At 71.3% G+C, this 56,184-nt stretch carries 55 protein-coding genes and 3 tRNA genes (1 of these 58 only partly in view); 30 read left to right on the forward strand and 28 right to left on the reverse strand.

Annotated elements, in window-relative coordinates; translation table 11 throughout:
• The 3 genes from VHW64_RS03555 to VHW64_RS03565 all read left to right on the forward strand — a co-directional run.
• A partial coding sequence (locus tag VHW64_RS03555) for a glycerophosphodiester phosphodiesterase family protein (RefSeq protein WP_329649130.1) occupies nt 1-738 on the forward strand: 738 nt, incomplete at its 5' end.
• Between the two features lie 31 nt (nt 739-769).
• Nucleotides 770-877 (forward strand): hypothetical protein, encoded by a 108-nt coding sequence (locus VHW64_RS03560; protein WP_329649131.1) that lies wholly within the window; start codon nt 770-772, stop codon nt 875-877.
• A 27-nt stretch (nt 878-904) separates the two neighbouring features.
• Complete coding sequence (locus VHW64_RS03565; RefSeq protein WP_329649132.1) at nt 905-1,054, forward strand: DUF5926 family protein; 150 nt, start codon at nt 905-907, stop codon at nt 1,052-1,054.
• Between the two features lie 162 nt (nt 1,055-1,216).
• On the opposite strand, the gene VHW64_RS03570 is transcribed toward VHW64_RS03565, so the two are convergent.
• Both VHW64_RS03570 and VHW64_RS03575 read right to left on the reverse strand, forming a co-directional pair.
• Nucleotides 1,217-2,455 (reverse strand): arginine deiminase, encoded by a 1,239-nt coding sequence (locus VHW64_RS03570; protein ID WP_329649133.1) that lies wholly within the window; start codon nt 2,453-2,455, stop codon nt 1,217-1,219.
• A gap of 35 nt (nt 2,456-2,490) precedes the next feature.
• Nucleotides 2,491-3,096: a TMEM165/GDT1 family protein gene (locus VHW64_RS03575; protein ID WP_329649134.1), complete on the reverse strand. Its 606-nt coding sequence runs from the start codon at nt 3,094-3,096 to the stop codon at nt 2,491-2,493.
• A 108-nt stretch (nt 3,097-3,204) separates the two neighbouring features.
• On the opposite strand from VHW64_RS03575, the gene VHW64_RS03580 reads away from it, so the two are divergent.
• The gene (locus tag VHW64_RS03580; RefSeq protein WP_329649135.1) at nt 3,205-3,993 is read left to right on the forward strand and encodes a VOC family protein; all 789 of its coding nucleotides are present in this window, start codon (nt 3,205-3,207) and stop codon (nt 3,991-3,993) included.
• On the opposite strand, the gene VHW64_RS03585 is transcribed toward VHW64_RS03580, so the two are convergent.
• Nucleotides 3,968-4,819 (reverse strand): prephenate dehydratase, encoded by an 852-nt coding sequence (locus VHW64_RS03585; RefSeq protein ID WP_329649202.1) that lies wholly within the window; start codon nt 4,817-4,819, stop codon nt 3,968-3,970. The genes VHW64_RS03580 and VHW64_RS03585 overlap by 26 nt on opposite strands.
• 40 nt (nt 4,820-4,859) lie before the next feature.
• On the opposite strand from VHW64_RS03585, the gene VHW64_RS03590 reads away from it, so the two are divergent.
• The 3 genes from VHW64_RS03590 to VHW64_RS03600 all read left to right on the forward strand — a co-directional run bounded on the left by VHW64_RS03590 (nt 4,860) and on the right by VHW64_RS03600 (nt 6,710).
• Nucleotides 4,860-5,267 carry a DUF4446 family protein gene (locus VHW64_RS03590; protein WP_329649136.1) on the forward strand — a complete coding sequence of 136 codons (408 nt, stop codon included), beginning with the start codon at nt 4,860-4,862 and terminating at the stop codon, nt 5,265-5,267.
• Between the two features lie 158 nt (nt 5,268-5,425).
• Nucleotides 5,426-6,034, forward strand: coding sequence for a hypothetical protein (locus VHW64_RS03595; protein WP_329649137.1), 609 nt, complete (start codon nt 5,426-5,428; stop codon nt 6,032-6,034).
• Nucleotides 6,035-6,044: 10 nt separating this feature from the next.
• Nucleotides 6,045-6,710, forward strand: coding sequence for a hypothetical protein (locus tag VHW64_RS03600; RefSeq protein ID WP_329649138.1), 666 nt, complete (start codon nt 6,045-6,047; stop codon nt 6,708-6,710).
• On the opposite strand, the gene VHW64_RS03605 is transcribed toward VHW64_RS03600, so the two are convergent.
• Nucleotides 6,609-8,183, reverse strand: a complete 1,575-nt coding sequence (locus VHW64_RS03605; protein WP_329649139.1) for a diacylglycerol kinase family protein — start codon at nt 8,181-8,183, stop codon at nt 6,609-6,611. The genes VHW64_RS03600 and VHW64_RS03605 overlap by 102 nt on opposite strands.
• 75 nt (nt 8,184-8,258) lie before the next feature.
• On the opposite strand from VHW64_RS03605, the gene serS reads away from it, so the two are divergent.
• From serS to VHW64_RS03630, 5 genes are all read left to right on the forward strand, one after another.
• A complete protein-coding gene (serS, locus tag VHW64_RS03610) occupies nt 8,259-9,542 on the forward strand; it encodes a serine--tRNA ligase (RefSeq protein WP_329649140.1) in 1,284 nt (427 codons plus the stop codon).
• Nucleotides 9,539-10,378 (forward strand): HAD-IIB family hydrolase, encoded by an 840-nt coding sequence (locus VHW64_RS03615; protein WP_329649141.1) that lies wholly within the window; start codon nt 9,539-9,541, stop codon nt 10,376-10,378. The genes serS and VHW64_RS03615 overlap by 4 nt, the downstream gene beginning before the upstream one ends.
• Nucleotides 10,375-11,136: an HAD family hydrolase gene (locus VHW64_RS20380; RefSeq protein WP_329649142.1), complete on the forward strand. Its 762-nt coding sequence runs from the start codon at nt 10,375-10,377 to the stop codon at nt 11,134-11,136. Before VHW64_RS03615 ends, VHW64_RS20380 begins: the two co-directional genes overlap by 4 nt.
• Entirely contained in the window at nt 11,133-11,744 is a 612-nt protein-coding gene (locus VHW64_RS03625) for a hypothetical protein (protein WP_329649143.1), read from the forward strand. Before VHW64_RS20380 ends, VHW64_RS03625 begins: the two co-directional genes overlap by 4 nt.
• Nucleotides 11,745-11,897: 153 nt before the next feature.
• The gene (locus VHW64_RS03630; protein WP_329649144.1) at nt 11,898-12,830 is read left to right on the forward strand and encodes a hypothetical protein; all 933 of its coding nucleotides are present in this window, start codon (nt 11,898-11,900) and stop codon (nt 12,828-12,830) included.
• 91 nt (nt 12,831-12,921) lie between these two features.
• Here VHW64_RS03630 and VHW64_RS03635 read toward each other — a convergent pair whose 3' ends face one another.
• From VHW64_RS03635 to VHW64_RS03645, 3 genes are read right to left on the reverse strand one after another with little or no spacing between them, the layout of a single operon-like run.
• Nucleotides 12,922-13,515 (reverse strand): bacterial proteasome activator family protein, encoded by a 594-nt coding sequence (locus tag VHW64_RS03635; protein WP_329649145.1) that lies wholly within the window; start codon nt 13,513-13,515, stop codon nt 12,922-12,924.
• 41 nt (nt 13,516-13,556) lie between these two features.
• Nucleotides 13,557-14,534, reverse strand: coding sequence for an NAD(P)H-quinone oxidoreductase (locus VHW64_RS03640; RefSeq protein WP_329649146.1), 978 nt, complete (start codon nt 14,532-14,534; stop codon nt 13,557-13,559).
• Complete coding sequence (locus tag VHW64_RS03645) at nt 14,531-15,370, reverse strand: NTP transferase domain-containing protein (protein WP_329649147.1); 840 nt, start codon at nt 15,368-15,370, stop codon at nt 14,531-14,533. The genes VHW64_RS03640 and VHW64_RS03645 overlap by 4 nt, the downstream gene beginning before the upstream one ends.
• Nucleotides 15,371-15,395: 25 nt before the next feature.
• Here VHW64_RS03645 and VHW64_RS03650 point away from each other — a divergent pair, with 25 nt between their 5' ends.
• From VHW64_RS03650 to VHW64_RS03660, 3 genes are read left to right on the forward strand one after another with little or no spacing between them, the layout of a single operon-like run.
• Nucleotides 15,396-16,145, forward strand: a complete 750-nt coding sequence (locus tag VHW64_RS03650; RefSeq protein WP_329649148.1) for a carbon-nitrogen hydrolase family protein — start codon at nt 15,396-15,398, stop codon at nt 16,143-16,145.
• 11 nt (nt 16,146-16,156) lie between these two features.
• Nucleotides 16,157-17,149: a hypothetical protein gene (locus VHW64_RS03655; protein ID WP_329649149.1), complete on the forward strand. Its 993-nt coding sequence runs from the start codon at nt 16,157-16,159 to the stop codon at nt 17,147-17,149.
• Nucleotides 17,150-17,177: 28 nt separating this feature from the next.
• Nucleotides 17,178-17,414, forward strand: a complete 237-nt coding sequence (locus tag VHW64_RS03660) for a biotin/lipoyl-binding carrier protein (RefSeq protein WP_329649150.1) — start codon at nt 17,178-17,180, stop codon at nt 17,412-17,414.
• 53 nt (nt 17,415-17,467) lie between these two features.
• Here VHW64_RS03660 and VHW64_RS03665 read toward each other — a convergent pair.
• A tRNA-Ser gene (locus VHW64_RS03665) sits at nt 17,468-17,556 on the reverse strand.
• A 12-nt stretch (nt 17,557-17,568) separates the two neighbouring features.
• Nucleotides 17,569-17,928: a hypothetical protein gene (locus tag VHW64_RS03670; protein WP_329649151.1), complete on the reverse strand. Its 360-nt coding sequence runs from the start codon at nt 17,926-17,928 to the stop codon at nt 17,569-17,571.
• A 111-nt stretch (nt 17,929-18,039) separates the two neighbouring features.
• Between VHW64_RS03670 and VHW64_RS03675 the strand changes: the two genes are divergently transcribed.
• From VHW64_RS03675 to VHW64_RS03685, 3 genes are all read left to right on the forward strand, one after another.
• The gene (locus VHW64_RS03675) at nt 18,040-18,513 is read left to right on the forward strand and encodes a hypothetical protein (protein WP_329649152.1); all 474 of its coding nucleotides are present in this window, start codon (nt 18,040-18,042) and stop codon (nt 18,511-18,513) included.
• Nucleotides 18,514-18,558: 45 nt separating this feature from the next.
• A tRNA-Ser gene (locus VHW64_RS03680) sits at nt 18,559-18,650 on the forward strand.
• Nucleotides 18,651-18,856: 206 nt separating this feature from the next.
• A complete protein-coding gene (locus tag VHW64_RS03685) occupies nt 18,857-19,015 on the forward strand; it encodes a hypothetical protein (RefSeq protein WP_329649153.1) in 159 nt (52 codons plus the stop codon).
• Nucleotides 19,016-19,042: 27 nt separating this feature from the next.
• Here VHW64_RS03685 and VHW64_RS03690 read toward each other — a convergent pair whose 3' ends face one another.
• The 3 genes from VHW64_RS03690 to VHW64_RS03700 form a co-directional block, all read right to left on the reverse strand.
• Nucleotides 19,043-20,035: a LuxR family transcriptional regulator gene (locus VHW64_RS03690; RefSeq protein ID WP_329649154.1), complete on the reverse strand. Its 993-nt coding sequence runs from the start codon at nt 20,033-20,035 to the stop codon at nt 19,043-19,045.
• Nucleotides 20,036-20,131: 96 nt separating this feature from the next.
• The gene (locus tag VHW64_RS03695) at nt 20,132-21,994 is read right to left on the reverse strand and encodes a phosphoenolpyruvate carboxykinase (GTP) (RefSeq protein ID WP_329649155.1); all 1,863 of its coding nucleotides are present in this window, start codon (nt 21,992-21,994) and stop codon (nt 20,132-20,134) included.
• 215 nt (nt 21,995-22,209) lie between these two features.
• Complete coding sequence (locus tag VHW64_RS03700; RefSeq protein WP_329649156.1) at nt 22,210-23,355, reverse strand: glycoside hydrolase family 6 protein; 1,146 nt, start codon at nt 23,353-23,355, stop codon at nt 22,210-22,212.
• Between the two features lie 163 nt (nt 23,356-23,518).
• Between VHW64_RS03700 and VHW64_RS03705 the strand changes: the two genes are divergently transcribed.
• Nucleotides 23,519-23,594 (forward strand) — tRNA-Arg (locus VHW64_RS03705).
• A gap of 29 nt (nt 23,595-23,623) precedes the next feature.
• Here VHW64_RS03705 and VHW64_RS03710 read toward each other — a convergent pair.
• Nucleotides 23,624-23,773 carry a hypothetical protein gene (locus tag VHW64_RS03710; RefSeq protein WP_329649157.1) on the reverse strand — a complete coding sequence of 50 codons (150 nt, stop codon included), beginning with the start codon at nt 23,771-23,773 and terminating at the stop codon, nt 23,624-23,626.
• Nucleotides 23,774-23,802: 29 nt separating this feature from the next.
• Nucleotides 23,803-24,765, reverse strand: coding sequence for a hypothetical protein (locus VHW64_RS03715; protein ID WP_329649158.1), 963 nt, complete (start codon nt 24,763-24,765; stop codon nt 23,803-23,805).
• A gap of 160 nt (nt 24,766-24,925) precedes the next feature.
• On the opposite strand from VHW64_RS03715, the gene VHW64_RS03720 reads away from it, so the two are divergent.
• From VHW64_RS03720 to VHW64_RS03745, 6 genes are all read left to right on the forward strand, one after another.
• A complete protein-coding gene (locus tag VHW64_RS03720) occupies nt 24,926-27,430 on the forward strand; it encodes an FAD-dependent oxidoreductase (RefSeq protein WP_329649159.1) in 2,505 nt (834 codons plus the stop codon).
• A complete protein-coding gene (locus tag VHW64_RS03725; RefSeq protein ID WP_329649160.1) occupies nt 27,430-28,239 on the forward strand; it encodes an electron transfer flavoprotein subunit beta/FixA family protein in 810 nt (269 codons plus the stop codon). The genes VHW64_RS03720 and VHW64_RS03725 overlap by 1 nt, the downstream gene beginning before the upstream one ends.
• Complete coding sequence (locus VHW64_RS03730) at nt 28,236-29,225, forward strand: electron transfer flavoprotein subunit alpha/FixB family protein (RefSeq protein ID WP_329649161.1); 990 nt, start codon at nt 28,236-28,238, stop codon at nt 29,223-29,225. The genes VHW64_RS03725 and VHW64_RS03730 overlap by 4 nt, the downstream gene beginning before the upstream one ends.
• 24 nt (nt 29,226-29,249) lie before the next feature.
• Nucleotides 29,250-30,374, forward strand: coding sequence for an alpha/beta hydrolase (locus VHW64_RS03735; RefSeq protein WP_329649162.1), 1,125 nt, complete (start codon nt 29,250-29,252; stop codon nt 30,372-30,374).
• 130 nt (nt 30,375-30,504) lie between these two features.
• Nucleotides 30,505-32,166 carry an Ig-like domain-containing protein gene (locus VHW64_RS03740; RefSeq protein ID WP_329649163.1) on the forward strand — a complete coding sequence of 554 codons (1,662 nt, stop codon included), beginning with the start codon at nt 30,505-30,507 and terminating at the stop codon, nt 32,164-32,166.
• 28 nt (nt 32,167-32,194) lie between these two features.
• Entirely contained in the window at nt 32,195-33,928 is a 1,734-nt protein-coding gene (locus VHW64_RS03745) for a VCBS repeat-containing protein (protein WP_329649164.1), read from the forward strand.
• Between the two features lie 22 nt (nt 33,929-33,950).
• On the opposite strand, the gene VHW64_RS03750 is transcribed toward VHW64_RS03745, so the two are convergent.
• From VHW64_RS03750 to VHW64_RS03810, 13 genes are all read right to left on the reverse strand, one after another.
• On the reverse strand, nt 33,951-37,271 hold the full coding sequence (locus VHW64_RS03750) for an MBG domain-containing protein (RefSeq protein ID WP_329649165.1): 3,321 nt from the start codon (nt 37,269-37,271) through the stop codon (nt 33,951-33,953).
• A gap of 115 nt (nt 37,272-37,386) precedes the next feature.
• Nucleotides 37,387-37,653, reverse strand: a complete 267-nt coding sequence (locus VHW64_RS03755; RefSeq protein ID WP_329649166.1) for a DUF6295 family protein — start codon at nt 37,651-37,653, stop codon at nt 37,387-37,389.
• A gap of 31 nt (nt 37,654-37,684) precedes the next feature.
• Nucleotides 37,685-38,428, reverse strand: a complete 744-nt coding sequence (locus VHW64_RS03760) for a dienelactone hydrolase family protein (RefSeq protein WP_329649167.1) — start codon at nt 38,426-38,428, stop codon at nt 37,685-37,687.
• Between the two features lie 96 nt (nt 38,429-38,524).
• A complete protein-coding gene (locus VHW64_RS03765; RefSeq protein WP_329649168.1) occupies nt 38,525-39,502 on the reverse strand; it encodes an ABC transporter substrate-binding protein in 978 nt (325 codons plus the stop codon).
• A 45-nt stretch (nt 39,503-39,547) separates the two neighbouring features.
• A complete protein-coding gene (locus VHW64_RS03770) occupies nt 39,548-41,560 on the reverse strand; it encodes an ABC transporter permease (protein ID WP_329649169.1) in 2,013 nt (670 codons plus the stop codon).
• A complete protein-coding gene (locus tag VHW64_RS03775; RefSeq protein WP_329649170.1) occupies nt 41,560-42,606 on the reverse strand; it encodes a glycine betaine/L-proline ABC transporter ATP-binding protein in 1,047 nt (348 codons plus the stop codon). Before VHW64_RS03775 ends, VHW64_RS03770 begins: the two co-directional genes overlap by 1 nt.
• Nucleotides 42,603-44,315, reverse strand: a complete 1,713-nt coding sequence (betA, locus tag VHW64_RS03780; RefSeq protein ID WP_329649171.1) for a choline dehydrogenase — start codon at nt 44,313-44,315, stop codon at nt 42,603-42,605. Before betA ends, VHW64_RS03775 begins: the two co-directional genes overlap by 4 nt.
• Nucleotides 44,312-45,805: an aldehyde dehydrogenase family protein gene (locus tag VHW64_RS03785; RefSeq protein ID WP_329649172.1), complete on the reverse strand. Its 1,494-nt coding sequence runs from the start codon at nt 45,803-45,805 to the stop codon at nt 44,312-44,314. The genes betA and VHW64_RS03785 overlap by 4 nt, the downstream gene beginning before the upstream one ends.
• A gap of 132 nt (nt 45,806-45,937) precedes the next feature.
• Nucleotides 45,938-46,738 carry an IclR family transcriptional regulator gene (locus tag VHW64_RS03790; RefSeq protein ID WP_329649173.1) on the reverse strand — a complete coding sequence of 267 codons (801 nt, stop codon included), beginning with the start codon at nt 46,736-46,738 and terminating at the stop codon, nt 45,938-45,940.
• Between the two features lie 73 nt (nt 46,739-46,811).
• A complete protein-coding gene (gene purU / locus VHW64_RS03795) occupies nt 46,812-47,684 on the reverse strand; it encodes a formyltetrahydrofolate deformylase (protein ID WP_329649174.1) in 873 nt (290 codons plus the stop codon).
• A 9-nt stretch (nt 47,685-47,693) separates the two neighbouring features.
• Nucleotides 47,694-49,235, reverse strand: a complete 1,542-nt coding sequence (locus VHW64_RS03800) for a trimethylamine methyltransferase family protein (protein ID WP_329649175.1) — start codon at nt 49,233-49,235, stop codon at nt 47,694-47,696.
• 6 nt (nt 49,236-49,241) lie between these two features.
• Nucleotides 49,242-50,000, reverse strand: coding sequence for a hypothetical protein (locus tag VHW64_RS03805; protein ID WP_329649176.1), 759 nt, complete (start codon nt 49,998-50,000; stop codon nt 49,242-49,244).
• Nucleotides 50,001-50,181: 181 nt separating this feature from the next.
• Complete coding sequence (locus VHW64_RS03810; protein ID WP_329649177.1) at nt 50,182-50,868, reverse strand: hypothetical protein; 687 nt, start codon at nt 50,866-50,868, stop codon at nt 50,182-50,184.
• 281 nt (nt 50,869-51,149) lie between these two features.
• Between VHW64_RS03810 and VHW64_RS03815 the strand changes: the two genes are divergently transcribed.
• Genes VHW64_RS03815 through VHW64_RS03835 form a run of 5 tightly spaced genes read left to right on the forward strand, consistent with a single transcriptional unit; the run spans nt 51,150 to nt 56,067 of the window.
• Nucleotides 51,150-51,926 (forward strand): IclR family transcriptional regulator, encoded by a 777-nt coding sequence (locus VHW64_RS03815; RefSeq protein ID WP_329649178.1) that lies wholly within the window; start codon nt 51,150-51,152, stop codon nt 51,924-51,926.
• A complete protein-coding gene (locus tag VHW64_RS03820; RefSeq protein WP_329649179.1) occupies nt 51,923-52,594 on the forward strand; it encodes a corrinoid protein in 672 nt (223 codons plus the stop codon). Before VHW64_RS03815 ends, VHW64_RS03820 begins: the two co-directional genes overlap by 4 nt.
• A complete protein-coding gene (locus VHW64_RS03825) occupies nt 52,591-53,487 on the forward strand; it encodes a dihydropteroate synthase (protein WP_329649180.1) in 897 nt (298 codons plus the stop codon). Before VHW64_RS03820 ends, VHW64_RS03825 begins: the two co-directional genes overlap by 4 nt.
• Nucleotides 53,484-55,466: an ASKHA domain-containing protein gene (locus tag VHW64_RS03830; RefSeq protein ID WP_329649181.1), complete on the forward strand. Its 1,983-nt coding sequence runs from the start codon at nt 53,484-53,486 to the stop codon at nt 55,464-55,466. Before VHW64_RS03825 ends, VHW64_RS03830 begins: the two co-directional genes overlap by 4 nt.
• Nucleotides 55,450-56,067: a DUF1638 domain-containing protein gene (locus tag VHW64_RS03835; protein ID WP_329649182.1), complete on the forward strand. Its 618-nt coding sequence runs from the start codon at nt 55,450-55,452 to the stop codon at nt 56,065-56,067. Before VHW64_RS03830 ends, VHW64_RS03835 begins: the two co-directional genes overlap by 17 nt.
• A 7-nt stretch (nt 56,068-56,074) precedes the next feature.
• Here the strand turns inward: VHW64_RS03835 and VHW64_RS03840 are convergent, their stop codons facing one another.
• Nucleotides 56,075-56,184 carry the end of an anthranilate synthase component I family protein gene (locus VHW64_RS03840; RefSeq protein ID WP_329649183.1) on the reverse strand. It continues 1,132 nt past the right edge of the window, so 110 of the gene's 1,242 nt are visible here — the last part of the coding sequence; the start codon falls outside the window, past its right edge; it ends in the stop codon at nt 56,075-56,077.

Genomic DNA, 56,184 nt, shown 5'->3' on the forward strand with positions numbered 1-56,184 from the left:
GCGCTGGAGTGCGATGTCCGGCTCACCGCCGACGGCCACCTGATCTGCGTCCACGACCGCGACCTGCGGCGTACGGCGAGCACGCGCGGCCTGGTCTCCACCATGGAGCTGGCCGACCTCGGCGAGCTCGAGTTCGCATCCTGGAAGAACCCCTGGGCGTCCTTCGACGACGAGGCCGGCGACCCCGACCCGGACCTCGACAAGGTGCTCACCCTGCACCGGCTCCTCGAGACGGTCGCCGAGGCGGACCGCCGGATCGAGCTGGCCATCGAGACCAAGCATCCGACACGGTACGGCGGGCTCGTCGAACGCCGCGTGGTCGAGGCGCTGGCGGAGTTCGGCTGGTCCGGCGCCGACAGCCCGGCCCGGGTGATGAGCTTCTCCTACGTCGCGCTCCAGCGGATGCAGCGCCTGGCGCCCGGTCTGCGGCTGGTGATGCTGATCGACAAGGCGCGCCACTGGCCAGTACTGGGGCCGGTGGTCGATGACGACTGGATCCTGGGTCCGGGCATGGAGGCGCTGACCAAGCACCCGAGGTTCGCCCAGAAGATGGCCGAGAACCCACGCGACGTCCACGTCTGGACGGTCAACACCCCCGAGCAGCTCGACCTGTGCCTCTCCCTGGGCGTGGACGCCGTGATCACCGACAAGCCGAGCAGCGTCATCGGCTGGCTCGACGAGAGAGACCTCTGGCTACCCTCGCGCCACGGCCAAGAGGTCACGGACCCTGGCACGTGACCGGGCGCGCGCCCAGGTCGCCTCCGGCGAGGTGGGTCCGCGCGAGCCGTGTCCGCGCGGCTCGGGGCGGCGCTACAAGGCCTGCCACGGCTCAGCTGGGCACGATGCTGCCGATGGCGGCGCCGGCGATGGTGCGTGACTCCGGCGAGGTCTGGCCGGGCTCCAGGTGCGCCACGGCCTCGGCGACCCGCTGGAGGACCCGGCGGCGGCGTTCGCGGTCCGGCTCGAGGAGGCCCTCGGCGACGAGACGGGCCCGGGCCCGACCGAGCGCGCCGCACGCACCAGGCTCACCAGCCAGCAGGTCACCCTCCGCTGAGCACTCTCCGCTGAGCCCCCGACGCCCGCCTGGACACGCCGGGCACCGGGTTGCCCCGCTGTGGCGGGTTCGCTAGCGTCGTCCACGGCCCGGTCGTTGTTGCCTCCCCCGTCGACATCGACCGGGCCCTCTCACGTCTCGACAAGGACGGCCACCTCCCGATCAGGGCAGGGGATCGCGCTCGATCGGGCAGCTCATGCACCGCGGGCCGCCCCGCCCGGAGCCCAGCTCCGAGCCGGCGATGCGGACCACCTCGATGCCGGCGTCCTCCAGCCGGGCGTTGGTCTCGTCGTTGCGCTCGTAGGCGACGGCGACCCGCGGCGCGAGGGCCAGGGTGTTGTTGCCGTCGTCCCACTGCTCGCGCTCGGCGGTGACCGGGTCGAGGCCGGTGTCGATCTGGTGCAGCGTGTCGATCCCCATCGCCTTCGCGGCGGCGACCAGGAAGGGCTCGGCGCCGCCGACCCGGAGCTCCAGGCCGGCGTCCTCCGAGCCGGGGACCGGCGTGACGGTGTACGCCGTGAGGGTGTCGGCGATGTTGGGGTACATCACGACCTTGTCGATGTCGACCATCGTGCACACGGTGTCCAGGTGCATGGTCGCGCGCTCCTGCGCGATCGGGACGGCGAGCACGGTGTGCGCGAGGCCGGCGGTGAAGACCTCGCGGGCCAGTTGCTCCGCGCCGGCCGGCGTGGTGCGCTCGCCGACGCCGATCGCCAGCACGCCCGGGGCGAGCAGGAGGACGTCGCCGCCCTCGACGTGCTCGTGACGCCAACCGTGCAGGCGGGACGCGACGGCGAAGCGCGGGTGGGCCGAGTAGATCAGCTCGGTGAGCTGGGTCTCGCGAGCCCGGGCCGGCATCGCCAGTGACGTGATCGTCACCTGCTCGCGCACCCAGACCGAGGAGTCGCGGGTGAACAGCAGGTTGGGCAGCGGGTCGATCAGGAAGTCGTCGCTGGGCAGCAGCGAGGTGACCAGGCCGAAGCCGCCCCGGACCTCGTCGTTGCGGACCCCGGCGGTCAGATGCCCGGTCAGCTCCTCTGGCGAGGAGCCGTGCAGCATCGGACCGAGCCAGCGCCGCATGGTCTCGCCGAGGTGCAGGCTCTCCAGCGCCGTCTCGATCGCCCGGTCGCGGGCGGCCTCGTCGGCCAGGGTCTCGGTCAGCAGCTCGGTGAGGTACAGCACCTCCACGTCCCTGGCCCGCAGCGCGGCGGCGAACGCGTCGTGCTCCTCCTGGGCGCGCGCCACCCAGGGGATGCCGTCGAAGAGCAGCCGGTCGTTGTTGCGGGGAGTGAGGCGCGTCAGCTCGGGACCGGGCCGGTGGAGCATCACCGTCCGCAGGCGCCCGACCTCCGAGTCCGCGCCTGCGGCACGCGGGCCGCGAGAGCTGGGGCTGGTCGACATGGGCCGCACTCTAACCGGGGGCTTGGGCCTGGGGGTCAGGCCGCAACCACCTGGTACGCCGTGATGGCGGCGAGCAGCAGGCAGACGGCCGCTCCGACGTAGTGGATCGTCGAGAGCCGGAGGTAGCGCAGCAGGACGCGCCCGGCGACGACGGCCAGCCCCGACACCGTCAGCAGGGCGGTCCAGGCACCGACGAACACCGAGACCGGGTCGTGGTAGCGGCCGACCAGGCTGAGGGTCAGCAGCTGGGACAGGTCGCCCCACTCGGCCGCGAACAGCACCAGGAAGCTGGCTCCCACCGCGGCCAGACCGGACCTCGAGGTGCCGGCCTTCGCGGCGTACTCCTCCTCGGTCGCGGCCTCCGATGCGTCCGCCTTGGGAGCCTCGCGCAGCAGCAGCACGGCGCCGACGGCGAAGATCAGGCCGGCCGCGATCTCGACGAGCCGGTGGGGCAGCAGCGTGACGAGCCCGCCGACCGTGCACGCCAGGAGCGTCTGCGCCAGGAAGGCCAGCCCGACCCCGACCCAGACGGCCAACGGCCGGTAGCGCGTGGAGAGGACGAGCGTGGCCACGAACGTCTTGTCCGGGAGCTCGACCAGGAAGATCGCGCCGAAGGCGATGGCGAGCACGGCGAGGTCCACTTTGCTCAACCTATCCGGACCGGGCATTGCCACTGTCGGTGCCGGGGTGTTGGCTCCTCGGAGGGGCGGGCCCCACCGGACGAGCCCCATCGGACGAGAGGGAGAACCATGGCCACCTTCGAGCACTACGACCAGGGCACACCGAGCTGGGTCGAGCTCTCGACGCCCGACCAGGCCGCCTCGCGCGACTTCTACGCCGGGCTGTTCGGCTGGGACTACGACGACAACGACATGGGCGAGATGGGGCACTACTACGTCGCCACCTTCCAGGGCAGCGAGCTGGGCGGGGTCGGCGGTCAGCCGCAGGGCCTGGAGGGCCACCCCGCGTACTGGGGGGTCTACCTCGCGGTCGACGACGTCGACGCGGCGACCGCCAAGGTCGAGGCGGCCGGCGGCACGGTCGAGGCCGGGCCGTTCGACGTCGGCGAGGCCGGCCGGATGTCGGCGATCGTCGACCCGACCGGCGCTCGCGTCGGGCTGTGGCAGGCGGGCGAGACGAAGGGCACCCAGCGCGCCAACGAGCCCAGCACGCCCACGTGGAACGAGTGCGTCACCTCCGACGTCGCGGCCGCCGTCGCCTTCTACGGCGCGGTGCTCGGCATGGGCAGCGAGGCGATGGAGATGGGCGAGCTGGGCAGCTACACCGTGCTCACCGACGTCAACGGCCGCCAGGTCGGCGGCTGCATGGACCTCGCGATGCTGCCCGACGGGGTCCCGCCCCACTGGAACGTCTACTTCAACGTCGAGGACGTCGACGCCAGCGTCGCCAAGGCCGGCGAGCTTGGCGGTACGACGGTCGTGCCCGCCATGGACGTGCCGGGGGTGGGTCGGATGTCGATGATCGCCGACCCCCAGGGCGCCATGTTCTACGTCATGGCCGCGGAGGGCGCTGCCTGAACGGGTCCGCGGGGTAGACGCCGAGGATCTTCACCTCGGTGGTGAAGAACGCCAGCTCCTCCAGGGCCTGGCGCACGGGCAGGTCGTCGGCGTGCCCGTCGACCTCGGCCAGGAACTGCGTGGCGGTGAACTCCCCACCGACCATGTAGCTCTCGAGCTTGGTCATGTTCACGCCGTTGGTCGCGAAGCCCCCGAGCGCCTTGTAGAGCGCGGCGGGGAGGTTGCGGACGTTGAACACGAAGCTGGTCACCACGGCGCCGTTGCCGGCCGGCGCCTTCTCGAAGTCGCGGGACAGGACCACGAACCTCGTCGTGTTGTGGTCCTCGTCCTCGACCTCGTCCAGCAGGATCTCCAGGCCGTAGATCTCTGCGGCCAGCGGTGGCGAGATGGCCGCCTGGCTGCGGTCGCCGGCCTCCTTCACCTCCCGCGCGGCTCCGGCGGTGTCGCCCGAGATCACCGGCACGAGGCCGTGCTGGCGGATCACCCGGCGGCACTGCCCCAGGGCGTGCACGTGGCTGTGCACGGTCCGCACGTCGTCCAGCCGGGTCCCGGGGATGCCCAGCAGGGCAAACCGGATCCGCACGAAGTGCTCGGCCACGATGTGCAGTGGCGAGGTCGGCAGGAAGTGGTGGATGTCGGAGACCCGGCCGGCCAAGGAGTTGTCGATGGGGATCATCGCGAGGTCGGCCTCGCCGTTCTCGACCACCGCGAAGCAGTCCTCGAAGCTCGCGGCCGCGATCGGCTCCGCGTCGGGGAAGCGCTGCTGGCAGGCCAGGTGCGAGTTGGAGCCCGGCTCACCCTGGTAGACGATCCTCACGCGCGTCAGTGTCACATGTTCGCCCCGCGCACGATTACTCTCGTTCAGCGTGTGGATCCTCGGTGTCGTGGCTCTCGTGGTGGCGCTGGTCGCCGCCGCCCTCGCCCTCGTGGCCCTGCGAGGCCAGCGGGCGTACGCGGCCGCCGTGGGCGGCCTCGCCGGCGGCGCCCTGCCGGAGGACGTCCAGGGCCTGCGGCAGGAGGTGGCCGCGCTCCGGGTGGAGGGCGCCGATGCGCTCCGCCACCTCGCGGTCGTCCGCTACGACGCCTTCGGCGACATGGGTGGGCGCCTCTCGTGGTCGGTGGCGCTCCTGGACGACGCCGGCGACGGCGTCGTGCTGACCTCCATCCACGGGCGCTCCGATGCCCGGACCTATGCCAAGAGCGTCGCCTCGTGGACCTGCGACCAGCCGTTGTCGGAGGAGGAGTCGGAGGCGATCGGCCACGCCCGGCCCTGAGGCCCTGACCGGGGCCTGACCGACGCAAGGTCACGACTCGGACACGGTCCGGCGTGTCGAGCAACTCCGTCGCGGCGCCACACGTCTTCCAGACGTGACGGGCCTCCGATCGGGCGGATCCCCGCGCGCCGACGGGTGTGGAGCAACGGGGGTTGCCGATGGCCACGACTCATCTCCCGGGCACGGGCCTGGGATCAGCGGTAGGCGCACGTCGTCGGCGGCTCGCGGTCATCGCCGGGGTGGTCCTCGTCGGTGCCGCGATCACGGTCCCGTTCGCGCTGCGCGGACTCGACCACGACCGGCCGGCGACCTCGGCCACCCGTCAGCAGGTGACGCCGCCGGCCTCGAGCCGGCCGCATCAGCACCACGCCACCACCGACGCCGCGTTGGGCACGCAGGCCGACCTGCCGCCGCTGCTCTCCGACGGTGCCCCCGCCCTCCGCGAAGGTGCGGCGGTCCGGGTCGGCGACGTGACCGAGGGGAGCCTGCGGCACACGACGGGCGCGGGGTGGCAGGTCATGGTCCGATGGGCCGGACACCTCCAGCCGCTGACCGCCCGTGGACCGGTCCCGCTCGGCGCCGGCTCCTGGGTCGCCCGGTCGGGCCTGCTCTACACCCGCGTCGCGACCTCCACGCCCGGTCGCTACGACGTGTACTCCTGGCAGCCGCAGGGCGGCTCGGCGTACTCCGCGCCGACCCTGGTGGCCTCGCCCCTGGGCGCGGTGTGCTTCAACGCGTCGTTCACCGCGTTCGGGGACTGCCGATAGGGTCGTCGCCGTGACGGCGACAGGTCAGGTACTGGCCGTTCTCGGCCTCGCCGGGACGGGCAAGTCCGTCGCGGTCGGCTACCTCCAGCGCGTGTACTCCGTGGACCCGGTCTACTTCGGCGGGGTCGTCATCGGCGAGGTCGAGCGCCTGGGCCTGCCGATCACCCCCGACAACGAGCGGGTGGTCCGGGAGGACCTGCGTCGCCAGGAGGGGATGGCCGTGATGGCCCGGCGCTCGCTGCCGGCCATCGAGTCCTCGCTGCGGTCTCACGGCGTCGCCGTCGTCGACGGTCTCTACAGCGGTGCGGAGCTCGACCTGCTCCACGGGGAGTACGACGCCCGCCTGGTCACCATCGCCATCCACGCCGACCGCAGCGTCCGTGAGGCCCGGCTCGGAGCCCGGGTGGTTCGTCCGCTCAGCCCCGAGGAGATGCGCGCCCGAGACCGCGCGGAGGTCGAGGCCCTCGACAAGGCCAGGCCCATCGTGCTCGCGTCGGTGCAGCTGACCAACAACGGCACCGAGGCCCAGCTCGAGGCGAAGCTGGCGAGGCTCGTCGACCGCCTGCGCGGTGGCTCAGCGGGGGACCCTGACCAGGACCCGGCCGTGCAGGCAGGTCATGGTGAGCTCACGGCCGGCGCCGACGGGGTCTCCGTCGAGCTGCCGCGGGGTCGGTGACGCGGCGCGGACCGTGACCGTGCGCCCGCGCATCCGGGCGATGGTCTCGTCGGTCTCCGGCCGACGTGCGAGCACGCGGAAGGCGAGCGGCAGCCAGGAGACGATCCGCTTCGGGTAGAGCAGCACCACGTCCAGCAGGCCGTCGTCGATGGCCGCGTCCGGGAGCAGGGGCATCCCCGCCTGGAGGGTGCCGACGTTGCCCACCACGACGGTGCGAGCCCGGTGTGGGGTCGGGTCCTCGCCGTCCACCGAGATCTCGATCCGGACCACGGGAGACATCATCGCCCTGGTCCCCGAGAGCAGGTAGGCCACCCAGCCGACCTTGGCCTTGAGCTGCTCGTTGACGCCCTGCATGATCGCGGCGTCCAGGCCCATCCCGGCCATCACCATGAAGTGGGTGTCGGCCATGCCGTCGCCGGAGACCTCGACCAGGTCGATCGCGCGGTCCTGACCTGTCAGGGCCACGTCGATCGCGGACCGCAGGTAGAGCGGGACACCGAGGTTGCGGGCGAGCAGGTTGCCGGTGCCCGCGGGGATGATCCCGACCGGGATGCCGGTGCCGGCCAGCTCGGCGCAGACCTCGCGCACCGTGCCGTCGCCGCCGCACACCAGCACGAGGTCGGCGCCCGCGACCGAGGCCTCCTCGGCCATGCCCGTGCCCGGGTCCTCGACGGTGGTGTAGTGCCAGCTCGGTGCCGACCACCCGGCTTCGCCGGCCATCGCCGTGAGGATCGAGCGGAACTGCCCGACGTCCTCGAGCTTGGAGGGGTTGACCACCACCGCCAACCGCCGGTTCGACGGCACCGACTCGGTCAGGGGTACGGCGAACTCCGCGTGGCTGCGCGGCAGCGGGCTGTAGACCGCGAGCCACAGCAACGTCATGCAGGTGCCCAGCAGCCAGCCCCCGAGGACGTCGCTGGGGTAGTGCCGGCCGAGGAGCACGCGGTCCGCGCCGACCAGCAGCGGCACCAGCACCGCCACGACGTAGATGAGGTGACGCAGCCCCGAGCGGCGTACCAGCATCGCCGCCAGGACGACCACGACACCGCCCAGCGCGGCGGTGGTGGCGGCGTGCCCGGACGGGAAGGACCCCGAGGTGAGCCGGCCCAGCGGGTTCTGCCAGACCGGGCGCTCACGGCCGTCGACCGCCTTGACCGCGGGGTAGAGCAGGCTCGTGCTCACCACGACGAGCACGGTGTACCCGGCGGCCCGGCGGTGATGACGCAGCCACAGCGGGACGACGAGCAGCACGGTGAGGACCACGGTCCCGACCGTCGCGAAGCAGGCCTCCACGCCACGCAGCACGTGCACCAGGCCGGCGCTCCCCCGCGCCCAGTGCTCGGCGGACCGCCCGACGTCGTCGACGCTGCCCAGCGGGGTCCGGGTCATGTGGACCAGGATCGCCAGCGTCGCGAACGCGACCGCGCACACGCCGGCCCACGCCAGGAGCAGGGGGCGGGGTCGGTCGAGCACGCGCGCCAGTATGCCGGGAGGCCTCGTCGGCGAACTCGTGTGCTGCTCTCGGCGTCGCGCCGATAGCCTTTGCCTGTGATCGACCCGAAGGTGCTGCGAGAGGACCCCGACCGCGTCCGAGCCGCCCAGGCCAAGCGCGGGCTCTCCGACGCCGTCGTCGACCTGGCGGTGGCCGCCGACACGGCTCGCCGCGGAGCCATCGTGGCCTTCGAGGCCAAGCGCGCCGAGCAGAAGCAGCTCGGCAAGCAGATCCCGCAGGCGCAGGGCGAGGAGAAGGCCGCCCTGCTCGCGCAGACCAAGGTGCTCTCCGCCGAGGTGAAGGCCGCCGAGGCGGCCCAGACCGAGGCCGAGGAGGCGTGGCGACGCGCGATCCTGGACATCCCCAACCTGGCCGCCGACGAGACACCGGCGGGGGGCGAGGAGGACTTCGTCGTCCTCGAGACCGTCGGCACCCCGCCGGAGTTCGACTTCGAGCCGCGCGACCACGTCGAGCTCGGCCGGATGCTCGGCGCGATCGACATCGAGCGCGGCGCCAAGGTGTCGGGGTCGCGGTTCTACTTCCTGACCGGGATCGGCGCCCAGCTGGAGTTCGCGCTGGTGAACATGGCGCTCGACCAGGCGCGTGCCAACGGGTTCACCCAGGTCGTGCCGCCGTCGCTGGTCAAGCCGCGGGCCATGGAGGGCACCGGCTTCTTGGGCCAGGCGGCCGACGACGTCTACCGGATCGAGGGCCAGGACCTCTACCTCGTCGGCACCTCGGAGGTGCCGATGGCGGCGTACCACTCCGAGGAGATCCTGGACGCGACGACCCTGCCCCTGCGCTACGCCGCGTTCAGCCCGTGCTTCCGCAAGGAGGCCGGCTCGCACGGCAAGGACACCCGGGGGATCTTCCGGGTCCACTGGTTCGACAAGGTGGAGATGTTCGTCTACACCACGGTGGAGGACTCCTTCGCCGAGCACCGCCGGCTGCTGGAGTGGGAGAAGGAGTTCCTCGACAAGCTCGAGCTCTGCTACCGCGTCATCGACGTCGCCGCCGGAGACCTCGGCCTCTCGGCGCAGCGCAAGTTCGACTGCGAGGCGTGGATCGCGAGCCAGGGCCGCTACCGCGAGCTCACCTCCACCTCCAACTGCACCGACTTCCAGACCCGACGGCTCGACACCCGGGGCCGCTTCCCGGCCGACGGCAAGGATCCGGAGATCCGGCCGATCGCGACCCTGAACGGCACCCTGTGCTCGACCAACCGCCCGATCATCGCCCTCCTCGAGACCCACCAGCAGGCGGACGGGTCGGTGGTCGTCCCGCAGGCGCTCCGGCCCTACCTCGGGGGTCTCGAGGTGCTCAAGCCGGTCACCGAGTGACCCACGAGACGAGCTGGCGACCACGCCTGGTCGCGCTCGACATCGACGGCACCCTCTTGGCCTGGAGCGCCGGCAGCGGCGTCACCGAGATGAGGGTGAGCCCCTCGGTCGAGGCCGCCGTCCACCGTGCGCAGGCCGCGGGGGCGCACGTGGTCCTGGCCAGCGGTCGCTCGCCGTACGGCATGTCCTCGGTCGCCGATCTGCTGGAGCTCCACAAGGGCTCCGACGATCGCCTCTGGGTGGTCGCGAGCAACGGCGCCGTGGTGTTCCGCTACCCCCCGGTCGAGGTGGTGCACGAGGTGACGTTCGACGCCGCGCCGGCCGTGTCCGCGATCCTCGAGCACCGGCCGAACGCGCTGGTCGCGGTCGAGGAGCGGGGCATCGGGTACCGCGTCAACAGCCGGTTCCCCGAGGGCGAGCTCCAGGGTGAGTCGATCATCACCGACGTCGCGGACCTGGTCGCCCGACCGGTGAGCAGGGTGATCGTGCGTGACCCGGAGTCGTCGGTCGAGGAGTTCGCCGAGCTGCCCCGGCAGCTCGGCCTGCACGAGATCGGGTACGTCGTGGGCTGGACCGCCTGGCTCGACCTCGCACCGGTCGGGGTCAGCAAGGCCCTCGGCCTGGAGCACGTCGCGGCCGAGCTGGGCGTCGACCGGGCCGACGTGCTCGCCATCGGCGACGGCCGCAACGACATCGAGATGCTCCAGTGGGCCGGCCGCGGGGTGGCGATGGGTCAGTCGGTCGACCTCGTCAGGGAGGCCGCCGACGCCGTCACGGACACCGTGGACGACGACGGCGCCGCCACCGAGCTCGAGCGCTACTGGCCGGCGACGTGACCGGGCTCAAGCTGGTCGCGACCGACCTCGACGGGACCCTCCTCGACGGCGCCGGCGAGCTGGGGGAGTACACCCAGCGCGTGCTGAGGCAGGTGCAGGAGCAGGGCGTCCGGGTCGTCGTCGTGACCGCCCGGCCGTTGCGTCGGATGGAGTCGCTCTGGCCCCGGGTCGGTGGCGACCGCGGCATCGGGATCGTCTCCAACGGCGCGGTCACCTACGACATCGGCCGGCGCGAGGTGGTGGAGTCCCACGGCATCTGCGCCGAGGCCGGGCTGCCGCTCGCCGCGCTGGTCCGGGCGGCCGTGCCCGGCACGGCGTTCGGGCTGGAGGTCCTGAGCGGGTACCGCCACGAGCCCGGCTACGTCGACCTGCACCCGACTCCGCCGGACATGCGGGTCGGGGACCTCACCGAGCTCTGGGACGAGCCGGCGGTGAAGCTCCTCGCCCAGCACCTGACCATGGACCCCGTGGAGTTCCGGTCCCGCGTCACCGACGCGGTCGGCGACCTGGCGACGCCCACCTGGACCACCGACCCGCCTCGGGGTGGTGCGCGAGGAGGTCGTGGCCTTCGGGGACATGCCCAACGACATCCCGATGCTCGGCTGGGCCGGCCCGTCGTACGCCGTGGCGAACGCGCACGAGAGCGTGCGCGCGGTCGCGGACGAGCTGGCGCCGGGCAACGCCGAGGAGGGGGTGGCGCAGACGCTCGGCCGGCTGTTCGGCCTGGGTCGTGGCCGTGTGATGTGATGGTGGGATGACCGGAACGCGACGGGTGCGAGGCGTGGCCGCCTGGGCCGCGCTCGTCGCCGGCGCCCTCGTGGCCACCCCGGCGGTGCTGGCACCGGCGTCCGCGGCGACGGCGCCCGCGACCTGCCGGCAGCCCGGCCTGGCCAAGCAGATCAGGCAGGCCGACGATGTGTTCCGCGGGGTGGTCGACAAGGTCCGGCCGGTCAAGGGCAAGGGCAGGCAGCGCTCCCGGACCTACAAGGTCACCCCCGACCGGGTCTACCAGGGGTCGCTGGTCACCGACTCGGTGGTGGTGACCGCCGCCGTCGGCACGAGGTGCCCCCCGGCCACCTTGAAGCACGGCAGGCGCTACATCTTCTTCGTCACCGAGGACGGCTCGCGCCTGATGGCCACGTCGGCCACGGCCAAGGCCGGCACGAAGCTCACCGCCCAGGTGATCGCCAAGCTCGGCGACGGCGTGCAGCCGCGCAAGAGCCAACCGGCGACCGCGACGTTCACCATGGTCGCCGACGCCTCACCACCCGCGCTCTCCCGCCTGCTCGCCCCGGGCGCCGCCCTGGTGATCGTGAGCCTGCTCGGACTGCTCGTCGTCGGCCGCCTCGGCCGCCGCCCCAGTTGAGTGGCCGCCCCCGCCGTTGAGTGGTGAGTTCTGACCTGTTGAGTTGCGGGTTCTGACCTGTTGAGTGGCGAGTTGTGTTCACCCTTGCCGGGTTATCCACAGCTCTCGGGCACTGGCCGAGCGGCCGCGACGATTTACGGCAAGCCTGGGGCGATGGACCTCTCGGAGCTACCCGTCGTCCCGATCGCGACTCGATGCGCGGCGGCGCACGGACTCACCCCCAGCCGGCTGCGTCGCGCCGTACGTCGTGGGCTCCTGCGGCCAGTCCTCCGCGGCGTCGTCCTACGTGCCGACATCCCTCTGACGACCTCGGCGAAGCTCGCGGCCGCGGCTTGGGTGGTCAACGAGACGTCGGTTGCCTGCGACCGCACCGCAGCCTGGATCTGGGGTGTCGATGTCCACGAGTTCCGTGAGCTCGACGGCATACCGCCGGTCGAGACCTGTGTCCTGCGTGGTCGTCGGCGGTCAGAGCGCAAGGAGGTGCGAGGTGGTTCGCGCGACCTGTCACCCAGCGACTGGCTGGAGGTCGACGGCGTCAAGGTGACGACGCCCCTTCGCACGGCGGCGGACCTGGGGTGTGCGTTGCCGCGTCGACAGGCGCTGGCTGCAATGGACGCGTTGATGCGCGCCCACGGCTTCAGCCATCGCGACCTGTACGACATCCTGCCGCGCTACTTTCGGCGGCGGGGCGTGGTCCAGCTTCGCGAGCTGGCGCCCCTGGTGGACCCGCGCGCGGAGTCCCAGCGGGAGTCGTGGACCAGGCTGGAGCTGCTCGACCACGGTCTGCTGGCGCCCGAGCTCCAGTGGTGGGTCTACGTCGACGGCGTCCCGACGTACCGGCTTGACCTGGCCTACCCGCACGCGAAGGTGGCGATCGAGTACAACGGTGAGGAGTTCCACACCTCGCCCGAGGCCCGAGCGCGAGACGAGGCCCGCCGCCGTTGGCTGGAGGCCAACGGATGGACCGTCATCGTCGTGGACCGATCCGACTTCGCCGGCATCGGCGACCGGCGGTGGATCGCCGAGGTCTCCGCCGCCCTGAGCCACGCCCAGCGTCCCGTGGTGCGGCTCTACCCGCGAGATTGACAGCGGCTCCCCAACGGGTTGGAACACGCATCTCAACGGGTTGGAACACGCATCTCAACGTTGAGCGGGGGAGGGGCGGGGCGGGGCGGGGTCAGAGGTACATGCCGGACTGGCCGCCCTCTTCGCCGGTCTGCTGGGGTACGCCGGGCCCCTGACCGCCGAGGGTCTGCCGGGGTCCGCCCGGCTGCTGACCGCCCGGGAGGGCGCGTCTCATCTGCTCGAACTGCGCGCGGGCGGAGACCTGCTGGGCGTAGATGGCGGTCTGGATGCCGTGGAAGAGACCCTCGAGCCAGCCGACGAGCTGGGCCTGGGCGATGCGCAGCTCGGCGTCCGACGGCGTGGCCTCCTCGGTGAAGGGCAGCGACAGCCGCTCCAGCTCCTCGACGAGCTCGGGGGCCAGGCCGCTCTCGAGCTCCTTGATCGAGGCGCGATGGATCTCCTTGAGGCGGTTGCGGCTGGCGTCGTCCAACGGCGCCGACTTCACCTCCTCGAGCAGCTGCCGGATCATGCTGCCGATCCGCATCACCTTCGCCGGCTGCTCCACCAGGTCGGTGAGCTCGCGGAGGTCGTCGCCGTCGTCGTCCCCACCCGCGCCCCCGACCACGGCCTCGGCCGGGACGGAGACGGGCTGTCCGTCCGGGCCGACCACGATGACGTGCTGCTGTCCGGACTGCTCCTCGCTCATGCGGCCACCCTACAAACGAGCCGCCACTGCCGGCACGGCGCTCAGACGGTGAGGAGGATCTTGCCGGTGCTCTCGCCGCTCTCCATCAGGCGATGGGCCCGTCCCGCCTCGGACAGCGGCAACGTCGTCCCGACCACCGGGCGGATGGTGCCGTCGGCCACCAGCGGCCAGACGTTCTCGACGACGGCCGCGCAGATGGCGGCCTTCTCCCCGGCCGGACGTGCCCGCAGGGTGGTCCCGGCGACCGCGGCGCGCTTGCGCATGAGGATGCCCAGGTCGAGCTCGGCCTTCGTCCCACCCTGGAGCCCGATCACGACCAGCCGGCCCTGCGTCGCCAGCGCCTCCACGTTGCGCCCGAGGTACGACGCGCCCATGTTGTCGAGGATGACGTCGGCCCCGGCGCCGCCGGTGGCCCCCTTGAGCACCGCGACGAAGTCGTCGTCGCGGTAGTCGATGGCGATCTCCGCCCCGAGACCGGTGCACAGGGCACGCTTCTGCTCCGTGCCGGCGGTGGCGAACACGCGGGCTCCCAGGGCGGTGGCGAGCTGGATCGCGAAGGTGCCGATGCCGCCGGCCCCCCCGTGCACGAGCAAGGTCTCGCCGGTGCGCAGGCCGGCCACCATCATCAGGTTCGACCAGACGGTGGCCGCCACCTCCGGCAGCGCGGCGGCGGTGACCAGGTCGACGCCGTCCGGCGTCGGCATCAGCTGCCCGGCGGGCACCGCGACCCGGGTGGCGTACCCGCCGCCGGCGAGGAGGGCGCACACCTGCTGGCCGACCTGCCAGCCGTCGACCTCCGCCCCGAGCGCCGCGACGGTGCCGCTGCACTCCAGGCCGAGGATCGGGGAGGCACCCGGCGGCGGCGGGTAGTGGCCCTGGCGCTGGAGGAGGTCGGCGCGGTTGACGGCCGTCGCGACGACGTCCACCAGCACCTCCCCCGGGCCCGGCTCGGGGTCGGGGACCTCGGCGTACTCCAGGACCTCCGGCCCGCCTGGCTCGCGCGGGAGGACCGCCCTCACTCGTCGTACTCGTCGTCGGTGTGGTCGACCGCGGCGTCGTCGGGGACCTCGTCCTCGACGTCCACCGGGTCGGGGGCTCCGGAGAGTCGGTCCCAGCCCTCGGCCAGTGCCTGGGCCCGGGCGGCCAGGCGCTCGACCCCCTCCTCGTCGGCCGCCGCCGCGCCCGCGGCGTAGCCCAGGAGGTACGTCGTGATGGGCGCGGCCATCCGGATGACGTTGTCGGCGGCGACCTTCGCCACGTCGAGGATCAGCGACTCGTCGACCTCGGTCTCGATGTCGAGGGTGTCGCACAGCTCGTCGATCCAGTCGTGCAGATTCACGGCGCCCAATCTATCGGGCCCCTCCATCCGGGCGAGATCCTCCCAGGTGTCGATGTCGTCGGCCTCCGCGCCGAGAGCCGGGACGTCGCGCGTCGACCCCGCGTCCATCAGCAGCCTCATCGGGGCGCCGGGCACGGTCTCCGGGGCCGGCACCACTCCTGGCCGGATCGCGGCGGCGAGCTGGCGGCGGCCGCCAGGGTCGGTCAGCCACGCGCCGTCGCAGCCGTCCGCGGCCGCGAGGAGCCGCGCCACGGTCCGAGACGTGACGTGCGGCATGTCGACGGCCAGGACCACGACCAGGTCGTAGTCCTCGCGCAGTCCCGCCACTCCCGCAGCCAGCGCCGCCAGAGGTCCGCCGCCGACGTCGCGACCGACCACCACGACCTCGTCGGCGTCGGCCACGGCGGCGCGGGCGTGCTCGAGCAGGGGCCGGCCGCGATGACGGAGTGCGGCCTTGTCGGCGCCGCCGACGCGCGAGCCCGCGCCGCCGGCCACGATCACCGCTGCCCACCTCACCCGTGCATGGTGGCAGGCTGGCCCCATGAAGGTGGTGCTGGTGCAGGAAGCGTCCTCGCTCGACCCGGCGGACAACCGCCGACGGCTCGGCGAGGTGGTACCGGCCGGTGCCGACCTCGTCGTGCTCCCCGAGGCGTGGCAGCGCTACTTCGGGGAGCCCGGCTCCGACCTCACGCCGTACGCCGAACCCCTGGACGGGCCCTTCGCCACCGAGGTGGAGCGCGTGGCCCGGGAGCGGGGCACCACGGTCGTCGCCGGGATGTTCGAGCAGACCGACGCCATCCCCTTCAACACCGTGGTGGTGCGCGGCGGCGCCCACCTCGACTACCGCAAGATCCACCTGTACGACTCCTTCGGCTACCAGGAGTCCCAGGTGCTCGCGCCGGGGCCGGTCGAGCCCGCGACCTTCGAGCTCGACGGTGTGACGGTCGGCATCCTGACCTGCTACGACCTGCGGTTCCCCGAGCTCGCCCGGCGGCTGGTCGATGCCGGTGCCGAGGTGGTCGTGGTCCCGGCGGCGTGGGTCGCCGGCCCTCGCAAGGTCGACCACTGGACGACGCTGCTGCGAGCCCGGGCCATCGAGAACACCGTCTACGTCGTCGGCGTGGGCCAGCCCGCGCCGTTGTCCTCCGGTCACTCGATGGTCGTCGACCCGCTCGGCGAGGTGCTGGTCGAGGGCGGCGAGGACGCGGAGGTGCTCACCGCTGAGATCGATCTCACGGTGGTGGCGGAGGCGCGGCGCACCAACCCGTCGCTGGCCAACCGCCGGCTGTAGCGTCACCGACCGTGTCTCGTCCTCACCCCGCGGCCCTGGCCGCGTGGCTCCTGCTCGTGGTCGCCGCGGCGACCGCCCTCCTGGTCGGCCTCCTGGGCCCGGGCGGGCAGACGGGCGAGCGGCTGGCCGACGCCGGCGCCGTCGCGACCGGGACGGCGTACGCCTGGGGCCTGGCCGCACGCACGGGCGGACGCCCGGTGATCTTCGGCGGGCTCGCCGTGGTCCTCGGCCTGGCGGTGGTGGGAGTCGACGACAACACCCTGCGCAGTGGCGCGGCCGTCGTCACCGCGGTCCTCACCGCCGTGCTGGCGGTCATGGTCACCGTGCCGGCCGCGAGCCTGTGGGTGACGGTGCGGGAGACGCTGGTCGCGCTGCTGGTCTCGGCCCTCGGCGCGATGGCGACTCTCGCCTGGTCGCCGGCCGTCGACCTGCACCGGTTCGAGTACACCGTGCTGGCGCTGGCTCTGGTGGCCTCGGTCGTCACCGTCTACCGGCTGGGTGCCGGTCTGCACGGGCTGGGCTCGCGGGGCATGGTCACGGTGGTGGCGGGAAGCATCATGCTCGTCCTGACCGTGGGGTACGCCGAGCTGCTCCAGCGGTACGGCACCCACAGCCTGGTGGAGGCGCTGGACGACTCCGTGCGCTGGAGCCACCACCACCTGGGCGCCTTCCCCCGCCCGATCATCGCCCTGCTCGGCGTTCCGGCGCTGACCTGGGGCACGCACATGCGTGCCCGGCGGCGGCAGGGGTGGTGGATCTGCGCGTTCGGCATCGGCGTCAGCGCGCCCGTGGCCTACTGCCTGGTCGACCCCGGCCGGAGCGTGCGGGAGGTCGCGCTCGCGACGGGCTACGGATGGCTGATCGGCCTGCTGCTCGGGTTCGCCCTGATCAGGATCGACCTGTGGCTGACCTCGCCGAGCGGCCGGCGCGGACGCCGCCACGCCCCGGAGGAGGAGTCGTCGCAGCCACGTCCGGAGCCGGGTCGCACCCACGCCCTGTGGTGAGCCGCCCGCGATCGGTTAGGTTCGGACCGTGCCCCGCGAGCAGACGGTCCGGATCCTGGCCGAGATGGTCGCCAACGTGATCGCCATCGACGTGTCCGTGGGAGACGCGGTCGCCGCCGGCGACCCGGTCTGCCTGCTGGAGTCGATGAAGATGGAGATCCCGGTGCTCACCGAGCACGCCGGCACCGTCGCGACGATCAAGGTCACGCCGGGCGACGTCGTCCAGGAGGGCGACATCCTCGTCGAGCTGACCGCCGAGCGCTGAGCACTCCGCTACTGAGCACTCCGCTCCTGGGGCGCTCCGCTCCTGGGACTCGGCAGAGGGGGCGGGATTCGAACCCGCGGCTGACATCTCTGCCAGCGACCGCTTTCAAGGCGGTTCCGATAGACCACTCCGGCACCCCTCCGAGCGGCACAGGCTACTCCGAGCCGCCGATCTCCAGCTCGACGTCGTCCCAGGCCAGATCGTCGACCCGCTGGTGGTGGCGGGCGATGTCGGCGAGGAGCCGGGTGAGCCGGTCGGCGAGGTCGTCGGCGTCCGGGGCGGAGAGCACCTCGGCCGCGACGGCGTTCAGCCGGGCGATCAGCTCGTCGCGCTCGCGCAGCATGCGGGTGGCCCGGGCGGAGAGCCACGCCTCGTGTCGCGCGGGGTGCTCGCGCAGCAGCTGGTCGCGCACCGGGACCAGCTGCCGGCGCACCGACCAGCGCCAGGCACTGAGGCTGCCGCGGTCGGATCCAGGCCGCAGGAGGTCCTCGAGCGCCGCTGTCATTGCCGTCATGGGGGACCTCCACGGTGTCTCCTCCACTGTGGACCCGACCGCGTCACCCGGCAAGGCCGGGAAGCGTGCGGATTCGTGGGGCTCGCGACGGTTTCAGTTGAATAGCCTGCGATGACCAGCCCTGAGCCTGCCCCGGAGCCGACCGCGACGTACCGGCTGGCGCCGGCGCTCGGCGCGCGCCTGGTGGGCCGCAGCCTGGTGACCCTGGCCGTCCTGGTCGTGGTGGTCACCGTGGTCGACGCGGTGGCGGGCATCGGCTGGGCACCGGTCGCCGCGGTCGCCGTGCCGGGGCTCGGGCTGGCCGCGGCCTGGTCGTGGTTTCTCCTGCGCCGGGCGTGGACGGTGCGCCTGACCACGCAGGGGTACGTCGTGCGGCTGCTGTCGGGTGTCGGGGTCCGCGATGCGTCGTGGGCCGAGGTGGCCGAGGTGCTCGCGACCAGTCCCGGTGGACGACCGTGCCTGGTCGTGCGGCTGCGCGACGGGCGCTCGACCCGGCTGCCGATGGCCGCGATCGCCGGCGATGCCGACCGGTTCGCCCGCGACGTTCGCGACCGCGTGCGCGACGCGCACACGCGCGAGCGGTGATTTGGGTGGCCGCGTGCTGGTCCTTGTAGCCTGTGCGGGCTGACGGGAGGCGTCGCCTAGTCCGGTTTATGGCGCCCGCCTGCTAAGCGGGTTGAGGTTAATCCCTCTCGCGGGTTCAAATCCCGCCGCCTCCGCCAGTGGGCACAGGCCTCGCCGCTGTCGGTGGCGAGGCCTGTGACGTATCGTCGGTGAGTACGGAGTCGCGGTGGTTCGGGCACCGTCCTTGCAACTATGTGCATTGCAACTATTTGAGCCACCGCCGATGTGTCGCGCCGGTTCAAGCCTCCAGAGAATGGGTAGTTCCAGGGCAGGTGCTCTGGACCCCCGGGAGGATGTGCCACTCATGAAGATGATGCGGAAGGTCGCCGTCACGCTCGCAGCCGCGGCGCTCAGCGTCGGCGTGCTCGGCATCACGGCGCCGGCGGCTCACGCGCCGGCCCACGCGCTCGACACCAACTGGCCCTGCGCGGGATGCCTCAAGGCGCCGCCCTCCCAGCGCTGACCCCCGACCGGTCCTGGCGGCCGGACCTCAGTCGTCCTCGCGGCCCGAGACGCCGCGCTGGCCCATCGTGTAGCCGAGCTGGAAGCGCGTCTCGGCGTCGTACTCCGTCTTGAGGTCGGCGACGTAGCCCGCGAAGGTGCGCGCGCTGACCCCGAGGCGCTTGGCGCTGACCGGGTCGGAGTGCCCTTCGATGAGCATCCGGATCGTCATCGCCCGCTGTTCGCGGGCGATGTCGTTCATCATCGAGCGTTCGGTGTTGGTGAACGGGCGGGCCCGCTCCCAGGCGCGCTCGAAGACGTCGACGAGGTAGGCGACCAGCGCCGGCTCCTGGACCGCGATCGCGACGTCGTCGCCGCTCGGTCCGGGGATGATCGCGAGCCGCCGGTCGACCACGATCATCCGGTTGAAGAACTCGTCGAGCGTGCGCACCTCGGCGCCGAGTGCGGTCACCTCGGCGACGTAGCTGCGCGTCATCGCGTGACGGCGCGCGCTGTGCTGGTAGAGCGTCCGCATCGTGACGCCGCGCTCCAGGGCGGCCTGGTCGCGCTCGGTGGCTGCCTTGAGGCTGGCCCGCTCGCGGCCGGTCTGGGGCTGGGCGGTGAGCAGCTCCTCCTCCGCCTCGGCGACCGCGCCGCTGATGAAGACCCCGATGGCGTGGGTGTGGAACTCGCTGATCGGGCCGCGGACCGCTCCCGGCGAGCGCCGCCAGGCCTGCGAGAGGCCACCGAACGCGCGGGCCCACTCCGAGGACTCGTTGAGCAGGTCGGCGCCGCGCTGGCTCATCGGGCCCACGACGTGCGACTGCACGGTCGAGGGGTCGACGGGTACGTAGGAGGCGTTGTCCGGATCGTGCACCAGCAGGCTCAGCGAGACCAGCAGGTCGAGCGCCTCGCGCAGCTCGCCGCCGTGCTGGAGCCGGGGGTCGGAGTCCTTCAGCCCGCCACTGAGTGCCGCCTCCTCGTACAGCGGGGCGGCCGAGGACTCGAAGACCTCTCGCTCCCGCTGACCCAGGTCTGGCACGCTCGCATCGTCGCACATCGGGCGGTGCGCCATCACAGTGCAGGAGCTGCTCCGCCCGCCTGTGACGGCCGCCCGTGCGACGCCTTCCGGACCCGCTCAGACGCCGAGGCGCGCCTTGAGGCCGTCCAGCTCGGTCCACAGGACGGCGGGCAGCTGCTCGCCGAACTTCTCGAACCACTCCTGGATCTGCGGGATCTCGGCCTTCCACTCCTCGGGATCGACCTTGAGGGCCGCGGCGAGCTCCTCGGCGCTCATGTCCAGGCCGTCGGTGTCCAGGGACTCCGGCGTGGGCACGTGGCCGATCGGGGTCTCCACGGCGGCGGCCTGGCCCTCGATCCGCTCGATGACCCACTTCAGGACCCGGCTGTTCTCCCCGAAGCCCGGCCAGAGGAAGCCGCCCTCGCTGCCGTCGTCGTTCTGCGCGCGACGGAACCAGTTGACGTAGAAGATCCGCGGCAGCTTGGCCTCGTCGTGGTCCTTGCCCATGCCGATCCAGTGGCTGAAGTAGTCACCGGCGTTGTAGCCGATGAACGGCAGCATCGCCATCGGGTCACGGCGCACGATGCCGACCTGGCCGACCGCCGCGGCGGTGGTCTCCGAGCTCAGCGTCGCGCCCATGAAGGTGCCGTGGGCCCAGTCGCGGGCCTCGGTCACCAACGGGATCGTCGTCTTGCGACGACCGCCGAACAAGATGGCGTCGATCGGGACGCCGCGCGGGTCGTCGTACTCCGGGGCGAGGATCGGGCACTGCTTGATCGGCGTGCAGTAGCGACTGTTGGGGTGGCTCGACAGCTCGCCGGTCTCCGCCGCCGCCTCAGGGGTCCAGGGCTGGCCCTTCCAGCTCGTGGCGTGGGCCGGGGTGTTCTCCAGACCCTCCCACCACACGTCGCCGTCCTCGGTGAGCGCGACGTTGGTGAAGACCGAGTTGCCGACGTTGAGGGTGCGCATGGCGTTGGGGTTGGTGTGCTCGTTGGTGCCGGGCGCGACGCCGAAGAAGCCGTACTCGGGGTTGACGGCCCACAGCCGGCCGTCGTCCCCGATCCGCATCCAGGCGATGTCGTCGCCGAGTGACTCGACCTTCCAGCCCGCGATGGTCGGGTCGAGCATCGCCAGGTTGGTCTTGCCGCAGGCGCTGGGGAACGCCGCCGCGACGTACTTGGTGACGCCCTGCGGCGAGGTGAGCTTCAGGATCAGCATGTGCTCGGCGAGCCAGCCCTCGTCGCGCGCCATCGCGCTGGCGATGCGCAGGGCGTAGCACTTCTTGCCCAGCAGGGAGTTCCCGCCGTAGCCCGAGCCGTAGGACCAGATCGCCCGCTCCTCGGGGAACTGCACGATGTACTTGGTGTCGCTGCACGGCCAGGCGACGTCCTGCTGGCCATCGGCCAGGGGCATGCCCACGGAGTGCAGGGCCGGCACGAACGCGGCGTCCAGCTCCTCCATCCGACGCAGCACCTGGGTGCCCATCCGGGCCATCACCCGCATCGACGCCACGACGTACGCCGAGTCGGTGATCTCGACGCCGAACATCGGGCTGTCCGCCTCGAGGTGGCCCATCACGAACGGGATCACGTACATCGTCCGACCGGCCATGCAGCCCGCGTAGAGCTCGCGCATGAGGGCCTTCATCCGGTCGGGGTCCATCCAGTTGTTGGTGGGCCCGGCGTCCTTCTCCTCGCGCGAGCAGATGAACGTGCGGTCCTCGACGCGGGCGACGTCGGTCGGGTCGGTCCTGGCCCAGAACGAGTTGGGCTTCTTGGCCGGGTCGAGCCTGGTGAAGGTGCCGCTGGCGACCAGGGCGTCGGTGAGCTCGGTCCACTCCTGGTCCGAGCCGGTGCACCAGTGCACCCGGTCCGGAGTCGTCATGGCCGCGACCTCGGAGACGAAGTCGAGGATGCCGCGATGGCTGGTCGGTGCGGTGTCGTCGTCGGTGCCGGGCCGGGCTTGGGTATCAGCAGTCATCGGTGGTGCTGTCCTTCCGTACGTCGCGGTGGCCGCCCATGCCGGCAGATCGCCTGCGGGCCCGAGAGGGTCACCGGTCCGCCTCGCGGCGGGGTGAACGTGAAGTTGTCGTGCGGTCGGCCGGCGTCGTTGTCGCCCGTGTGTGGGCGGACGTTACCTCTGTCAGGAGTCCGGACATATTGGATCGATCAAGCAGGTATGACGCCGGTCACACCTCAGGCGAAGGGCGAGTACCTGATCTCGGCCAGGGCGCGGTGCAGGGCGAACGCGCCGTTCTGGTGGGCCAGCCAGGGGCGGCTCACCCACAGGTAGCCGTCGACGTGCCGCGCGGCCTCGGCGGCCCGCGCCGCGCTCAGGCCCCAGGCGGGAGAGTCGACGTCGGTGGTCGGCGGCACGCCCAGCGCGACGCAGTGCCGCTGGGTGGCGGAGTGGCAGGCCTTGGCGTAGCCGAGCGGCTTCGCGGCGTGGTGCGCGTGGTACCACGCGCCGGTGAACGCGCGTCCGTTGTCGGAGGTGTCGATGACGAAGTGCCGGTCGGCGATGCCGTCCTTGGCCAGCGCGGCGACGATCTTGGTGCCGAAGGCGACCTGGTGGCCGATGGAGTCGAAGTGGGAGGTGTCGAGGGCGAACCCGCGGGCGGTGCGGACCCCCGCGGACTCGAGCATCGACACCGCCTCCGCCGGCTTGCCGCGGAACCAGTCGGAGGAGCCCATCTCGACGTAGACCGAGACGTTCGGCTGCGCCGACAGGGTGCGGGAGGCGTAGCGCAGGAGGTGGGCGGGGACCTTCGAGCCGCCGGGGACGCACTTCAAGAACGGGCCGTCGGGCTGGAGGACGATCGCCGCGTGCTGGGCGCCGAGCGTGGTGGCCACGGTCGTGATCCACTTCTTGTACGACGTGCGCTCGGCCTGGGTGGGCAGGCGCGTGCAGGCCTCGCCCTCCCAGGGAACCATCCGGAAGAGCGTGAGCTGGACCAGGACGTCAGGGTCGCCGCCGGTCGCGTTCTGGACGTACTGGCTGACCTTGTCGGCGATGTCGGAGTCGGAGATCCAGGCCCCGAAGAACTTCGCCTTCGGTGCCAGCGCGATCGTGCCGAGGGCGGTCTTCCGGCTTCCGGTGGCCTTCTCGTACGGGGCCCACGCGGGGTCCGCGGTCCCCTCGTAGACACCCCAGTCGCGGTCGGCCAGCGGGTTGGTCGGGTTGCTGGCGGAGGGGGCACCCATCGGCACCGCCAACGCGCCAGGTCCGTGGCCGGCGTCGGGCGCCGTGACCGCGTGGCCGGCGGCCGGGGTGAGCGCTGCCAGCGCCATCGCGGAGGTCGCGAGCAACGACCCGAGAGACATCCTGGAGAGGGAGGGCATCACACGACGGTAGGTCGAACTCGGGCCCGCGTCCGGCAAATCCCGGCGAACCGAGTAAAAGGAAGCGGAGGGGTCGGAGCCCCGGTCTCGGGATTCGGTCGGTCCGACGCGGTCGGCTATCCTCGACCAGTCCTCGTCACGGCTTCCACGTGGCTTGGACACTGCGCCCGTAGCTCAACGGATAGAGCATCTGACTACGGATCAGAAGGTTGGGGTTTCGAATACCTCCGGGCGCGCCACTCTCCGACCTCGTCAGCCGGTCAGCCGGTCAGCCGGTCACCCCGAGCAGCGTGGGCAGGAACGCTAGGGCGCTGGCAATGAACTCCATGGCCATCATGAGGACTCCTCGAGGTCTGGTGTCGGGCTGCTTGCCCGCTGGCCACCACGATGCCGCCACCCACGGCACTAGGTCTGTCACCTTCCTGACACTGGCGACCCTCCGGGCGATCACGCGCTCGCGGCCGCGTGGTACGCCGCCTCGGCGTCGGCGCCCAGGGTCGGGCCCCACAGGACGCCGGGAAGGTCCACGTAGTGAAAGCTCGAGACCGAGACCAGGGTGCCGTGCGAGAGCCACGCCCCGCCGGAGGCGCCGCCGGTCATGTCACAGGGCAGGCCGAGGTCGTGCGACCCCTCCACGGTCCGGACCGAGTCACTCGAGCACGTCCACATGGACGACCCGTCGAAGGGGGCCTGGGCCGGGTAGCCGTAGATCTGGACGTCGGAGGGGGGGCTCCCGGCGAACGAGATCGGGTACGCACCGAACTGCGTCTCGAGAGGGATCCCCAAGACGTCGTCCATGGACGCGAACCCCACGTCGTACTCCAGATCCTCCGAGCCCGCATACTCCGCGGTGGTGACGAGCTTCGTGGCGGCATACACGCCTCCGGGCGCCTGGCCGTCGTGGTACTCCGGCACGAAGCTGAAGCTGCTGACATAGGCGCCGTCGGCGAACACACAGTGGCCCGCCGTGGCCACCACGTCGCCGCTCGCGCTGGAGACCAGGGTCCCGGAGCAGGAGTAGTCGACCGCGCCGATCTTGAAGAACACCCGACCCATCTTCAAGTTCGGCATGGCCTTGACGGCCTTACCCTCGACGGGCGGTGAGGTCTCCTCACGGCTGAGGACATTGTTGCCGACCGCCGCGTCGGTTGGGATCGCCGTGCTCATGCGGTGCGGCGTCCAGTACGCCTCGACCTTCTCCTGCTGGGGCGTGGTGACCGCAGCGGCGTGGGAGGAGACCAGACTGCTGGCGCCCGGGCCCTTCGCGGTGGAGTGCAGGAGCCCCGCCGCGGGCACCCTCCCGGAGTCGGGGACCCCGCCGACCGCTGCCAGCCCGCCGAGCACGGCGAGACCGGCGACGGCGGTGGCCGCGATGCGGACTGCACGACGAACGTCGGGTGGCTTGGCCATGCGGCGATCCCACCGCGATGATGCGCCGGCGTCAGTCACGCAGGGCACAGATCCCGACCACCCGGCGACCGTCCACTTGACCCGCGGGGGTCCCGGAGTTCAAACTCCTACTGTTCCATAACACGCATTGAGAAGCGTTATACGCAACAAGGGAGCTCCCGTGGCAGACGTCCCCGGATCGGCACGCTGCGTCGTCATCGGCGCCGGCATCGTCGGCAACAGCCTGGTCCACCATCTCGCGCGGCTCGGCTGGCGCGACATCGTCCAGATCGACCAGGGTCCGCTGCCCAACCCGGGCGGCTCGACGGGTCACGCGTCCAACTTCATCTTCCTCACCGACCACTCCCGTGAGATCACCGACCTCACCTTGGACTCGGTGGCGCAGTACAAGGAGCTCGGCGTCTTCACCCGGTGCGGCGGCTTCGAGGTCGCCCGCACCGAGGAGCGGATGGAGGAGCTGCGCCGCCGGATGTCGTCGTCGAGGGCCTGGGGCATCGACGCCGAGATGGTGAGCCCGGCCTTCGTCAAGGAGAAGGTGCCCTTCATCGAGGAGGACCAGATCATCGGCGCCTTCTGGCAGGAGGGCGTCGGCGTGGTCGACTCGCTCCGCGCCGGCACGCTCATGCGCGAGGGCGCCGTCGAGGCCGGAGCGCTGACCACGGTGCCCAACGTCGAGGTGCTCGGCCTGGACGTCGAGGACGGCCGGATCACGCGCGTCCGCACCGACAAGGGCGACATCGAGGCCGAGACGGTGGTCATCGCCTGCGGGGTGTGGAGCCCCAAGATCGGCGACATGGCCGGCATCAGCATCCCGCTGGTGCCCGCCGTCCACCAGATGATCAGCGTCGGGCCCTGCCCGCAGCTGTCGGGCAAGGAGGGCGAGATCTCCTTCCCGATCGTGCGCGACATGGACACCTTCTGCTACGAGCGCCAGCACGGCGCCGACATGGAGGTCGGCTCCTACGCCCACCGGGCGATCCTGATGGAGCCCGAGGACATCCCCACGATCGAGCAGTCCAAGCTCTCCCCGACCGAGCTGCCCTTCACCGAGGAGGACTTCGACCCCCAGCTAGAGCAGGCCTTCGAGCTGATGCCCGACCTGCTCGGCGCCGAGGGCGCGGAGATCCGCTACGCCATCAACGGCCTGCTCTCGCTGACCTGCGACGGTGCGCCCATCCTCGGCGAGAGCGAGGTCAAGGGCCTGTGGACCGCGGCCGCGGTCTGGATCAAGGAAGGCCCCGGCGTCGGACGCGCCGTGGCCGAGTGGATGACCAACGGATACAGCGAGATCGACCTCGCGCACAGCGACATCGCCCGCTTCCACGAGCACCAGAAGCGCCGCGAGCACACCCGCCTGCGCACCACCGAGTCGTTCATCAAGACCTACGGGATCATCCACCCCAACGAGCAGTACGAGTCCGACCGTGACCAGCGCAAGGCGCCGATGCACGAGTCGCAGCAGAAGCTCGGCGCGTTCTTCTTCGAGACCGCCGGCTGGGAGCGGCCCCACTGGTACGAGTCCAACGCCGACCTCCTCGAGCAGTACGGCGACGCCGTCATGGCGCGCGAGCACGAGTGGGACTCCCGCTGGTGGAGCCCGATCATCAACGCCGAGCACCTGCGCATGCGCGAGGCGGCCGGCGTCATCGACCTCACGGCGTTCCAGATCTTCGACATCGAGGGCCCCGGCGCTCTCGACAGCGTGCAGCAGACCTGCGTGGCGCAGTGCGACGTGGCGGTCGGCAAGGTCATCTACACGCCGGTGCTCGACGCGGCCGGCGGGTTCCGCTCCGACCTGACCGTGATGCGCCTGGGCGACGACCACTTCCGCGTCGTCACGGGCGGGGCGCACGGTCCCGCCGACCGTGGGTGGTTCGCCGACCACCTGAGCGGTGAGGCGACGCTCACCGAGCGCACCGACGAGCTCTCGACGATCGGTCTGTGGGGTCCCCGGGCACGTGACATCCTCGCCTCGCTCACCGACGCCGACGTCTCGGGCGAGGGCTTCGCGATGCTCAGCTGCCGCGAGATCACGGTGAACGGCGCGACGGTGCTCGCGTCGCGCATCTCCTACGTCGGCGAGCTCGGCTGGGAGCTCTACGTCGCCATGGACGACGCCCCGGGCGTCTGGGAGGCGCTGCTCGCCACCGGCGACAGCCACGGCACCCGGCCTGTCGGGATCGGCGTGTACGGCACGACCGGCCGCATCGAGAAGGGCTACCGCGCCTACGGCTACGAGCTCGACGCCGAGCGCTCGATCATCGAGGCGGGCATGCAGCGGCCCAAGGTCAAGGCCGCCGACTTCGTCGGTCGGGAGGCCTACCTGGCGCAGCGCGAAGCGGCTCCGAAGACGGTGCTCTGCACGCTGACGGTCGAGGACCACACCTCGGCGTCCGGGATGAAGCGCTACATGCTCGGCGGCGAGCCGATCCTGACCCGCGAGGGCGGCCTGCTGACCGACGGTCACGGCCACCACCCCTACGTCACGACCGCCGGCTCGGCCCCGTCCCTGGGCAAGCACGTGCTGCTGGCCTACCTGCCGCCCGAGCAGGCCGTGATCGGGACCGAGCTCGCGGTGTCCTACATGGAGGAGCTGTACCCCGTGGTCGTGGGCTCGGTCGACGCCACCCCGGTGTTCGACCCGAGCAACGAGCGGATGCGCTGATGGCCGCTGCCCCGGGCGTCCTGGTGTGCGTGAAGCGCGTGCCCGACATCACCGAGGAGGTCGTGCTCAGCGAGGACGGCCAGTCGGTCGACGGACGGCGCTCCGGCTTCACGATGAGCGCGCACGAGGAGTGCGCGGTCGAGCTCGCGGTCCAGGTGACGGCGGCGAGCGGCGGGGAGTCGACGGTCCTGACCCTCGGCGACGCCGAGGCCGTCGAGCAGCTCCGCAACGCCCTCGCGGTCGGGTGCAGGGCCGCGACGCACGTCCTGGGCGAGCCGTTCGCGTTCGGGCCGAGCGACGTCGCCCGCGAGATCGCTGCGGTGGTCCGCGCCCACGAGGAGTCCGGCCGGTCCCACGACCTGGTGCTGCTCGGCAACGACGCGGCCGACAGCGGCGACTTCCAGGTGGGGATCCGGCTGGCCTACGAGCTCGGCCGCCCGGTCGTCAACGGCGCGAAGACCGTCACGATCGAGGAGTCACCCGAGGGCCCGGTCGTGGTCGCCGTGGGCGAGGGTCCCGATGGCCAGGAGACCTACCGGGTGCCGCTGCCCGCGGTCGTCACGATCCGCGAGGGCGGTGTCGAGCCGCGCTACCCATCGGTGCCCGGTCGCCTGAAGGCCAAGAAGATCCCGATCGAGGAGCGTGAGCCGGTGGCGGCTCCGAGCGGCGCCGGGCGCGTGCGGATGGTGCTGCCGCCACCCACGCCGAGTGCCGTCCAGATCCTCGGCGAGGGGCCCGAGGCCGCGGGCGCCGTCGTCGACCTGCTCGAGAAGCTCGGAGTGCTGACCCCCGGAAAGGCCGCACCGTGATCCTGACCCTCGTCGAGACCGACCTCGAGGGCGCGGCGGTCGAGGTCTCCCTCGAGGCCGTCACCTTCGCCCGTGACCTCTCCGCCGCGGGGAACGGCGTGCCGGTCGACGCGGTCGTGTTCGGCGAGGTCTCCGACGACCTGCGCGGTGACCTCGCGTCGTACGGCGTGCGCAACCTCCACCGGGTCGGCGGCGACGGCGTCGCGGCCTACTCCGGGGCCGGCTGGGCCTCGGCGATCCAGCAGGTCCGCGACGCCGCGGGCTCCGTGGTGGTGATGGCCGCCGGCACCGACCGCGGCACCGAGCTGATGGCTCACCTCGCCGCTCGGTCCGGGGCGTCCATGGCGGCCAACGTCTTGTCGTTCTCAGGTCTCGCGCCGTTCGTGGTCACCCGGCAGGTCGTCGGCGGAGCCGCGATGGAGGAGATGAACCTCCATCAGCGACCGGCGGTCCTCACCGTCGCCGGCCACGCCGTCGAGGCCAAGCCGGCCGATGTCTCCGGCGCCGCCGACCTCGTCGAGCACGCGCCGGCGATCGCCCCCGAGGACCTCGTGGCTCGCGTCGTCTCGACCGAGCAGGCCGAGGCCGACGACGAGTCGGGCGCCCTCACCTCGGCGAAGGTCGTGGTCGGCGCCGGACGCGGCGTCGGCGGACCCGACAAGTTCGACGACGTGATCGAGCTGACCGACCTGCTGGGCGCCGCGCTGGGCGTCTCGCGGGTCGTCACCAGCGCCGGCTGGCGGCCGCACCACGAGCAGGTCGGCCAGACCGGCAGCCGGATCTCGCCCGATCTCTACATCCCCTGCGGCATCAGCGGCGCGATCCAGCACTGGGCCGGCTGCTCGTCGGCCAAGAACATCTTGGCCATCAACTCCGACGCCGAGGCGCCGATGGTGACCCGCGCGACGTACGCCGTGATCGGCGACCTCCATGAGATCCTTCCGGCGATCAACGAGGAGATCCGCCGGCGCGGGTACGGCGGCTGAGAGCATCGCCTGTCGGGAGGCGGCATGGTCGGGTACGTCGTCAGCATCCTGGTCGTCGCGATCCCGACCGCCCTCGCCGTGGCACCGCTGCGCGGCTCGTGGCGGCTCGGGCAGATCAGCTGGCGGCTCGGCATGCAGATCAACGAGGTGCCCGTGGTCGGGATGGTCTGGGTCGTCGGCGACACGGCGTTCGCCGCGTGGCAGGGCAGCGTGACGAGCCCGTCGGGAGCCACCGGCCTGGTGCTCGCGGTCCTCACGATGGCCGGGCTGGTCGTGATCCTGGCCCGCGGGCTACGCGCGCGCAGCGCGGTGTCGGACGCCCTCGCGGCCGGGCTGGGCAGCAGCGAGCGGGTGCGCGTTCCGCTGCTGCGGACCGTCCTCGCCCCGCTGCGGGTCGGCCGGCGCGACGTCGTACACCGGCGCAACCAGGGCTACGGGCCGGCCGGGCGGGAGAACCTGCTCGACACCTACTCGCCACGCAACGGCGAGCAGAACGGCGCGTGCCTGGTCTACTTCCACGGCGGTGGGTACCACACCGGCGAGAAGGACCGCGAAGCGCGGGCACTGCTCTACCGGCTCGCGAGCCAGGGCTGGCTCTGCGTCAGCGCCAGCTACCGGCGGGGTCGCGCACGGCGCTGGCCCGACGCGCTCGTCGACGCCCATCAGGTCCTCGCCTGGACGCGGGCGGCGGCGGCGACGGGATCCGCGAGCGCCCCGGACGTCTTCGTCGCCGGCAGCTCCGCGGGCGCCCATCTCGCGGCCGTGACGGCCCTGACACCCGCAGCGACGCCGGAGGGGACGGGCGAGCCGGGGGTGGTGGCCGGCGCGGTCTGCCTCTACGGCTTCTACGACACCCCGACCTGGATCGACCGCGACCCGGACGCCCCCTCGTCACCGCTCGACCTCGTCGGCGCCGACGCCCCGGCGTTCCTGCTCGCACACGGCTCCCTCGACTCCTGCGCCGCCGTGGACGGTGCCCGCGCGTTCGCCGCCCGGCTGCGCGAGGTCTCGCGGCAGCCGGTGGTGTACGTCGAGCTGCCCGGCGGCCAGCACACGTTCGACCTCTACGCGTCCCCCCGCTTCACCGCCGTGATCGCCGGCATCGAGGCCTTCGCCGCCTCCGTGCGGCGCCGCCGCCCGCGCCGGTGACTGCTACCGCGCGCGTCACCAATTGTGGGCACGAGCCGGAGGTGGTCCGTCACTAGGCTCCAGGGAACTCTGGACACCGGGGGCGGGGATGGTTCGTGGCGGGGGGCGGGCGCACGGGATGCGCTGCGCGATGGTGCTCGTGCTCGGTGCGGTCGCGGCCATGCTCGTCGGCGTCCTCACCCCGGCCGTTGCGGCTCCGCCGACCGGAGACCCGGCGCAAGGCGGTGGGGTCGACGGCCAGGTGTACGCCACCTTGGTGGTCGGCAACACGCTCTACGTCGGGGGCAGCTTCGACAACGCCCTGGTGCAGGGTGGCGCCTCGACCACCCGGACCGACCTCGCGGCCTTCGACCGGGGCACGGGAGCCCTGCTCGGCGCGTGGCAGGCCAACACCGACGCCATCGTGCGCAGCCTCGCCAGCGACGGCAGCTACCTCTACGTCGGCGGCGACTTCACCACGATCGGTGGCGTAGCGCAGGGCCGCCTCGCACGGGTCAGCCTCACGACCGGCGCCGTCGACACCGGGTTCGCGCCCAAGCTGGGTGGCTCGGTCCGCGCCGTTGCCGTCGGCAACGGCGCCGTCTTCGCGGGCGGTGGGTTCACGATGTCGGGCGGCACGGCCGAGCAGGACCTCGCCAAGTTCGACGCCGACACCGGCGCCAAGATGTCCGCCTACACGGCCTCGACGAACGGCGCCGTCGACGTGCTGGCCCTCGACCCCAGCGGCACGAGCCTGGCGGTCGGCGGCAACTTCACGAGCCTCTCGGGCAGCAGCCGGGTGGGCCTGGGCCTGGTCGACCCCACCTCGGGCGCCGTCGTCGGCCCCTCCTTCGCCTTCTCCGTCGCCCCGATGCTCACCCTGAGCTGGAGCGACGACGGCACCGCCCTCTTCGGCGGCTCGGGCAACTTCAACAACGTCGCCGCCCGGTGGAACCCGGGCACGGGCGCGCGCAGCTGGCACCTCATGGTGGGCGGTGACGTCCAGGCGGTCGCCTACGACGACGGCAACGTCTACGTCGGGTTCCACGACAACTACCTGGGCGACACCCACACCAAGCTCCTGGCCCTCGACGCCACGTCGGGAGCGGTCTCCGCGACCTTCCGGCCGACCTTCAACCAGTTCTACGGGGTCCGCTCGATCAGCGCCGGGCCCTGGGGCCTGGTGGTCGGCGGGCAGTTCACCAGGGTCTCGGACGTCTGGGCGCACAACGTCGCCAGCTGGCCGACCCGCGCGACACCGGTGATCTCCGTCGACTCGCCGGCCACCTCGAAGTACGGCTCGGCGGTCGACGTCGACGTGAGCATCCCGGGCGCAACCGGCGCGGTGACCCTCCAGGGTGCCGGCCCGGACGCCGGCCAGGACCTCGCCAACGGTGTCGCCAGCTTCACGCTCCCGCGTCGGCTGGCCGTCGGGTCGTACACCCTGAGCGTGAGCTACTCCGGCGACAGCCTGCACACGGCCGGGACCGCCTCGGCGACGCTCGTGGTGACCAAGGCCGGGTCGAAGGTCGGCACCACCGTCGTCCGCAAGCCGACGAAGCACCGGCGCGGCAAGGTCGAGGTCACGGTCGCCTCCAAGACCGGCGGCGGGCTCGCGCCGACCGGCACCGTCCGGATCCGGCTCACCCATGGCGGCAAGCACCGCACCCTCCGGGGCACGGTGAAGGCGGGCAAGGCCAAGGTCACGCTGCCGCGGCTGGGCGTCGGCAAGTGGCGGATCGTCGCGACCTACGGCGGGGACGCCGGTCACAAGGCCGCCAAGCACCGCAGCACCGTGAAGGTGGGCAAGTAGCACTGAGGTGCGCAGTAGGGTCCTGCGCATGCGGACCTCACGCGTGGCCGGTGGCGGGATCGGGGTCGTGCTGGTCGCGGCCCTCGCCCAGGCAGGCGTCGACGCCGGGTCGGCGGTGACACCGGCCGGCGCCGCCCCGGTCACCGCGGCGACCTGCGCCCGCACGACAGCTCCGCATCCGGTGCGTCGCCCGAGGTTCGTGCGCACCATCGCGACCGGAGAGACCGGCTGGTTCTCCTCGCCGAGCCTGGCCGACCTCAAGGGCGACGGGCACCTGGAGATCGTGGCGCCGTTCTACTCGACGTTCGTGTTCAACGCCAAGGGCAAGCAGCTGGCCCGCGGCACGGCGACCGACGGCCGGGTCTACGCGCCGTCGGTCGTCGCCGACCTCGACGGCGACGGGAAGCCGGAGATCGTGGTCGGCGGCACCGGCAGCGTCGCGGCGTACGACTACGTGCACGGCGGGCTGCGCCTGAAGAAGGGCTGGCCGGCCTCGGTCCGCAGCGGCGGCCAGACCCCGGAGGTCCGCGGGCTCGCGGCCGCCGACCTCGACGGCGACGGCAAGGTCGAGGTGGTGGCGACGACCACCAACACCTCGCCGAAGGGCGCCCAGGTCTTCGTCTTCAACGCCCGGGGCAAGCGCTTCCAGCCCCGGGGCGGGCACCATCCCGCGTGGCCGCGCTACAACCGGCTCTCCGGGAAGGGCAACGACCTGCACTTCAACAAGGTCGGCAACCACGGCTACGGCGAGTACGGCGAGAACGTCGCGATCGGGAACATCGACAACGACCCCGACCTGGAGATCATCACGACGTTCGACAACCACCAGATCAACGCCTTCAACGACGACGGCACCTCGGTGCTGGCCTCGAAGTGGTTCACCGACCCCGAGTCGGACGCACTGGGCCGCAGGATGGGCTGGGGCCAGCTCATCCGGTGGGCGAGCCCGAAGGTCGAGCGGCGCCACTACCACCTGCACCAGGGCGCCTGGCCGAGCCCGGCGCACCAGCCCTGGCTCCAGTGGACGGCCTCACCGCCCGACGTCGCCGACCTCGACGGCGACGGCCGCAACGAGGTGATCGGCCTGCCCAACGTCGAGAAGCACATCCCCTACCGCACCCAGGGCTACGCCTTCATGGTGCTCGACGGTGCCTACGGCGACGGCCACCTGTCCGCCCGCCGGCACCGCGGCTTCGAGAAGCTCCCGATGTCCAACCACCCGGTCCACCGACCCGACGGCGACTGGTACCCGCCGTCCGGCATCCCCGCCCCGACGGTCGTCAACCTGGTCGGGGACTCCCGGCCCGAGATCGTCGCGGCCCTCCCGGGCGGCAAGGTGTACGCCGTCAGCCCCACCGGCCACCGGCTGTGGACCTATCGGTACGCGCCGCGTCGTTCGAAGACCTTCGCCTCCGAGGTGGTCGCGGCCGACCTCAACAAGGACGGCACCCCCGAGCTGGTCTTCGGCACCTACGCGCTGCACCGCAAGGCCGGCCGGCTGATCGTGCTCTCGGCGCAGGGCAAGCGGCTCTCGGTCACCCGGCTGCGTCACCAGGCCTACGACGGCAACGGCGTCGGTGTCGCCGCGGCTCCCTCGGTCGGCGACCTCGACGACAACGGCACCCTCGAGATCGTGCTGACCACGATGGACCACGGCATCGACGTCTACACGGTCCCCGGCTCCGGAACAGGCTGCCTGCCCTGGCCCACGGGCCGCGGCAGCCTGCTGCGCAGTGGCGCAGGTCCGGCCACGGCACCCTGAGCCGGGCCCGCTTCGACGTACCTCACGTGACCGTCTCGGTCCCGGCCTGCACCCGGTAGGCGTAGTCGGGGTTGGTCGGTCTGCCCACGAGGCCGATCGGGTAGCTGCCGGGCCGGGCGTTCGCCGCGGCGCCGGTGAACCTCAGGCCGGTGATGTCGCTGGCGTCATCGCCGCCGACGAGGCCGGCGAACCGTGCGGTGTAGGTGGGGGCGGGGTCGCCGTACTGCCGGGTCTTGTCCTCCACGGTGACGGTCAACCCAGCGGGCGTGATCCCTTCCGGTGCGGGTACGTAGGTGACGTCGTAGCGAGGGTCGGTGATCCCCGAGGCCACGATCTGGTACTGCCCGACGTGGGCGTCTGGGGGCGCGCCGGTGACGGTGAGCCCGTCGAGGTCGGCCACGGTGTCGTCGCCGACCAGTCCATGGGCTCGCACGTGGTAGTCCGCGGAGGCACTGCCGTAGACCCGGGTGACGCGGTCGACGGTGACCCTCAGCGGAGCAGGGTCGACGTGGACGCTCTGGGTGACCGGCGCCGCGGGCTGGTACAGGGCGTCGTCACCGGGGTCGCCGTCCTGGTGGGCGGTGACCGTGCAGTCGCCCGGCCCGACCAGGCGCAGGACGGGGCCGTCGCCGGCGTTCGTGTCGTCGGTGGTGCACACGGTGTCCGGGGCGGTGGTGAAGGTGACGGGTTGGCTGCTCCCACCTCCGGTGGCGCTGAGCGGGATCCGGTCGCCGTACCTGCGCTGGGTGGGCAGGCTGAAGGCAATGGTCTGGGGGCCCTGGATCTGTTCGACGAGGGTCTGGGTGTCGGTCTGGCCGGCGCTGTCGGTGGCCACGACGGTGACCTGCCAGGCGCCTGGCCTGGTGTAGGTGTGGTGGGCGTCCACGCCGAGCTGGGTGTCGCTGACGGTGTGGGTCTGGACCGGGTTGGTGTCGACGTTGAGGCTTGCCCAGGGCCCGGTCCCGCCGGCGTCGACGGAGTCCACGGGGGTGCCGTCGCCCCAGTCGATGGTGACTCGCTCGTGGTCGCCGGTTCCGGTGTGGGTCAGGTCCCCGGCCAGCCAGACGGGGGTGCCGGTCTGACCGCGGCCCGGTGCGGCGGCCAGGTCCAGGGTGGGGGCGACACCGCCGACCACGACCTCGAAGGTGGTCACGGCCTTCCCACGCACCGGGTCGGTGACGGTGAGCTCGACGGAGTAGGTGCCGGGCGCCTGGAAGGTGTGGTCGACGCCGCGGCCGGTCACCGCGGGGCCGTAGGCCGGCGCCCAGCCCGGGTTGTCGGGGCCGCCGACGGTGCGGCAGGGTCCACCGCAGGAGTCACCCTGGAACCGCCACGACTGCTGCGGCGCCATCACCGGCCCGCCACCGGGGCCGAAGTTGCTCGCGGCGAACCTCACCGCGGACCCCTCGACCGGCGACCGCGGTGCGTAGGTCGGTGACCCGACCGGCGCGTGGAAGCCGTCGACACGGGCCCGGTAGTCGCGCCCGTCGGCGCCCACGAACTGAAGGAAGGGGCTGGCCCAGCCGGTGCCTCCCGACTGATCGCCGGTGACAGCGCGTCCGACGAACTCGTACTCGCCGTCCGGCTTCTGCACCAGCCAGGCGGTTTGAACTGCGCCGTCCCAGTCCTCGTAGCCGAGACTCAGCGTCTGCTGGTCGACGGTGCGGTCCCCGGCGACCAGGTGCTGGACGAACCAGCTGTTGCTGAGCCTGATCGTCGAGGTGACCCCCAGGTTCCGGCTCATCGCGCTGATCGAGGCGGTGCGGGTCGGCTCTGCCGGGTCACCGCTGCGCCGGGCGCGCGGCTCGACCAGGAACTGAGGGTCGGTGTCCCGCGGCTCGGGCAGCGGGGTCGGGTTCAGGCACTGGTAGCCGTCGCGCTCGACCTGCCGCCCGTCGTCGGTGGAGTAGTACAGGAACGAGCCCTCACCCAGATCCTTGACCAGTCCCAGGCGGTAGTCCGTCAGCGACGGCTTGATCTGGCACGACGCGTTGTTCGTCGGTGCCGGCAGCGCGGCGAAGACGAAGTCGTTGAACAAGGTCGACGTGCCTTCGGGAGTGTCGATGATGGTCGCCGGGTCCGGGAACACCTTCGCGGAGTTCACTACCAACTGTGCCACTTTGCTCGGCAACGAGTCGTTGTCGAAGACCCGGACCCCCTCCACGACCGACGAGACGGTGGCCCAGATGACGACCCCGATCACCGTGCCCAAGGTGCCTGCCTCGAGCGCCGCCAGACCCTCTCCGACCCCCTCGAAGGCACCGAGTGTCTCGTACCCGAGGGTGCTCGTGAGCTCCGACACCAGGACCTCTGCCGCCTCCGCAACCGCTTCGGGAACGTACTGGGTCGCGGCCGCCACGACCTCGCCGCCCAGCGTGTAGATCCCCTCCATGTTGAGGAGGTTGCCGATCAGCAGGAACTCCTCCAGGTAGCCCACCGACGCCAACCCGTACAGACCGACGCCTTGGAGACCGGCGGCTGCCATCGCCCCGCCGAACGCCGCCGCGCCGGTGATGCCCGCGCTCGTGGTCACGTAGCCCGGCAACGCGGTCGTCGCGGTGCTCACCGTGCTCGATCCCCACCGGACGAACTGGTCGAACGAGGGAGTGGGCACGTAGCACCCGAACGCGTCGGGGCAGGGGGCGTAGCACGTCTGGGCGGTCGATCCGCTGTACTCGTCCTGAAGGGGAGCGGGCGGCTTGTAGCGGCAGTACCCAGTGGTCGCCTGGTCCTGCCCGCCGGGTCCGTAGGGCTCGATGGACGAGTGCAGGAAGTCGGTGAGCTCGCTGACGCCGGCGCCTGAGTTGACCAGCTCCCAGTAGCGCTTGGTGCTCAGGCCCGCCCACTTGGTGTACTCCAAGCCGGTGTTGCGGCCGGACCAGGCCTTCAGCGACCGGTCCATCCAGGTGATCCAGGTGACCGCGGACTGCTGGTCGGGGGTGCGCTGGGCCGCGGGGGTCTTGATCGCCTCGACGATGATCGACCAGAGCTCGGCCTGGGCGTCCTGACGACCCCAGCTCCGGACGGCCTCGGCGTCGCTGGCCGGGAGCCCGTGGTCGGCCAGAGTTCTCGCGACCGCCTCGTCCTCCAGGCGGTGCATGGCCGCACGCGTCTCGTCGCTGCCGAGGTAGTGCGGGCTGATCAGGCCCGGTGAGGGCAGCTTGGTGGGGGCGCATCCGGTCGTGGAGCCGTCGAGCCCGAGGAAGCACACCGAGCCGCTGCCGGTAGGGCCCGGGGTGTCGGCGTGGGCGGCCGCGGCGGTCACCAGCTGCCCCAGGGGCAGCAGTGCCAGGGTCAGCACGAGCGCGCCCCATCGACCGAGCCGCATCATCGTCACTCTCATCGCCTGCACCCTTCTCGAGCCTCATCACCTCGACCGTCGAGGTACCTGCGAGTGTCAAGGCGAGGGCAGGGCGCAGTCCTTCAGCAGGACGACAGAACGTGTCGATCCGACCGGGTCAGGTGAGCAGCGCCTCGGGGACCGCGGCCAGCGCTGCCTCGATAGCGCTCACCAGCTCGCGGGCCGACGCGGCGGTCAGCTCGACGGCGACCCGCGCCGCCGGACCCTTCGCCGGGTCGGCCAGGTCGATATTGAGGGTGTGCTCGGCCGGGGCGTGGACCGGGTGGTCGTAGTAGACCGTGGCGTCGGTGACCCGGAACCACGTGCTGCCGGGACCCTTGGCGCTGCCCTGCATCCGAGCCGTCTCGGTGGTGTAGGTGCACATGTCGTCTCCTCGCGTCGGGTAGTGGGGTCGCTCAGGACAGGTAGGTGCCGAAGAACGCCGCGATCTGCTCCCAGCCGTCGTTCGCGGCCTCGACGCGGTACGACGGGCGGTCGACGGCGAAGAAGGCGTGTCCCGCGTCGTCGTAGCGGTGGAACTCGTAGGGCGAGCCCTGGTCGGCCAGGATCTGCTCGAGCTCGTCGACCTGCTCGGGCGAGGGGTAGGCGTCGTCGTTCCCGAAGAGCCCGAGCAGCGGCGCCTTGAGGTTCGGCAGCTGGTCGACCAGGTTGGTCATCTTCCGCTCGGGCGGCGGGGTGCCGGTGACGAACGCGCCGTAGCAGTCCACGGCCCCCTGCAGGTCGAGGTGGCACGCGGACAGCACGCTCTGGCGGCCACCGGAGCAGTGGCCGATCACGCCGACCTTGCCACCGCTGGTCTCGAGCGCCCGGAGGTACGCCGCGGCCCCGGCGACGTCGCCGAGCAGCCGTTCGTCCGGCACGCCGCCCTGGGCGCGCGCGGTCGCGGCCGCGTCGTCGGGTGCCGCCCCCGGTGCCTCGCGGAAGTAGAGGTTCGGACAGATCGCGTCGTAGCCCAGCTCGGCGAACCGGCGCACCATCTCCTTCGTGGCCCGGTCGTAGCCGGGCATGTGGTGGATGACCACCACGCCTCCGCGCGAGGCGGCGTCGCTCTCGCCCTCGGGGCGCGCGAGGTAGGCCTCGACCTGGTCTCCGTCTGCGCCGGTGATCGTCACGGTCCGGGCGCTCAGCGTGTCACTCATACCTGGGATACAAGCACTCCCGATGCAGACCGACGCCCCCGGGGTGTCTCCCCCGGGGGCGTCGGCTGCGTTCGGTGCTACTGGGTCAGGCGCGGGTCACGTTCCCTGGAGCCAGGTGTTGACCAGGCTCTGGTTGGCGTCGATCCACTTCTGCGCCGCGTCGGCCGGCTTCATGCCGTCCTTGGCGATGTAGGTGGCCACCAGATTCTGGTCGGCGTTGGTCCAGTGGAAGTTCTTGATCAGCGTCACGGCGGGTGACCCCGACTTGGCGAACTTCGTGGAGATGAGCTTGTTCAGGTGGTACGGCGGGTAGTCGCAGGCCACCTTGGCCGCCACCGCGTCACACCCGGGGGTGTACTTCGGCAGGTTGACCTTGACCAGCTTCATCTCCGAGAAGAACCACTGCGGCTCGTAGAAGTACGCCAGCAAGGGCGTCTTGTTGGCCTGGGCCGACTTGAAGCTCTCGATCAGCGCGGCCTCCGAGCCACCGACCACGACCTGGTAGTTGAGGTTGAGGTTCTTCACCAGCGCCTGGTCGTTGGTGACGTACGACGGGTCGCCGTCGAGCAGTTGGCCCTTGCCCCCGGACTCACTGGTCTTGAACATCGAGGAGTACTTGTTCAGGTTCTGCCAGTTGGTGATGTCGGGGTACTTCGCTGCCATCCACGGCGGGACGTACCAGCCGATGATGCCTTGGTTGCCGGTCATGCCGGCGTCCTCGACCACGTGCTGCTGGGTGATGTACTTCTTCACCAGGTCCTCGTGGCCCCAGTTCTCCAGAACCGTGTCGATGGTGCCGTTGGCCATGCCGGCCCAGCTCGGAGTCTCGGCCAGGTTCTCGTACTTGACCGTGCACCCGAGCTTGCTGGTGGCCAGGTCACCCACGACGTAGGCGTCGGCGGTGTAGCCCACCCAGTTGTTGAGGGCGATGTTGACCGTCCCGCACGTCTTGCCGCTCGAGGCCGTCTTGTTGTTGGAGATGTTTCCGCCTCCGCAGGCGCTCAAGGCCATGGCCAGGATGGCGGCCACGCCGACCAGCCCGAACTGCCTCGGGCCTGATGGTGCTCGTGTCATGCGTGCTTCCTCTCTTCTCCTCGCGCTGCGGGCGAGGTAGGTCCGTTACTTTCCATAGCGGTCGGCGGACGCCCGGGCGATCCGGTCCAGCATGATGCCCAGGGCGGTGACCGCGATCCCGGCAGCGAACCCCTTCCCGAAGACGGGGGGCTGGCTGAACCCGGTCACGATGATGTAGCCGAGGCTTCCGCCGCCGACGAGGCCCCCGATGACCACCATCGACAAGACGTAGAGCAGCCCCTGGTTGGTCGCGAGCACCAGCGCGGGTCGAGCCATCGGCAGCTGCACCTTCCGGATCATCTGCCACGACGTGATGCCGCTCGAGCGCGCGGCCTCCACCGTGGTCGGTGAGACCCCGCGGATGCCGTCGGCGACGAGCTTGACCGAGATCGGGGCTGCGTACGCCACTGCGGCGGCGATCGCGGTGAACCGACTCGGCGTGAACAGTGCCAGAGCGGGCACGAGGTACACGAACGAGGGGATGGTCTGAAACCCGTCGAGGATCGGCCGGAGCACGGCATCGGCGCGTCGACTTCGCCCGATCCAGACTCCCACGACCACCGCGATGACCATCACCAGCACCGTGGCGACCAGGGTCGAGGTGAAGGTCTGCATCGTGTCGTTCCACAGGCCAGTCGCCAGGATCACGCCCTCGCCGGCCGCTGCGATCAGCATCGGTCTCAGGCCGCCGAGCACGAAGGCGAACCCGAGCAGCACCGGCGCCATCAGCCACCAGGGCGAGTTCGCCAGCAGGTTCTGCAGGGGGTTGAGGAAGCCGTAGCTGAGGAAGTTCTTGAAGGCCGCGGTGTAGGTGTCGATGGCGCTCACGATGTTGTCGGTGAGGCTGTTGATCCCGTTCTGGAGATGGCCACCGAGGTTCCACGAGGTGGGGAACGTCGCCAGGTCGAGGTAGGTGCGGGAGAGGTAGATCGTCACTGCCACCACGGCCAGACCGCCGAGCAGGACAAGTCGACGGTTTCGCCCGCCCAGACTCCGGCCCCGGCCCTGGCGCTGGCTGCGCTCACTGGCGGCAGTCGTCGTACGGTCGAGCATGATCGCGATCACCACGATCAGCAGGCCGGGCACCGCCGCCTGGCCGACGTTCTCGATCTGGAGGCCGGCGTACACGTCGGTGCCGAGCCCTGGTGCGGCCACCAGTGCTGCGATCACCGTCATCGACAGGGCTGCCAGGGTGCACTGGTTGACCCCGAGCACGATCGTGCGCCTCGCCATGGGCAGCTGCACCTGACGGAGCAGCTGGCCCCGGGTCACGCCCAGTGACTGGGCGGCCTCCTGGGTGGTCGCGGGGACCGACTTGAGCCCGAGTTCGGTGATCCGCACCAGCGGCGGCAGGCAGTAGACCATCGTCAGCACGATCCCGCAGGTGGCGCCGGGGCCGAAGATCATGAAGGCAGGCAGCAGATAGCTGAACGACGGCATCGTCTGCATCACGTCGAGGACCGGCGTCACGATCGAGGAGACGGTCTGGCGGCGGGCCATCGCGATGCCCAGCGGGATCCCGGCGAGCAGGCTGGCGACCACGGCGATCGCGGTCACGATCAGGGTGTCGACGCTGTCCGTCCAGTATCCGAAGATGCCGAAGAGCAGGAATGACACCGCGACCAGGATCGCGGACCGCAAGCCGGCCACAGCGAAGCCGATCCAGGTGAAGATCGCCAGCACCCCGAGCCAGCCGATCTCGGGCACCGGCCTCGGCTCTGCCGGGTGGGAGATGAGGTTGCCGATCTGGTTGACCAGCCAGTTGACGAACGACGAGATGTGGCCGATCACGCCGTGGAAGAACCAGTTGGTCGGCAGCGCGGCCTGGACGTCGTCGCGCACGTGGTTGATCCACGTGGAGAACCAGTTGAGCTGGTTGAACGGGATGGCCAGGGTGTTCTGCCCCCGGAAGATGAGCCAGCCGACGACCCAGACGGCGAGGACGACGAGGAGCTTGTATCCCGTGTGTCGCTTGGGGGTCGGGTCGACGTAGGGCTGTTCCTCCTTGAACCCGAACTCAGGGTTGCGTGAGGCCGTGACTCCGGCGCTGATCGCCATCAGCCGGCCTCCTCGGCGACCACGACCCGAAGGATGTCCTCGTCGTCGACGATGCCGACGACCCTGTCGCCGTCGACGACCCGGACCGGACCGTCGGCGGCGAGCACGGCGCGGGCCGCCTCGCGGACGACGGTGCTCGACGGCAGCGAAGGAGCGCCCTCGGCCTCGCCCGGCTTCGCATCGCGCATCACCCACTTCAAGGTGAGCACGTGCGCCTTCGGAACATCGGAGACGAAGTCCTTCACGTAGTCGTCCGCCGGGGCGCCGACGACCTCGTCGGGGGTGCCGATCTGGACGATCTCGCCGTCGCGCATGATCAGGATCCGGTCGCCCAGCTTCAGTGCCTCCGCGAGGTCGTGGGTGATGAAGACCATGGTCTTCCCGACCTCCTCGTGGAGCCGGATCACCTCGTTCTGCATGTCGCGGCGGATCAGCGGGTCTAGCGCGGAGAAGGGCTCGTCGAACATCAGGAGGTCTGGGTTCGCGGCCAGCGCTCGCGCCAGCCCCACCCGCTGCTGCATGCCGCCGGAGAGCTGGTCGGGGAAGTTGTTCTCATAGCCCGAGAGGCCCACCAGGTCGACCATCTCCTGGGCCCGGTTGCGCCGGTCCGGCTTCGCCTCGCCTCGCACCTCGAGGCCGAATGCGATGTTGTCGATCACCTTGCGGTGCGGGAGCAGGCCGAAGTGCTGGAACACCATCGAGACCTTGCGGCGGCGCGTCTCGAGGAGGTCCTTGTCGGACATCGCCGTGATGTCGTCGCCGTAGAGAGTCACGGTGCCCGACGTCGGCTCGATCAGTCGGGTGATCAGGCGGACGAGGGTCGACTTGCCGGACCCCGAGAGGCCCATCACCACGAACACCTCGCCCGGGGCGACGGTGAATGAGACGTCGCGTACGCCGACCACGTGCCCGGTCTGCTCCTGGAGCTCCTTGCGGGACAGGTCGGCCTGGGGTGTGCCGATGATCTTGTCGGCGCGCGGGCCGAAGATCTTCCAGATCCCCTCGACCTTCAGGGCCGCGTCGGACTCGACGGTAGGTGCGGTCATCGGGTGACCTCCTTGGGGGCGGGCGCCTCGTTGCGCGGGTCGCCGGGTGGGTGGAGCGGGCTGCCGTCGCGGTAGCGGTAGTAGGCCACGTCGGCGGCGGGCAGCGGGGTGTTGCCGGCGATCAGGTCGGCGGCCTTCTCGGCCACCATCATCACCGGTGCGTAGATGTTGCCGTTGGTGACGAACGGGAACACCGAGGCATCGACGACGCGGATGCCGTCGAGGCCGTGGACCTTCATGGTCAGGGGGTCGACGACGGCGTCGTCCTCGGTCCCCATCTTCGCGGTGCACGACGGGTGCAGCGCCGTCTCGGCGTCCTTGCGGACCCAGTCCAGGATCTCCTCGTCGGTCTCGACCTTGGCGCCGGGCGAGATCTCGCCGTCGTTGTACGGCGCGAGGCCGGGCTGGTTGAGGATGTCGCGCGCCACCCGGACCGCCTCCACCCACTCCTTGCGGTCGGTGGCGGTGGACAGGTAGTTGAACAGCATCGAGGGATGCTCGCGCGGGTCGGTCGAGCGGATCTTCACGTGGCCGCGGGTGTCGGCGTACATCGGCCCGATGTGGACCTGGTAGCCGTGGCCCTCCGCGGGCACGCTGCCGTCGTAGCGGATCGCGACCGGCAGGAAGTGGAACATCAGGTTGGGGTAGTCGACCTGGTCGTTGCTGCGCGCGAAGCCGCCCCCCTCGAAGTGGTTGGTCGCCCCCAGCCCACGACGGTGGAACAGCCACTCGTAGCCGATCTTGGGCCGGGCACTCAGCTTGAGCCCCGGGGCGATCGAGACGGGCTGCTTCGACTTGTACTGGATGTAGACCTCGAGGTGGTCCTGGAGGTTCTGGCCCACGCCCGGCACGTCGGCGACGACCTTGATGCCGAGGCGGCCCAGGTCGTCGGCGTTGCCGACCCCGGAGAGCTGGAGCAGCTGCGGGGAGTTGATCGCGCCGCCGCACAGGATGACCTCGCCGGCGTCGACGGTACGGCGCAGCCGGCCGCCGCGCTGGTAGTCGACGCCGACGGCTCGGGTGCCGTCGAAGCGGATGCCGGTGACGAACGACAGCGTGTGGACGGTGAGGTTCGAGCGACGGCGCACCGGGTGGAGGTAGGCGCGCGCGGCCGACAGCCGCCGGCCGCGGTGGAGGTTGCGGTCGAACCTCGCGAAGCCCTCCTGGCGGTAGCCGTTGACGTCGTCGGTGAGCGGGAACCCCGCGTCCTGGGCGGCCTGGAAGAACGCACCGAACAGCGGGTTCTCGGCCGGGCCGCGCTCCAGGACCAGGGGCCCGTCGCCGCCGCGCCAGTCGTCGGCGCCGGCCAGGCAGGTCTCCATCCGCTTGAAGTAGGGCAGGCAGTGCAGGTAGTCCCAGGTCTGCATCCCGGGCTCGGCGCCCCAGCGCTGGTAGTCCAGCGGGTTCCCCCGCTGGAAGATCATCCCGTTGATGCTGCTCGAGCCGCCGAGCACCTTGCCGCGGGCGTGGTAGACGCGCCGGCCGTTCAGGTGCGGCTCGGGGTCGGACTCGTACTTCCAGTCGTAGAGGCGGTTGCCGATCGGGATGGTCAGCGCTGCCGGCATGTGGATGAACGGGTCGATCCGGAAGTCGGAGCGGCCGGCCTCCAGGACCAGGACGGACGTCCCCGGATCGGCGGAGAGCCGGTTGGCCAGCGCGCAGCCGGCCGAGCCGCCGCCGACGATCACCACGTCGTACCGGTCGCTCATCGGCCCGCCTCGTCGACGTCCGGGCCGGAGAACCAGCGCTGCTCGGTGGGGCGGATGTTGTGCCAGACGTGCTTGGTCTCGCGGTACTCCGCCAGGCCGTGCTCGCCGAGCTCGCGCCCGACGCCCGACTGCTTGTAGCCGCCCCACTCGGCCTGCGGCACGTAGGGGTGGTAGTCGTTGATCCAGACCGTGCCCATCCGCATCCGGGCCGCGACCCGCTGGGCCTTGCCGGCGTCCTGGGTCCAGACCGCCCCGGCCAGGCCGTAGGTGCTGTCGTTGGCGATCGCGACCGCATCGTCCTCGGAGGTGAAGGTCTCCACGGTCAGCACCGGGCCGAACGACTCGGTCTGGGTGACGCTCATGGCGCTGGTGCAGCCGTCCAGGACGGTCGGCAGGTAGTAGAAGCCGTCGGCGAGGGCCGGGTCCTCCGGCGCCGCGCCACCGCAGCGCAGGACGGCACCCTCGGCCACCCCCGCCGCGACGTACGCCGCGACCTTGTCGCGGTGGGCCGCGCTGATCAGCGCCCCGGTCTCGGCCTTCTCGTCGAAGGGGCCGCCGAGCCGGATCGTCTGCGCGCGCTCGACCAGGGCGTCGACGAACCGGTCGTGCAGGGAGTGCTCGACCAGCAGCCGGGCGCCCGCCGAGCAGACCTGGCCGGAGTGCAGGAAGACCGCGGTCAGGGCGTAGTCGAGGGCGACGTCGATGTCGGCGTCGGCGAAGACGATGTTGGGGTTCTTCCCCCCGAGCTCCAGGGCCACCCGCTTCACGGTCTGGGCGGCGGTGGCCATGATGCCCCGCCCGGTCTGCACCCCGCCGGTGAACGAGACCAGGTCGACCCGCGGGTCGCTGGCCAGCGGCGCGCCGGCCGCGGGACCGGCGCCCAGGACGAGGTTGCCCACGCCGGCCGGGAGGCCGGCCTCCTCGAGCAGGCGCATCAGGTGGATCGACGTGTGGGGGGTCAGCTCGCTGGGCTTGAGCACGAACGTGTTGCCGGCCGCGAGGCACGGGGCGACCTTCCAGGAGGCCTGGAGGAGCGGGTAGTTCCACGGGGCGATCAGCCCGCAGACGCCCACCGGCTCGTGCACGATCCGGCTGACCACGTCGGAGTTGCCGGTGTCGACCACGCGGCCGGCGTCCTCCGAGCCCACCCGGCCGTAGTAGCGCAGGACCGAGACGACGTCGGCCACGTCGTACCGGCCCTCGACCAGGCGCTTGCCGGTGTCCTTGGACTCGGCCAGGGCGACGATCTCGGTGTCGCGCTCGAGGAGGTCGGCGGTGCGCAGCAGCAGGTCGCCGCGCTCGCGGGCGGAGGTCGCTGCCCAGGGGCCCTCGTGGAAGGCGCGGTGCGCCGCCGCGATGGCCAGCTCGACGTCGGCCGGGGTCGCCTCGTCGACCTCGCCGACGAGTGACCCGTCGGCGGGACAGATGATGGCGCGGCTGCCTCCGGCCGCGGCCGCGGTCCACTTCCCGTCGATGTAGAGCTCAGGCATGCGGGGCGCGCACTCCCTCCCTGCGGTCGGGCACGAGTTGCACGATCTGCAACTCATTGCTCATGCCGCAACAATCCCTACGTCGGAGGATAGGTGACCCACGCCACACGTCAAGGGTCGGCTCCACTCGAGTCAGCTCCGTCGACCCCACCCGAGACGGTGGGAGACCTCGAGCGCGGCGGAGACGACCAGCGGAACGGTCTCGTCGAGCCGCTCCTGGGTGAGCCGGAACGTCGGCCCGGAGATGCTCATCGAGGCGATGATGTCGCCGTGGTGGCTCCGGATCGGAGCGGCCGCGGCCGTCAGCCCGGCCTCCAGCTCGTCGACGGCCAGCGCGTAGCCGAGCCGGCGCACCTCGGCGAGGTCCTCGAGGAGACCACTGCGCGAGGTGATGGTGTGGTCGGTGAACCGCGGCAGGTGCGGCAGCGCGGCGTCGAGCTCCTCCTCGGAGAGCTCGCTGATCAAGACCTTGCCGTTGCTCGTGGCGTGCAGCGGGATCCGCTGCCCGACCCAGTTGTGGGACTGGAGCGCCGACGAGCCGGCGACCTGGTCGAGATAGAGGGCCGACTCCTCGGAGCGCACCGTGATGTTGACCGTCTCGCCGGTCTCCGAGGCCAGCTGCCGGGTGACCGGCCGGGCCTCGCTGACGACGTCCAGCCGGGCGGTGGTCGCGCCGGCGAGCCTCAGGTTGCCGACGCCCAGCCGGTAGCGCCCGCGGTCGTTGATCTGCTCGACCAGCCGGTGCACCTCGAGGGTGGCCAGCAGCCGGAACGCCGTGGACTTGTGGACGCCGAGGCCGGCGGCGATCTCGGTGACGCTGGACTCGCCCTCGCGAGCGAGCAGCTCCAGGATCGTGATCGCGCGGTCGACCGACTGGACCGGTGCCGACACGCCCGCCTCGACCGGGGCCGTGGACTCCTGGGCGGTCGTCATGGGGCGCAGCCTAGGTCATCAGTTGCGCATCGCGCGACACGTGTCTCCTCACGCAACAGTGACGGACCCAGGGTCAGCGGAAGACGACCGTGCGGTGGCCGTGCGACAGGATCCGGGTCTGGGAGTGCCAGCGCACGGCGCGCGAGAGCACCAGGGCCTCGACGTCGCGGCCGGCCGCCACCAGCTGGTCGGCGCCGAGGGTGTGGTCGACCCGGGCGACCTCCTGCTCGATGATCGGCCCCTCGTCCAGGTCCGCGGTGACGTAGTGAGCCGTGGCGCCGATCAGCTTGACGCCGCGGTCATGGGCCTGGTGGTAGGGCTTCGCGCCCTTGAAGCTCGGCAGGAAGGAGTGGTGGATGTTGATCGCGCGACCCGCCAGCTCGCGGCACAGGTCGTCGGACAGGATCTGCATGTAGCGCGCGAGCACGACCAGGTCGATGTCGAGGTCGTCGACGAGCCGGAGCAGCTCGGCCTCCGCCGCGTCCTTGGTGTCGGGCGTCACCGGCAGGTGGTGGAAGGCGATGCCGTGCGACCTGGCCAGCGGCTCGGCGTCGCGGTGGTTGGACACCACCAGGGGCACCTCGATCTGGAGGTCGCCGGTCGTGGTGCGGAACAGCAGGTCGTTGAGGCAGTGCAGCTGCTTGGAGCACATGATCAGCGTGCGGTACGGGACGTGTGCGCCCCACAGCTCGTAGCTCATCGCGAACCGGGCGGCCACGCCCGCGAACCGCTCTCGCAGCGTCGCGGCGTCGGTCGCGTCCGCCGTCTCGAAGTCGATGCGCATGAAGAAGCGGCCGCTCTCGCGGTCGCCGAACTGCTGGCTCTCGCGGATGTTCCCCCCGTTGTCGAGCAGGAACGACGTGACGGCGTGCACGATCCCGGGCTGGTCCAGACAGGACAGCGTGAGGATGTAGTCGCCCAGCGGCTCGATGGTCGAGACGGTCATCGGGGGCCCTCAGTCTCCGAGCTCGGCGCGGCGGCGGGTGACGTAGGCCTCGAGCTCCTCGCGGATGGCGTCGTCCATCGGCGGGGGCTCGTACTCCTCCAGCTTCTTCTGCCAGACCTCGGCCGCCCGCGCCGCGGTGTCCTTGGCGCCGTTGCGCATCCAGCGCTCGTAGTTCTCCGAGGAGGACAGGAGCGGCCGGTAGAAGCAGGTCCGGAAGCGCTCCATCGTGTGCATGGCCCCCAGGAAGTGACCGCCGTGGCCGACCTCCTGGTGGGCGTCGAAGGCGATCGAGGCGTCGTCGATCTCCATCGGGGTGAACTCGTGCTGGAGCATCTGCACCAGCTCGACGTCGATGATGAACTTCTCGTAGCCCGCGACCAGGCCGCCCTCGAGCCAGCCGGCGGAGTGCATCACCCAGTTGGCGCCGGCCAGGAAGGTCGGCATCAGGGTCATCAGGGCCTCGTAGCCGGCCTGGGCGTCCGGCACCTGCGACGACGTCAGGCCGCCACCGGTGCGGAAGGGCAGGTTGAAGTGGCGCGCGATCTGGCCGGTGCACAGCAGGCCGATGCCCGACTCCGGCGTCCCGAAGGTCGGGGAGCCGGACTGCATGTCGATGTTGGACAGGAACGAGCCGAACACGACCGGCGCGCCGGGACGGATCAGCTGCGAGAGCGCGATGCCGGACAGCGCCTCGGTGATCTGCTGCACCAGCGCCGCCGGGATGGTCACCGGCGACATCGCGCCCATCAGGATGAACGGCGTCAGGACGACGGGCTGGTTGGCCGAGGTGTACTCGAACTGCGCCTCGAGCATCCGGTCGTCCCAGCGCAGCGGGCTGTTGCAGTTGATCAGGGAGATGATCGCCGGGGTCTGCTCGATGGACTCCCGCGAGCCGAACAGGATCTCGGTCATCGCGATGGTGTCGGCCGCGTTGGTGCCGCTGACGACGTTGCCCATGTAGATCTTGTCGGTCAGCGTCTGGAGCGCATAGGTCATGTCGAGGTGACGGCTGTCCAGCGGGGTGTCGTTGGGCTCGTTGACCACGCCGCCGGCGCTGTCGAGGGCGGCGAAGCTCTGGGCGAGCCGGCTGAAGTTGCGGAAGTCGTCCATGGTGCCGTCGCGGCGCACGTCGCCCTGACGGACGAACGGCGGGCCGTAGACCGCGCCGAACGCCATCGACTGGCCGCCGATGTGCACGTCGTTGTCGTGGTTGCGCGCTTGGAGGTCGAACTCTCGCGGCGCCTTCGCGACCTGCTCCAGGACGAAGTCGGGGTCGAGGAAGACCGTCTTGTCCTCGACCCTCTGGCCCGCCTTGCGGAACAGGTCGAGCGCCCGGTCGTCCAGGAACTCGACGCCGATCTCAAAGATCAGGCGACGCCAGCCCGCGTCGAGCTTGGCCATCGCCTCCTCGGAGAGCACCTCGTAGCGGGGCATGCGGTTGACGAACATCTGATCTCCTGGGTGGGGCGCTCCGGCGTGGCTCGAGCGAAGCCTAGCGTCCTGATCTGGAACGCGGGTTCCATGATGTGGAACTCTGTCGCCCCAGGTCAATGCCCCCTACCCGCAGTTGTCGTAGGTGAACCGGCCGATGCCGACCATCTGCCCGATGCTGCTGGTGTTCACGTCGCCGTCCTTGTCGGGGGTGTCCGCGGCCTGGTAGACGATCGTGAACTGTGTCTGCGCACCCGGCCAGACGAGGGTGGCGTCGCCGTCGGCCGAGTCGATGTTGCCGGGGTCGCTCGGGTCACTGCGGAAGGGCGACCCGCTGGTCCCTGCTCCGAGCACGTCGGATCCGGTCGAGAGGACGGAGAAGGTCTCCGGCGAGACCCGGACCTGGTCGATCCACTCACCCTGGTCGCCGTCGATGTCGGTGATGGTGAACCCGAAGCCGCTCACGGCTTGGGAGAAGGTGATCGTCATCGTGATGACGTCGCCGGTCCTCATGCCCTTCGCGTGGTGGAGTCGCAGGTAGTCCCAGGGCGTTGCGTAGTCGGTCGTGAAGATCCTGCCCGTCTCCTTGTCCGTGAACGGCTGGTACGTCTTGCCGGCACGAACCTGGGTGATCGTCACCGTCGCCGTCACGCTGCCCGGGAAGACCAGCGTCGTCACCACGCCGGTCTTGTTGTCGATCCTCATCGTCCCGGCTCCACGCTGCTGGCACCCCCCGCTGGCGGCGGCGAACGCCGGCGCGGCCATCGCCACACTGACCACGGGCACGGCCCAGGCGGCGGTCCGGGCGACGGTACGGCGGCTGATGCCGGCCGAGCCGCGCGGCTCGAGGTGGTCGTGGGTGTGCGCAAGCGCCTTGATGTTCATGGTGGTCCCCCCCGCCCGCGACGCGGGCGCTGATATGTGCGTGCAACGTTGCCCAGGTTGGGCATGCCAAAGCCTCGCGAACGAAACGCCGCCCGCGGAACGTGATGACGAGGGCCGAGCCCTCAAGAATGTGCGGGCACCCCAAGCGCCGCTTGGGGTGCCCGCGCCGTTGTGCTGGGCGTCAGCCGCAGGAGTCGTAGCCGACGTTGCCGACGCCGATCCACTGACCGCACTGGCTGAGCCTCTCCCCGGCGTCCCCGACGACGTAGTTCACGACGAACTGGTCGAGGGAGCCCGGCCAGGTGACGGTCACGTCGTTGGCGTTGGAGTGGATGCTCGCCTCGGAGCCACTGGAGAAGGGCACGGCCTGGGTTCCGGTGCCGAGGACCTCCGTCCCCCGGGTGACGATCGAGAAGCCGGGGGTCCCCAGCCAGACCTCGTCGTCGTAGTAGCCGCCCAGATGGTCGACCTGGGTCAGGGTCAGGAAGAAGTTGGCGACCGGTCGCGACAAGGTGACGGTCATCGTCAGGACGTCGCCGACCTCCATGCCCTGGTCATGGCTGAGGACGACGTAGTAGAAGCCCGGCTGGTACTGGGCAGTGCCGGTGGTGCCGGTGACGCCGTTGCCCAGCGGGTCGCGGACCGTGCGGCCACGGCGGACCTGGGTGATGGCCACGCCGGCCGACACCGCTTGCCCGGGGCCGGACCCCGCGAAGTGGATCGAGCTGATGTCGCCGCTCTGGTCCGTGTACAGGCGGCCCAGGACGGACTGGCATCCGCGGCTCGCGGCCAGGGCCGGTGCACCGACGGCGGTGCTGACCACCGGCACGGCCCAGACCGCGGTCCGGGTCACCGTCCGTCGGCTCACTCCGCCTTCCTGCGTGTGGGCGCCTTCCTGCGTGTGGGCGCGCGACAACGTCTTCATCTTCATGTGAATCCCCCCGACCCGAGAACGGGCCCTTGTGGTGCGAATGGTGTGCGCCGGCAACCCTTGCGGTTTTAACCCGGCCGGTGGAGGGGCGCCGGGATGCGGACCCCTCGAGAATCTGCGAGCGGTTGCGCAGGTCGGCCCCGGGCTTCTAACCTCATCATGTGGGACTGCGGTTCCACATCATGGAACTCGCGAGTGACCGACGGCAGGAGAGACCGGTGGCCGAGCCGGCAGGTGGTGGCACCCAGGCGCTGGATCGCGCAGCACAGCTGGTGTCCTCGGTCGTCGAGGCCGCCGAGCCGCTGTCGTTCGCCGAGCTCCAGGAGTCCAGCGGGCTCGCCAAGTCCACGACCTCCCGGATGCTGGCCGCTCTCGAGCGGGGCGGGCTGCTCGAACGCGACGACGCCGGCGGCTACGTCGCCGGCAGCCTGTTCTGGACCTACGCCGCCCGGCACGACCCGTGGGAGGAGCTGGTCCGCGTGGCGCAGCCCGTGCTGGCCCGCATCGGCGAGGACACCCAGGAGACCGTCCATCTGTCCGTGCTGCGCGGTGACCGTGTCGTCCAGGTCGCCCAGGTCGACTCGCAGTACCTGCTCGGGATGCGCGACTGGACCCAGATCGAGGTCCCGGCCCACACCTCGGCCCTCGGCAAGGTCTTCTGGGCCTGGGGAGCGCTGCGGATCCCCGTCTCGCAGCTGGTCCGGCTGACCCCGCACACCCTGACGACCCGGGCCGCCCTCGACCGGGACGCCGCCTCGGCCCGGAAGCGGGGGTACGCCGTGACCGTCGACGAGCTCGAGGTCGGCCTGACCGGCATCGCCGCCCCGGTCTCCGGCCCCGGCGGCGTCCTCGTCGCCGCCCTCGGCGTCTCGGGCCCCACCAGCCGGCTCGGCGGACGCGTCGACGAGCTCGGCCGCAACCTGATCACCCGCGCGGCCGAGGTCGCCGCGGTGCTGCAAGGAATCAACCCTCACGTGAAGGAAGGCGTCGCATGACCAGTAGTCCGGAGGACATCCTCAAGGGCCTCTTCGACGAGACGCTGGTCGGCAACGGCCCCCGCGTCCTCGAGCTCACCGAGGAGGGGCTGGCGCTCGGCATGGAGCCGCAGACGCTGCTCTTCGAGGCGCTCATCCCCTCGCTGGAGGAGGTCGGCGCGAGGTTCGAGCGCGGCGACTTCTTCGTGCCCGAGATGCTGATCGCCGGCCGCGCGATGGCCGGCGCCATGGAGCGGCTGCGTCCGCTGCTGGCCGAGACCGGCGTCCAGACGATCGGCAAGTTCCTGATGGGCACCGTCAAGGGCGACGTGCACGACATCGGCAAGAACCTCGTCAACATCATGCTCGAGGGTGCCGGCTTCGAGGTCATCGACCTCGGCGTGCAGGTGGCGCCGGAGAAGTTCGTGGAGCAGATCCAGGAGCACCACCCCGACGTCGTCGGCTTCTCGGCGTTCCTGACCACGACCATGCCGATGTTCAAGGCCAACATCAACGCCCTGGAGAAGGCCGGCCTGCGCGACTCGGTCGTCGTCATGGTCGGCGGCGCGCCGGTCACTCAGGAGTACGCCGACGCCGTCGGCGCCGACGGGTACGCCGCGGACGCCTCGGCGACGGTGAAGAAGGCCAAGGACCTGCTCCAGCGGCGCCGCGCCAAGGTCGACGCATGAGCGCCCTGGAGTCGTCCGCGCCGGCGGAGCCGAGGGAGACCCGGCTCCGCAGTGCGACCAAGGAGGTCGTGATCGGGCACGGCCACCGCTTCTGCCTGATCGGTGAGCGGATCAACCCCACCGGCCGCCGGATCTTCCAGGAGGGCCTGCGAGCCGGCGACCTGTCGGCGATCGAGAAGGACGTCAAGGCACAGGTCGAGGGCGGCGCGGACGTCCTCGACGTCAACATGGGCGTGCCGCTGACCGACGAGCCCGAGCTGCTCGCCAAGGCGATCCAGCTGGTCCAGTCGCTGACCGACCTGCCGATCTGCATCGACTCCTCGGTGGTCGAGGCCCTCGAGGCCGGGCTCTCGGTCTACCAGGGCCGGGCGCTGGTCAACTCGGTGACGGCCGAGGACGACCGCCTCGCCGCCATCCTGCCGCTGGTGAAGAAGTACGACGCCGCGATCATCGCGCTGCCCAACGACCACGACGAGATCCCGATGGAGGCCGACAAGCGCCTGGTCCTCACCGAGAAGATCATCCGGGTCGCCACCGAGGAGTACGGCCTCGACGCGGGCGACATCGTCATCGACCCGCTCGCGATGCCGATCGGCGCCGACACCACGACCTCCCTGGTGACCATGGAGTGCATGCGCCGGATCCGCCACCGGTTCGGGGTCAACATGACCTGCGGCGCGTCCAACGTGTCCTTCGGCATGCCCGACCGGCACACCCTGAACTCCGTGTGGCTGCCGATGGCGATGACGTCCGGTCTGACCAGCGCGATCATGGATGCCCGGACCCCGCAGATCGTGGACGCCGTCAAGGCGGCCGACGTGTTCCTCAGCCACGACGACTGGGGCATGGCCTGGATCTCGGCGCATCGGGCGAAGCAGGCCGCGACGGCATGAACCCACCGCCGGACGCCGGCGAGACCGAGGGTCAGGGCCTGCCGGAGTACTCCATGGAGACCTACCGTCGAGAGGGACTCATCGCTCCGCCGGGCGCCGAGCCGGCGGCGCACGACGGCACCGGTCGGGTCCAGCTGTCCTTCACCGTCGAGGACAAGGAGGCGCCGCCGACCCAGAAGCAGGTGCGGGTGCCGCCCGGTGTCAGCGTCTTCGACTCCGCGTCGTGGAACGGCATCGCCATCGACTCCACCTGCGGGGGCCACGGCACCTGTCACAAGTGCAAGGTGCGGGTCGCACCGGTCACGCCCGTCACCCGGCACGACGAGCGCACCTTCACCCCGGCCGAGCTCCAGGCCGGCTGGCGGCTGGCCTGCCTGGTCCAGGCGACCCGCGACCACGACGTCGTCGTACCCCCGCTGACCACCCGGCCGAAGGCGGCGACCGTCGGCGTGGGGCGCCAGGTGATCCTCCGGCCGGCCGTGCAGAAGCGCTACGTCGAGCTGGTCGAGCCGACCCTGGAGGACCAGCGCCCCGACGTGGTCCGGTTGCTCGACGCGATCGACGACCTCGAGCCCAAGCCCGACCTGCATGCCCTGCGGCGGCTCCCCGGCGTCCTGCGGCAGGCCGACTTCAAGGTCACCGCCGTCGTCGTCGACGAGGTGCTGGTCGACGTCGAGCCCGGCGACACCACCGGCGTGCGCTACGCGATCGCCTTCGACCTCGGCACCACGACCGTCGTGGCGACGCTGCTCGACCTGGTCACCGGCACGCCGGTGGCCGTGGCCTCGATGCTCAACAAGCAGCAGCCGTTCGGCGGCGACGTCATCTCGCGGATCAGCGCGACCATGCTCGACCCGGCCGCACTCGGCCGGCTCCAGAAGGCCGCCGCCGACACGCTCTCGAGCCTGGCCGAGCAGGTCTGCCGCGAGGGCGGCGTCGATCCGAGGCACGTCTACGAGGCGGCGCTGGCGGGCAACGCGACGATGACCGCCCTGGTGCTGGGGATCGACCCGGAGCCGCTCGGGGTCGCGCCGTTCATCCAGACGACGGCGACGCCGCCGTCCGTGCCGGCCCGCGAGATCGGGCTCGAGCTCCACCCCGGTGCGCCGGTCGCGCTGTTCCCCGCGCTCGGTGCCTACGTCGGCGGCGACATCGTCGCCGGGATGCTCGCCACCGGGATGGACCGCGACAAGCGGATCCGGCTGTTCATCGACGTCGGCACCAACTGCGAGATCGTGCTCAGCGACGGCACCCGGATCCTGTCGACCGCGGCGCCCGCCGGCCCGGCGTTCGAGGGCGGCGCCATCCGATGCGGGATGCGGGCGGCCGACGGCGCCATCGAGGTGATCAAGCTCGTGCCGGGCGACGACGGCGGCGTCGAGCTCGGCGTGATCGGCGACGTGGCGCCGCGCGGGCTGTGCGGCTCGGGGCTCGTCGACGCCGTGGCCGAGCTGGTCAAGGTCGGGCTCCTCGACGCGAGCGGGCGGTTCGTCACCGACGAGGTGGCCAAGGAGGTCGCGCCCGGCCTGGCCGACCGGTTGACCTACATCGGCCAGGAGCGGGTCTTCGTCCTGCACCGCGAGCGTCCCGACGACGATCCGGCCGAGGGTGTGGTCCTGTCGCAGCGCGACGTGCGCGAGCTCCAGTTCGCCAAGGCGGCGATCTCGACGGGGTGGACGCTGCTGATGGAGGAGCTCGGGCTGGAGCAGAGCGACATCCAGCAGGTGCTGCTCGCCGGGTCGTTCGGCAGCTATCTCTCGGCGGCCTCGGCGGTCCGGATCGGCCTGGTCCCGAAGCTGCCGGTGCTGCGCATCGTGGCCGCCGGCAACGTCGCGGGCGAGGGCGCCAAGATGGCGCTGCTGTCGATCCGTGAGCGGGCCGGAGCCCTGGCCCTGCTGGAGGAGGTGACCTATGTCGAGCTCTCCGACCGGCCGGACTTCAACGACCGGTTCGTCGACCTCCTTGCGTTCCCGGGCTGACGCCGACCCGGCGACGCCCCGGGTCGCCCTGGTCGCCTGTGGCGCGCTGGCGCAGCCCGCGGCGTCCGTGGTCGCCCGGCGCGGGTGGCCGGTCGACGTCCACCCGCTGCCGCCGCTGCTGCACAACCAGCCGCACCTGATCGCCGGCGAGGTACGCCGGCTCGCCACCGAGCTGGCGGCGTCCTACGACGTCGTCGCGGTGGGCTATGCCGACTGTGGCACCTACGGCGCCCTCGATGTCGTCTGCGACGAGCTCGGGCTGCGCCGCCTCCCGGGCCTGCACTGCTACGACCTGTTCGAGGGCGAGGACGCCATCGCGACGCGGCTCGACGAGGAGCCCGGGACCTACCTGCTCACCGACTTCCTGGTGCGGTCCTTCGAGCGCACCGTCGTCCGCGAGCTGGGTCTGGACCGCTACCCCGAGCTGCGCGACGACTACTTCAAGCACTACACCCGCGTCGTGTGGCTGGCCCAGGAGCCGGACGCCGAGCTGCGGACCCTCGCCCAGCGGGCGGCCGACCGGATCGGCCTGCCCCTGACCGTGGTCCCCACCGGCACCGGTCGGCTCGAGCAGGCGCTGGCAGACCTGGTGCCCATCTGAGGCGGTGTCACCGGTCGAAGACGCGCAGCAGACGCTCGGCCTTCCAGCGCGACTCGGCGTACTCCTCGTGAGCGTCCGAGCGGACGGTGATGCCGCCGCCCGTGCCGAGCTCCCAGG

The sequence above is a fragment of the Nocardioides sp. genome (genome assembly GCF_036267815.1).
Classification (GTDB): Bacteria; Actinomycetota; Actinomycetes; order Propionibacteriales; family Nocardioidaceae; genus Nocardioides.

What these genes read in the sequence shown, in the direction of transcription:
- VHW64_RS03570 (WP_329649133.1), bottom strand. Translation starts at nt 2,455, where the DNA reads ATGTCGACCAGCCCCAGCTCTCGCGGCCCGCGTGCCGCAGGCGCGGAC.
- VHW64_RS03825 (WP_329649180.1), top strand. Translation starts at nt 52,591, where the DNA reads ATGAGCGCCCTGGAGTCGTCCGCGCCGGCGGAGCCGAGGGAGACCCGG.
- VHW64_RS03755 (WP_329649166.1), bottom strand. Translation starts at nt 37,653, where the DNA reads ATGTGCACCTACACCACCGAGACGGCTCGGATGCAGGGCAGCGCCAAG.
- VHW64_RS03695 (WP_329649155.1), bottom strand. Translation starts at nt 21,994, where the DNA reads ATGACTGCTGATACCCAAGCCCGGCCCGGCACCGACGACGACACCGCA.
- VHW64_RS03760 (WP_329649167.1), bottom strand. Translation starts at nt 38,428, where the DNA reads ATGAGTGACACGCTGAGCGCCCGGACCGTGACGATCACCGGCGCAGAC.
- VHW64_RS03775 (WP_329649170.1), bottom strand. Translation starts at nt 42,606, where the DNA reads ATGACCGCACCTACCGTCGAGTCCGACGCGGCCCTGAAGGTCGAGGGG.
- VHW64_RS03770 (WP_329649169.1), bottom strand. Translation starts at nt 41,560, where the DNA reads ATGGCGATCAGCGCCGGAGTCACGGCCTCACGCAACCCTGAGTTCGGG.
- VHW64_RS03675 (WP_329649152.1), top strand. Translation starts at nt 18,040, where the DNA reads ATGACCAGCCCTGAGCCTGCCCCGGAGCCGACCGCGACGTACCGGCTG.
- VHW64_RS03700 (WP_329649156.1), bottom strand. Translation starts at nt 23,355, where the DNA reads ATGCCCTCCCTCTCCAGGATGTCTCTCGGGTCGTTGCTCGCGACCTCC.
- VHW64_RS03765 (WP_329649168.1), bottom strand. Translation starts at nt 39,502, where the DNA reads ATGACACGAGCACCATCAGGCCCGAGGCAGTTCGGGCTGGTCGGCGTG.
- VHW64_RS03580 (WP_329649135.1), top strand. Translation starts at nt 3,205, where the DNA reads ATGGCCACCTTCGAGCACTACGACCAGGGCACACCGAGCTGGGTCGAG.
- betA (WP_329649171.1), bottom strand. Translation starts at nt 44,315, where the DNA reads ATGAGCGACCGGTACGACGTGGTGATCGTCGGCGGCGGCTCGGCCGGC.
- VHW64_RS03670 (WP_329649151.1), bottom strand. Translation starts at nt 17,928, where the DNA reads ATGACGGCAATGACAGCGGCGCTCGAGGACCTCCTGCGGCCTGGATCC.
- VHW64_RS03830 (WP_329649181.1), top strand. Translation starts at nt 53,484, where the DNA reads ATGAACCCACCGCCGGACGCCGGCGAGACCGAGGGTCAGGGCCTGCCG.
- VHW64_RS03805 (WP_329649176.1), bottom strand. Translation starts at nt 50,000, where the DNA reads ATGAACATCAAGGCGCTTGCGCACACCCACGACCACCTCGAGCCGCGC.
- VHW64_RS03625 (WP_329649143.1), top strand. Translation starts at nt 11,133, where the DNA reads ATGACCGGAACGCGACGGGTGCGAGGCGTGGCCGCCTGGGCCGCGCTC.
- VHW64_RS03650 (WP_329649148.1), top strand. Translation starts at nt 15,396, where the DNA reads ATGAAGGTGGTGCTGGTGCAGGAAGCGTCCTCGCTCGACCCGGCGGAC.
- VHW64_RS03790 (WP_329649173.1), bottom strand. Translation starts at nt 46,738, where the DNA reads ATGACGACCGCCCAGGAGTCCACGGCCCCGGTCGAGGCGGGCGTGTCG.
- VHW64_RS03735 (WP_329649162.1), top strand. Translation starts at nt 29,250, where the DNA reads ATGGTCGGGTACGTCGTCAGCATCCTGGTCGTCGCGATCCCGACCGCC.
- VHW64_RS03725 (WP_329649160.1), top strand. Translation starts at nt 27,430, where the DNA reads ATGGCCGCTGCCCCGGGCGTCCTGGTGTGCGTGAAGCGCGTGCCCGAC.
- VHW64_RS03740 (WP_329649163.1), top strand. Translation starts at nt 30,505, where the DNA reads ATGGTGCTCGTGCTCGGTGCGGTCGCGGCCATGCTCGTCGGCGTCCTC.
- VHW64_RS03630 (WP_329649144.1), top strand. Translation starts at nt 11,898, where the DNA reads ATGGACCTCTCGGAGCTACCCGTCGTCCCGATCGCGACTCGATGCGCG.
- VHW64_RS03745 (WP_329649164.1), top strand. Translation starts at nt 32,195, where the DNA reads ATGCGGACCTCACGCGTGGCCGGTGGCGGGATCGGGGTCGTGCTGGTC.
- VHW64_RS03595 (WP_329649137.1), top strand. Translation starts at nt 5,426, where the DNA reads ATGGCCACGACTCATCTCCCGGGCACGGGCCTGGGATCAGCGGTAGGC.
- VHW64_RS03685 (WP_329649153.1), top strand. Translation starts at nt 18,857, where the DNA reads ATGAAGATGATGCGGAAGGTCGCCGTCACGCTCGCAGCCGCGGCGCTC.
- VHW64_RS03750 (WP_329649165.1), bottom strand. Translation starts at nt 37,271, where the DNA reads ATGAGAGTGACGATGATGCGGCTCGGTCGATGGGGCGCGCTCGTGCTG.
- VHW64_RS03820 (WP_329649179.1), top strand. Translation starts at nt 51,923, where the DNA reads ATGACCAGTAGTCCGGAGGACATCCTCAAGGGCCTCTTCGACGAGACG.
- VHW64_RS03635 (WP_329649145.1), bottom strand. Translation starts at nt 13,515, where the DNA reads ATGAGCGAGGAGCAGTCCGGACAGCAGCACGTCATCGTGGTCGGCCCG.
- VHW64_RS03785 (WP_329649172.1), bottom strand. Translation starts at nt 45,805, where the DNA reads ATGCCTGAGCTCTACATCGACGGGAAGTGGACCGCGGCCGCGGCCGGA.
- purU (WP_329649174.1), bottom strand. Translation starts at nt 47,684, where the DNA reads ATGACCGTCTCGACCATCGAGCCGCTGGGCGACTACATCCTCACGCTG.
- VHW64_RS03715 (WP_329649158.1), bottom strand. Translation starts at nt 24,765, where the DNA reads ATGGCCAAGCCACCCGACGTTCGTCGTGCAGTCCGCATCGCGGCCACC.